This is a genomic window from Bacillus sp. B25(2016b), assembly GCF_001679765.1.
Taxonomy (GTDB): Bacteria; Bacillota; Bacilli; order Bacillales; family Bacillaceae_G; genus Bacillus_A; species Bacillus_A thuringiensis_K.
The window spans coordinates 787,999-845,669 of sequence record NZ_CP016285.1; the positions used below are offsets into that span (position 1 = coordinate 787,999).

The following is a 57,671-nucleotide window of genomic DNA, read 5'->3' on the forward strand; positions in this document are numbered from 1 at the left end:
ACAGGGAAGCCAGGTGAAGAAACAGGGAAGCCAGGTGAAGAAACAGGGAAGCCAGGTGAAGAAACAGGGAAGCCAGGTGAAGAAACAGGGAAGCCAGGTGAAGAAACAGGGAAGCCAGGTGAAGAAACAGGGAAGTCAGGTGAAGGAACAGAAAAGCCGGGTGAAGGAACAGAGAAGCCAGGTGAAGGAACAGAGAAGCCGGGAGAAGGAACAGAAAAACCAGGTGAGGGAGTAGAAAAACCTAATTTACCAGAAAAAGGAAAAGGTTCTTCTAATAATCAACAACTTCCAGCTACAGGACACAATACGAATTACGTTCCATTCATCGGTTTTATGCTTCTGTTATTAGGAATACGTTTAAGATTCATGGCTAAAAATAGCTAACAGATGTATAAAAGGCATCAGAGATATATAGTCTCTGATGCCTTTTAAGTGAATACAGATAAAATGAAAATATCTATATGGAATGATAAATATGTTAAGCTTCAATTACGCTAAGCATTCTGTTTATAAATGCAGCTGCGTGAGCACGTTGTGATGGTCCTTTTGGTACGAATTGATTAAATTCATTACCTTTTACAATTCCATATCCATACACTCTTTGTACTTCTTCTTTGGCGTAAATTAAGTTTTGGTCTACGAATGGTAGTTCAACTTGTTTTGCAAAAATACCAGCGTGTTTTAGAGAACGATCAATCATAATAACAGCTTCTTCGCGTGTAATTGTAGTATTTGGATCAAATGTATTATCACCACGTCCGCGGATTATGCCTGCGCTTGCTGCACGATTAATACCGTCTCTTAACGATGGGTGTACTTGTTCTAAGTCTGTGAAATTAGCATTTCCACTTGGTAATTGTAAAGCACGAGTAATTAGTGTAGCAAATTCAGCACGCGTTACAAGACGTTCTGGGAAGTACTTGCCGTTCCCTTCTCCTTGCATAATGCCTCTAGCTGCTAATTGACGAATGTCTTGTTCATACCATCCACCTGTAATGTCATCAGTTACTGGATCTTTTTGGTTTTCCTTATAGTATGTTTCAGTTCCTTTTAAGAAAGCATCCCATTGTCCGCGTTGAATCATAAACGCAGGGCAGTTTTTTCCTGACCAAAATTGGTGTTTTTGGACCTTATCTAGAGAAATATTTAAGTCGTTCATTAAATAAGCTGCCAATTTACGGGCATTTTCTACCGCTTTTTCATAGTTTCCATCTTGATTAACGGCAATTTCAATTCCGATAGATTCATAGTTTCCAGTTTTATTTCCAGCATGCCATCCAACTTCATTTACTGGAAGATGTTGATAAATTTCTTTATCATCTACTGTGAAATGCCAAGATGCGGCGCGATCAGCTGTTCCGCGTGCTTGATTATCTAAGAATTTTGCATGATTTAGAGCATTGGCACCTTTCGCTGTATTAGCCGTTTCGTGAATCGTAATATATTTAGGTACCATTGGGTAGCCAGGGCGAATATCATCATTTCCTTTTGGGACAATCATTTCTTTAAATGTAACGCCATAAATATTGTTTGTTTGTAGAGCTTCTGGCGATCTCAATAAACTATTTTTAGCAGTACGACTGTTTTTTAATAATGAAGCTTTTGTACCTTCAAATGTAGCAGCAGGTGCATAAATCCATTTTGCTGTTTCATTTATTTGGACTTTAAACCAATTTCCAGCTTGTTCAGTAGGAGTTATGACTTGTGGCTGTAGTTTCCCTTCTTCTTTAAATGATTGGAACGGAAGGGCATGTATGGAAGCTTCTTCTTTTACGATTAATTTTTGGTTAGATAGTTTATGAATCTCTTGAACTTCTAAACTATTATCATTGTTATCTATCCATCCAGCGCCAGTTGGCGTCGTTATGTAATAAGCATTTCCTTTTTTCTTTGTCGCCGTTACGACTTGTTCTGTAATCTCGATATTCGATTTGTTTTTTAAATCATTCGCGGTATATAATGAATGTTTTTTTGAAGTGTATAGTAGGAATTGACCAGTAACCTCGATATCTTCTTCATGAGTACTATGCTCATTAACATGCTCTTTAATACTTTTAAAAACTTGATCTTCCGTATATACTTCAGCGGATTTTTCAGCACTCTCTGCAAATGAATAAGTAGGTGCAAGAACAGTTTGTAATGCAAGAGAGAGAGTTAAAACACTATAAAATTTCTTTTTCATATTTGTTTTTAACACATTAGATTATGGAATCTAGTGTTAACATTCCTCCTTTTTATATTGTATTTTCACTATGTATCGATTTTAATACTAATAAATTTTAACAAGAGAAAATGATGATGTCTATATACATGAGCGATATTCATAAAAAGAATTATTTGAAAAAATGTAAGAGAAACAGGTAAAACCTTCTGTATTGACCTGTAAACGCCCTTCAAGTAAACTAAAGAGAGTTTGCAAATGAAAAGGTGATAATGTTGTTAATTTCAATTAAAACGTTACAAGATGATCGTTTTTTACGTCCGCTACAAAATATTGGCGGCTTATTTTTTGAAGATAGTACGATTGGATTTGAACAAGAGGAAGCGAATCTTATCGTTGATATACACATTGAGGATAATGTGAAAGCATCCGCTCGATTAACGGATGTTAGCACAGGAAATGTGTATGAAGAAACATTCTCGAAAGATTTATCTGCTTTCACAGATGAAAAAGAGCGTATGAAGCAAGTGAAACACGTTGTTTCTTATGTATATCTTTCTGTTCTTCAGCAGTTAACTGGTATTGAACAAAGCTGGGGTATTTTAACGGGGGTACGTCCGACGAAACTTCTTCATAAAATGCTTCAAAATGGTATGTCAAAAGAAGAAGCGCATCAAGAACTTCGTGAAAGTTATTTAATTCATGAAGAGAAAATTGAACTTCTTCAGCGCATTGTTGATTGCCAATTAGCAGTTGTTCCGGATTTATACCGTTTGAAAGAAGAAGTAAGTATTTATATCGGTATTCCGTTCTGCCCAACGAAATGTGCATATTGTACATTCCCGGCTTATGCGATTAATGGACGCCAAGGCTCTGTTGATTCGTTCTTAGGTGGTTTACATTATGAAGTTCGTGAAATTGGTAAGTTTTTAAAAGAAAAAGGTGTAACAGTTACGACGATTTATTACGGCGGCGGTACACCTACAAGTATTACAGCAGAAGAGATGGATATGCTGTATGAAGAAATGTATGAAGCATTCCCAGATGTGAAAAATGTGCGTGAAGTAACAGTTGAGGCAGGCCGCCCAGATACAATTACGCCAGCAAAGCTAGAAGTGTTAAATAAATGGAACATTGACCGTATTAGTATTAATCCGCAGTCATACCATCAAGAGACACTAAAAGCAATTGGACGTCATCATACTGTAGAAGAAACAATTGAGAAATACCATTTAGCTCGTGAAATGGGAATGAACAATATTAATATGGACTTAATTATTGGTCTTCCTGGTGAAGGGTTAGATATCTTCAAACATACGTTAGATGAAACAGAAAAGTTAATGCCAGAATCATTAACAGTTCATACGTTATCATTTAAACGTGCTTCTGAAATGACGCAAAACAAACGTAAATATAAAGTAGCAGGTCGCGAAGAAATTACAGCGATGATGCACGAAGCAGAAGAGTGGACGCAAAAGCATAATTACGTACCATATTACCTATATCGTCAAAAGAATATTTTAGGTAACTTAGAGAACGTTGGTTATGCAATGCCGACGCAAGAAAGTATTTACAACATTGTTATTATGGAAGAAGTACAATCGATTATCGGACTTGGCTGTGGTGCATCAAGTAAATTTGTTCACCCGAAGACGGGGGCAATTACGCACTTCGCAAATCCGAAAGATCCAAAATCATATAACGATGGCTTCGTAAAATATACAGAAGACAAACTGAAAATTTTAGAAGAGCTATTTGCATAAGAAGAAAGAGGTTGTTCCGAGTCGGAACAACCTCTTTTTTATCCTGCAGTAATGGGCGGTCCGATTATATCTTGTCAGTTTTTGTCGGTAAGTCGATATATTCGAAAAATCGCTGATATAATTTCATTTACCTTCTAGCGGCACCGTATGTAAAACTATGTCGATAATAATCAGAAAAATTAGTCAAATCATTAAAGGACAATGTCTACTTATGGACGAAATGATAGATTTATGAAAGAGAAAAGGGGGAAATTGTTGGCATGTACATGACGATAGGGAGAATTTTTGATTTATCAGTTGGTAAGTATCCGAATAAAGAGGCGTTAGTGGAACCTGAAAAGAATATTCGCTGGACGTATAAACAGTGGGATGAACAAATAAATAAAACAGCGCACGCTCTATTAGAAGACGGAGTAAGAAAGGGAGATACTGTATCTGTTTACTTATATAATTGCCGTGAATTTGTAAACGTTTACTTAGCCTGTGCGAAAATTGGAGCGATCTTTAACCCGATTAATTTCCGCTTAAAAGCAAAAGAAGTATCTTATATTCTTCAGGACGCATCCTCGAAAGTCGTGGTCTTTGAAAAAGCAGTTGAGTCAACTGTTGCTATAATTGAAAGAGATTTTCCAAATACATCTTTTTGGTCTATAGAAAACGATAAACCTTCCTATGCAAGTTCCTACCATGAAAAAGTGAATGCAGCATCTTCTGAGAAAGTAAATATCGAAATTGATGAAATGGATTATTGTTCAATGCTTTATACGAGCGGTACGACAGGTCATCCGAAAGGCGTATTACATCGTCATCGTGAAATGACTGAGCATAGTATGATTTGTACGTATTTCCTTAAATATAATAGAGATAGTGTAGGGCTTGTTGTGGCGCCTTTATATCACTGTGGTGAATTAAATGCCGGAATCATACCACGCATTCAAGTTGGTGGAAAGAATGTTATTTTGCATCATTTTGATACAGAAACAGTATTACATACGATTCAAGAAGAAAAGATTACGACGTTCTTTGCAGCGCCGACGATGTGGAATATGTTGTTGCAAAAAGATTTAGCTCAGTATGATTTAACTTCGATGAAGATTGGTATATACGGCGGAGCAGCAATGGCACCGGCGTTAGTAAAAGAATGTAAAGAACGTCTTTATATTGATCTTGTTCAAATATACGGAATGACAGAAATGGGGCCAGTTGTTGCGTTTCTCGTAGAGGAGGATCAAATTACGAAAGCTGGTTCAGCAGGCACGCCATGTTTTAGCCATGAAGTTCGTATTGTGAAACCGAACGAGGATGCACCGGCAGAACCAGAGGATGTATTACCTCCTTATGAAGTGGGAGAAATTATTTTACGCGGCCCAACTATGATGGCTGGCTATCATAATCGTGAAGAAGCGAATAAAAAATCGATGTATAAAGGATGGTATCATTCTGGTGATCTAGGCTATTTTGATAAAGACGGTTATTTATTCGTTGCTGATCGCGTTGATGATATGGTAATTAGCGGTGGCGTAAATATTTATCCTCGTGAAATTGAAGATTTCCTTCATAGTCATCCTGGTATATTAGATGTGGCGGTACTTGGTGAGCCAGATGAATTATGGGGAGAGCGTGTTGTAGCAGTTATTGTGAAGAAAGATGAAACAATAACTGAAGCTGATTTAGAAACGTATTGCAAAGAAAGTGATGAACTAGCAGATTATAAACGTCCGCGTCATTATTTATTTGTAGATGAACTTCCGCGTAATGCGAGCGGTAAGTTGCAGAAGTTTGTGCTGAGGGAATCGTTGAAAGGGGCAAAAAAATAGAAAATGAAGGGTGCCTCATACCTATGGGATTTTTGTCCCTTGTTCTGTAAGAGATTAAACCGAAGAAACAATATCTTTGTTAATTCTTAAATGTCCTGTTCCTTTATAGAGATTGAGAATTAAGTGAATATCAATCACTTTATATTTACTTAATTCTCGTTTCTTCTTGGTGAAGATTAATTAGCGCATTTGAAATAAGGTGGAAAAACAAAATGGATGTAATGTCCAAAAAGAAAAGACACCTTAAGGTGCCTCTCTCCGACTTGAACCATTTCATTTCATACGAATCGGAATCTATCCGTATTACCATTACCCCTTTGTTATGAGTGTAAACACACACTATAAAGCAGAATCGTCTATATACACTAGATTGTTAGTTCACAAAAGACAAGAGATTTGAGATCAATATCGAAGTGACGCCACATCCCCTATAATAATTGATATGTTACGCCTTTTAAAAGAATCTGCTTTATAGAACGTGCCCACAAGTTATATTTTACTACATGTAATATTCATTTAGTGTATTTTTTAATGAATATGTATAATTACATAAAATGTATGAAAAAAGAGAGTATACTCTAATATTGTGTAATAAAGATAAAGCCCACCTACGGAATAGGGGGCTTTTCTTACTTTTTATAAATATTTATTCCAATTATATTATCAGATGAGTCTAAACGAATATAAACGTCATCTGATAAAAGGTGTGCATTATATATTCGTTGTTTATATGTTGATATCTCGAAGCGTTTTCCATTTAATTCACATTCTAGAATAATCATATCGCCATGTTCTTTCCAATTTATTAATTTAGCAGTTGTATTCATATAAACCTCCTCTAAATCATCTTATGAAAATTAATAGAGATAGTGTGAGAAAGGAGTTTATATAACAAAAAAAGACACCTTAAGTGTCTTCTTTGATTACTATAAAAGTCGTTTAATGAAATAGGTTTCTATTTTTATTTGCGTGAAAAGCCTTCTTCATCAAGGTATTCCGCAGCTTCTGGATAAGAGTTGAATGTACCGTCTAAGTTTACACCAGCGTACACGTTCCACATGTCATCCTCTGAAATAAGAGTAAGAATATGACCATCTTCGTTCTGCCATTCTTCTTCTTTCGCAGGTTCTACAGGTGCTACTACCTCTTCTTGTGATAGAAGGTCAATTGATTTCTCAATTACTGAACGTAACTCCTCTGCTGAAAACTCACGGATGTTAACCATACCTTTATCATCTGTTTTATAACCTTTAATACCACTTGCATATACAAATCCATTTCCATTTGGATGTAAATGAAATACAACGTTCTTTTTATCTAAACGACTTTCTTCAAAGTGGAAGTTTACACGTTTTAATGATACGTTCTTTCTTTCTAGTTCTGGGAAAGATTCAATAATCGATAATTTTTCTTCAAAAGTTAGCATAGTGCCTCCAAGTATATAGTAAAAGATTTAATTTGTTCATTATAGCATAGTTGCAATTGTTTCCAAAGATAAGGGGAAAACTTTTCGTTGAATACGTTTACGTCACGAGAATGTAAAAAGTGAGCTAACGAATGTATCTTTTTAGGTGTACAATGGAACATGGACTTTATACAAAGGTGGTTTTTTTATGTTTCAAAAAATAGCAAAGGAATGTTTAGCAGGATTTACTGTTGCGATTGTTGCGTTACCACTTGCGATTGCGTTTGGTATTGCTGCGACAGGAACGTCTGAGGGAGCGCTTGTTGGATTGTATGGTGCAATTTTTGCAGGTTTATTCGCAGCGTTATTTGGCGGGACACCTGGGCAAGTAACAGGGCCAACTGGACCGATTACCGTTATTGCAACAGGAGTTATTGCGACGCACGGGTTAGAGGCAAGTTTTATTGCCTTTATGATGGCAGGATTATTTCAAATTTTATTCGGTGTATGTAAGCTCGGTTCTTACGTTCGATATATTCCGTATCCTGTCGTTTCAGGATTTATGAATGGTATTGCATTAATCATTATTTTAGGCGAAATAAAACACGTACAAAATAGTTTTCTACTTGTTGTGTTAACGATTATTGTAATGATTGTTTCTGGCAAATGGATTAAGGCGATTCCGTCTAGTTTAGTAGCACTAGTCGGTGTGACAGCTTTGCTTCCTTTATTTTCTTCTCTACTCGAAGGACTTACAGTAAAGTTACCGATTATCGGAAATCTTTCACTAAATAAAGTAATTGAAAAGATTGGAACTATTCCAGAAGCGATACCTACGCTTCATATTCCATCTTTAAGTGGAACAGGAATAGCAGCACTTATTTTACCAGCGCTTAGTATTGCTTTGTTAGGGTCGATTGACTCGTTGTTAACATCGGTCGTAATGGATAATGTGACAGGTACACGTCATAAAAGTAATAAAGAGCTCGTTGGACAAGGTATCGGTAATATGATGAGCGGATTGTTTGGCGGATTAGCAGGTGCAGGTGCGACTGTAAGGTCTATCGTGAATATAAGAAGTGGCGGTAAAACGGCACTTTCGGCATGTATGCATAGTGTTATCTTATTTATTTTTATTATGGGTCTTGGTTCGGTCGTACAATATATTCCACTTGCTGTATTATCAGGTATTTTAATTTTAACTGGTATTGGAATGTTCGATTGGGGAAGCATGAAAAAGATGCATGTCGCTCCTAAAGGTGATGTCGTTGTTATGCTCGTAACGATGATTGTAACGGTGAAGTTCGATTTAATGATTGCTGTTGCCTTCGGTATTATTCTTTCGTTCATCATATATATGGTGAAATGTAAAGAACGTAAAACTTCTATCGTAAAAGAAAAAGAAGAAACGTACACAATTCAAGGGCCGCTCTCTTTCCTATCAGTAGATCGTATTTTCTCTACTTTACAAGATGTGAAGTCACCGGTTGTTTTACGTATGAAAGATGTGCGTTATATGGATGTATCAGGAGCTATGGCATTATTAAATTTTGTTGAGCAATCAAATAAAGTAGGAGCAAGTGTAGAGCTTGAGCAAGTACATCCGAGTATTGAAAAAACAATCGCAGTAATGGCAAGCGATGAACAGAAAGAGCAATTGAAAATCTTAAGTGTTTAGATAGTAATTAGAATATCTCACAATTTTACATAAATTATAATGTAGAGTTGTGGGATGTTTTTATAATGTTTTTAGTAATATGTATCGCAGTGACAGAGAGGAAGGGCTCTTTTGGCGTAACAGAAACGCTTATAGTGTGTACATATATAATGGAAGGAATTAGAAAAATATTGTGAAGAGACAGGCTTAAATGGGTTCGCTTTTCTATTTTGAAAAAAAAACCAAGTATTCAACCTATAATAAATTTGTTATGATAACCAATGGGATAAAATGAATCCCTATCGCTTAAAACAATATGTTTGAGAGTATATGTATAAAAGAAAAGAGAAAAAATATGAATAAAACATTTGTAAAAGGAGCAGCAATTTTAACCATTACAACTTTTTTGTCAAAATTGCTTGGTAGTTTTTTTCAAATTCCATTACAAAATATTGCAGGAGATGAAGTGCTCGGTATTTTTCGCCTTGTTTTTCCTGTATATATGATTGCTCTTACATTATCGGTAGCCGGAGTTCCACTTGCAATTTCGAAACTAATTGCAGAGTTGAACGAAAAAAATAAGCAAAAGGAAATTGCGAAATTATTTAAATCAGCGTCAATTATTGGGATAGCATTTGGCGTTTTCGGCTGTTTAGTCATTGTATTATTTTCTATTGAAATTGCGAATATGCTCGGTGGACAAGAAACTAGAATGCCGTTGCTTATTACTTCATTAGCATTACTCATTGCGCCATACATGGCGGTGTATAGAGGGTATTTTCAAGGTTTCGGTGATATGAAACCAACAGGGGTATCACAGGTCATTGAGCAATTTGTACGTGTGTTTTTTATGTTAATAATTGCTTACATACTAGTATCATGGGATAAGAGTAATACTGTTATTACTAGTGGTGCGATGGTTGGCTCTTTTCTTGGAGTCATTAGTTCGCTTATATATTTGCGTATAAAATATAATAGAAGTCCATACTACAATAAAAGCAATTCCTATTCGCTCCGAGATTTAAGAGAAAACGGCAAAAAGATATTGCGGGTATCGATCCCAATCGCTATCGGAGCTTTATCAATGCCACTTTTAAATTTAGTAGACTCGCTTACAATACCGCATGTATTACAAGGATCATCAACAGAAATTCAAGAACAATTTGGAATATACAGTCGCGGTTTTGCATTCACGCAAATAATTGTTATTTTTGCAAGTGCAATTGTATTTCCATTAATACCACTCTTAACTTCCGCATTGGCCAAAAGAGATATAAATTTGGCGAAAATAACAATTCAAAATACAAATCGACTAGCGCATGTTTTGACAGCACCGTTAACAATATGGTTGATGGCATTAACAGTACCGTTAAATGTCGGATTGTTCACAGACGTAAAAGGCAGTAGTATGTTAACAGTTATGATTGGCAGTTCGTATTTTACTGCGGTTATGGTATTATCAATAGGTGTTTTACAGGGCATTAACCGTTCTGCACAAGCTGCATGGATTGTTATTGGTGCGAGTTGTGTGAAAGTCGTGTTAAACATTATGTTCGTGCAGAAGTTTGGCATAGATGGAGCGGCGTATAGTACATTAATTACTTACATATTGCTTTGTATTGTAAATCATTTGTATATTCGAAGCTATATTGCCTATTCTATTCATTTAAAAAGCTTTTTTGGTGTGCTAGCAATAGCATGTATTTTGGGACTAGGATTGTATGAATTATGTAATGTGATAGATGTTACATCTTCAAGAATTATGACGTTATTATTCAGTGGTATAGCATTAAGTATTACAACCATTTTGTATGGTGTATGTGCTTTGAAATTAAAATGGATATCAATAAACAAAATACCATTTTTGAAAAGATAAATATAGAAATTTAATTTTTTATTATAATTCATATGAACTGATAAAGAGGAAACTATGTAGGGTATCAAGTGTTTAGGTAAGGAATGGGTACCAGTTTATGTTAGATGAAATAAACGGTTACCTAGTTTTGGAGGAGATTTAGGGTGCGTTTAGTCTTATCAGGATATTATGGTTTTTATAATGTTGGAGACGAGGCGATTCTACAATCAATTATTGAATCGTTAAGTAAAGAGAACCCGGATATAGAACTAGTAGTACTATCAAATGATTCTAAATATACAAAGGAAATGTATGGTGTAGAATCGGTAGATCGCTGGGATATAAAAGCTGTTTATCATGCAATCAAAAACAGTGATGGAGTTATTAGCGGTGGCGGGAGCCTTCTTCAAGATCAGACAAGTACGAAGAGTATTCTATATTATACGGGTATTATGGGACTCGCTCGATTATTAAAAAAGCCGTATTATATTTATTCACAAGGAATAGGTCCAATTACAAAAGGATATAATCGTCTATTAGTAAAATGGAACTTGTCAAAAGCTTCCTATGTATCAGTTCGAGATGAGGATTCGTTTTTATATTTAAAAGAACTTGGCATAAAAAACGATATTGAAATTGTTCCAGACCCTGTTTTAACATGGAAACGGACAAAACAATCGGATTGGTTGCAAAAGCATTCGATACATGGAAAAGTAATTGCGGTTAGTGTGCGTTATTGGAATGCAAAAGAAGATTATATAAAAAAATTAGCTGAGGCATTAAAAAAATTAAAGCAAGAAGGATACCAAATTCTATTTGTTCCAATGCATGAGCCATTTGATCAAAAAGCTTCGCGTGAAGTAGTAGACTTAATGGGAGAAGAGACGTATATGCTTCCGTATAAAATGGATATCGACGAGAAAATATTCATTTTATCACAATGTTCATTACTAATTGGTATGCGTCTTCATGCACTTGTTTTTTCTGCCGTAGCCAAAACTCCAATGGTCGGGATTTCATACGATCCGAAAATTGATTCGTTTTTAAGTCAAGTGAATCAGCCAGTTATAGGAAGTGTGGATGGCGAATGGAGTGCTGAGTATTTATATGAAATTGCGAAAAAGCAATTAATGCAACAAGGAACTGTGCAGCAAGAGTTACAATTGACAATAGATGAGCTTCGGTTGCAAGGCAAACAGGCAACAAAGAAACTCATTGATCATATGGAAAAAGGCACTTTATTAAAAAAGTAAAGTGTCTTTTATTTTTGTTTTGAATTTAATGAAAATTCTAATTACAAAAACGTTTTATTTTAATTCCTATTTATTATGCTAAAATGATTGCGATTATTATATAATCAAATTTGTGATAATAAATTCGTAGATTACGAGGAGGGTAAACTTGAAGACTTTTTCAAAAGGTATAACAGCAGTGGCATTAACGGGATCATTACTTTTAACTCCTATTTCAAGTTATGCGGCAAATGATGATATTACAGGACATATGTTTGAGACGAATATGCGCTCACTTATTACTAAAGGAGTTTTAATGGGGTATGGAGACAATGTATATGCGCCTGATAAATTAGTAACAAGAGCAGAGTTTGCTACATTCATAGCAAGGGCTTTAAATTTACCGAAAGCTGATTCGAATTTCGAGGATGTGCCGAAGACTTACGGTTTATATGATGGTGTAAGTAGAGCATATGGAGCGAAAATTATTAATGGTCGTACGAACGAGACATTCTCACCAAATGATGTGATTACACGTGAAGAAATGTCGATAATGGTAAAGCGAGCGTTAGACTATAAAAATATTAAAGTAGCTGTAAGTCCGCTTACCTTTACTGATAAAGATAGTATTAACTATAAAGAGCATGTACAAGTTATGGTGGCTACTCAAATTATTAAAGGGTATCCAGAAGATAATACATTTAGACCACATTTATCAGCTACAAGAGGGATGGCTTCAGCTATGTTGGATCGTATGCTTCAGACGATTGAAAAAAACGGAAATAGCAATCCTGTAGAAACTAAGAAATATGTTGTGACAAATGTAAGAGAAAACGGAACAGAGCAAGAAGTAGAGCGCTATAATACGTATAAAGAAGCGGTTACGGCTGCTCAAAATAAAGGTATGAATGCGGTAAAATACGAGAACGAATTTTTATGGATTAAAGATGGTTTTGCAAGTGCGAAAAGAATAACTGGGCAAAACATCATTAATATTTATGATGAGAATTTGTCAACAGTATATACGTATATTCAGTATGGAACAGAATTGAAAGTGTTAGAAGTTGGCGAAGATCGTGTGAAAGTTCAACTTTCTGGTTTGACAGGTTATGTGAAGAAGGATGAAATCACTTTAATTCCTACAAATGAAATGAAACAGTCGTCTTATTATGTGAAATCAGATGGATATTTATACCATAAATATTATACATATAATACAAGTTCACCTGGATATACAGAATTTAGATATGGTGTGGCACCTTCTTTCATGAAGCAAGGACAGCAAATGTATAGTGTAGATGGAAAGACATTTGGAGACGAAACTTTCTATCAATATTTCAATTATTTATCATTACGTTCGAAAACAGATTATACAGCTGAACAACTAGATAGTTATGTGAAATCGATTAAACCAGACTCTCCATTAATTGGTTTAGGAAAGAAATTTAAAGAAGTAGAAAGCAAGTATAATGTAAATGCATTATTCTTATATTCATTAGCAATTCATGAAAGTTATTATGGAACAAGCGCTCTTGCAAAAGACAAAAATAATTTATTTGGTTTAAAAGCAACAGACGATAGTCCGTATGGTAACGGAGAAGCATTCAATTCAAAAGAAGATTGTATTGAACATGCAGCAAAATTATACATGAATGAAGGATATTTAAATCCAGGACATTGGCGTTATACAGCAACATATACAGGTGATAAAGCTGCTGGTTTAAATGCGAAATATGCATCTGATGCGAACTGGGGTAAAAAAGTAGCGGGGCATATGAACCGTTTTGATTCTTATTTAGGTAAAAAAGAATACAACAAGTACAAACTTGCACGTGTGATGAATAACGTGGAAGTGAAAAAGAATCCTAGTATATCAAATGAGCGACTGTATCGTTTAAATACAAATGTAGTTGTCACAGTTACTGGTGAAGAGATAATAAATGGAAAAGCGTGGGTTAAAGTTATTTCAGATAATCCTACTGTAACAGAAGCGTATATTGCAAAAGAAAGCTTAGAATACGTAAAACATTAATTAAATAAAAAAGAAGGTGCTACTAATATTTCGTAGCACCTTCTTTTTATCCCGCTATTTGCCGGGCAGTAATCCCCCACCTCAAAATTCAGTGGAAGCAAGGAAGTTAGGTGGGGGATGAACTGCCCGTAAAAGCCCGATTGGTTCAACTAATAATCAGTGGGGGATGAACAAAACCCCCACTGATTAAAGTTTCACTTTATTCAATTTCAAAATCAACAATGATATAAGCGAGAATAACAATGAAGAAAATACTAACGGCTGGTGCTGTTAATACGTGGCCAGACATAAAGCCAATGCCAAGTGATAGAACGAGTGTGCTCGCTAATAGCATATACTTTACTTTCATGATTTTCTTAAAGTTTGTGATCATGCGGATAAATAATTTAATACCAAAGTATAGAAGAGGTATTAAGTAAATAAGGAAACCGACAATTCCAAAGGCGAAAAATAGGTCATGGAAGTCCATTTCAATTAATTTAATTTTATCTGTGTAGTTACCAGCGTAACCCATTCCGAATAGTTTTTGTGAAAGCGGTGCGTCTTTATAGTATTGTTTGTATGTTTTTAAGAATTTGTCGCGATCACTGTAAATTAAACTTTTTACTTCAGAATCTGTAAGTTCACCTTTTGCATGTTTTTTTGCATCTTCTGGATCTGCTTTAATTACTTTTCCTTCTTTTCGATCTTTCTCTTCTTGCACTGATTTTTTGTATTCGTATATTTGCATGTGAATGCCCATATTTTTTGCGATAGGAGTATGCGGTGTAAGAGCAATTAAACCTCCTAGTATAACTGCGACAACAACGGTATTTACAATATGTGTGAATCCTTTTCCTTCTTTTTTACGATTTATCATATATTCAATGAATGAGAAGAAAAGTGCTACGCCTAATGTAATAACAATTGCGCCATATCCGACTTTCGTTCCGACCATAATACTTGCATACATCGCAAGTATTGTTGGAATCCAGTAATATATTTTCGAGAAAGAAGTTGTTTTATGAATCGAATATAAGACAATGATTGGGAACATAATGGCGAAAAGAGAACTTAAATCATTTCCAGCGAAGAACCAACCTCTTGAACCGATTTTTGAGTGAGGATAGCTTGGGAAATCCGTTCCAGTTTGCATTGCGACAATCATTGTAATGCTTAAAATTAAAGTTGCATATAAGAAATATGTAATGATTTTATGGAATACATACTCTTTATTTTTTAGCTCTTTAAAGGCGATAATATATCCAAACAGTAGCACAATTGGATATACGCTCTTTAAGATGAATTTAACTTCTTCTCCAAATGAAACTGGAGATTTAACCATCATATTATTTACAAGACCAATTGCGAGTGCGATTCCGAGTAAGCATAAATAGAGGATGTACTTTTTCGCATCTTGTTGTTTGTGATGAAGAAGTAGGTACCCTAATGCAAGAAGCATAAAGGCGAAACGGACTACAACTCCAACTGTTGCGCTCATGTGTAGTATATAGATTGAAAAAGATGTTAATAAATCTAAAATTGGTTGAAACACAATGAATAGCAATAGGAAATGTGGGAAGTAGTTATCCGTTTGTTTCAACTTATTAACCATATGTTCCTCCAGTTCTTCATTCCTTTATTACAACACCCAAAAGATGGGTATAAAGCCTTTTTTACATAGTAAGGCGAATGAATTTCAATATTTGTTTTTTTATCAAACTTAAGAATACACCATTTCATTGTAATGGTAAATAGATGAAAAGCATGGATAAACCGACTTTAATTTCTATATTTTTCAACGGAATTGTATGTTTTATACGGTAAATGTACAAATTGCGAGATTATTAGACAGAAAATTGAGAAAAAAGAAGGATTTTTCAGTGGTTTTCTATAATTATATAAGTATAATCTTTATGGAGAAAAGAGGGGTATATATAATGGAAATAACAAGTAAAACAGAATCTGTCGTTGTGAAATATGAAGGCCACGTTGCAACGGTTATGGTCAATCGCCCAGAGGTGTTAAATGCGTTGGATGAGCCGACCTTAAAAGAGTTATTACAAAAGTTGAAAGAAGTAGCGGAAAGTTCTGCGCATATCGTTGTGTTATGCGGGAACGGCCGTGGTTTTTCTGCGGGTGGGGATATTAAATCGATGCTTTCAAGTAATGATGAAAGTAAGTTTGATGGCATTATGAATACCATTTCTGAAGTTGTCGTGACATTATATACGATGCCAAAGCTTGTTATTAGTGCAATTCATGGACCGACTGCAGGTCTTGGGTTAAGTATTGCGTTAACAGCTGATTATGTAATGGCGGATATATCATCTGTTATTGCAATGAACTTTATTGGAATCGCTTTAATTCCAGATGGAGGCGGTCATTTCTTCCTTCAAAAGCGTGTCGGTGAAAATATGACGAAGCAAATTATTTGGGAAGGTAAGAAGTTATCAGCGACAGAAGCGCTTGATATCGGCTTAATTGATGAAGTAATCGGCGAAGATTTCCAAACGGCTGTGAAACAAAAAATTAATGAATGGTCACAAAAACCGATTAAAGCAATGATTCAAACGAAGCAAATTTTGTGTGAAGTAAATCGCTCTAATTTAGAGCAAACATTGCAATTAGAAAAGCGTGGTCAATATGCAATGAGACAAACAGCGGATCATAAAGAAGGTATTGCTGCGTTTTTAGAGAAACGTTTACCAGCATTTAAAGGGGAATGAAGTTTGTCCATTCCTCACTGATTATTAGCTCGTTAATTCGGGGTAAAGGGGAGAAAGTGCTAACACATTTTAGTATAATTGTGTTAGCACTTTTTTTTAGGAGTAATACATGAAGAAAATAATCGGTGTTATCACTATTATTTTGCTTACATATTCTGCTTTGCATAGTACACCATCTTTGGCAGTTCGGACTGCGTTATTTTTTGAGGGACATCCAAGTGTTGCATTTTCTGACGGGGTGACGAAAGAAAAAGATGTGAAAAAAGAAGCGATTCCAGATGAGTACCAAACTCTATATGGTAAGGAAGAAAACTCAGAGCACTATTTCTTTCCGCCTGTAAGAGCACATGAATCAGAAATTGATATGTTAAGTGCATGCGTGAAGAAAAAATGGTTTTTCTATAAAGCAGAGCTCGGATGTTATTAAATATAGGAGGATGAATGATGTCAGCATATAACAAGTTAGTAAGAGATCGTGTTCCAGAGAAGATTTTAATGTCTGGAAAAACATATACAGCACAAAAATTAACAGGGCAAGCATACATACAAGCTTTAGCGAAAATTGGAACGGAAGAAATTCGTGAATTTGCTTCTATGAAAGAACGCGAACATGCGCTAGATTCTCTTGCGGATGCGCTAGAAGTTATCATCTCATTAGCACGTGCAGAAGGTGCATCGATTGAAGATGTAGAACGCCTTCGTAAGCAAAAAGAGATAGAGCGCGGTGGATTTGAAAGAGGGATTTATTTATTAGACGTTTCAGAAGAATAGTTTTATAGGAAAAGCATAGCGTTAATGAGTAACGCTATGCTTTCTTGTTGCAATGAAGCTAATAATGAAGAAGATTGCTGTTAATATCCAGCCGATTGTAATAGAAGTAGTAGTATGAACGGCATAAGAGATTTGTAAACAAAATAATGATGCTAAAAACCAAATGAGTGCAATGTGTATATATTTTTTTGATATATTCATATTTCAAGGCTCCTTTTGTATACTAAAAAGAATTTTACTATAATTTAGAAAATTAGGCCATATAAGTAGAGGTTTTCTGGCGAATTTTGTATACTGAATAGTAGAGAAAATGAGGAGGAAACGACAATGGCACACCATACGAAAGAAACGATGGAACTGATTAAGGAGCTTGTCTCTATTCCAAGTCCATCTGGAAATACAGCAAAAATTATTAATTTCATTGAAAACTATGTCAGTGAGTGGAACGTAGAAACGAAACGTAATAATAAGGGAGCTCTTATTTTAACGGTAAAAGGGAAAAATGATGCGCAGCACCGCTTATTAACGGCACACGTTGATACGTTAGGTGCGATGGTGAAAGAAATTAAGCCTGATGGTCGCCTGAGTCTTTCTATGATTGGTGGATTTCGCTGGAACTCTGTAGAAGGGGAATATTGCGAAATTGAAACATCAAGTGGCAAGACATATACAGGAACGATTTTAATGCATCAAACATCTGTACATGTATATAAAGATGCAGGTGAAGCAAAACGCGATGAGAAAAATATTGAAGTTCGTATTGATGAGCGCGTATTTTCAGCTGATGAAGTACGCGAATTAGGAATTGAAGTAGGAGACTTCGTTTCATTTGATCCGCGCGTTCAAATTACAGAGAGTGGATACATAAAATCACGTCATTTAGATGACAAAGTAAGTGTTGCAATTTTATTAAAATTAATTAAAAGATTACAAGATGAAAACATAACATTACCATATACGACGCATTTCTTAATTTCTAATAATGAAGAGATTGGATACGGTGGTAACTCTAACATTCCAGAAGAAACTGTTGAATACTTAGCAGTTGATATGGGAGCGTTAGGTGATGGACAAGCATCTGATGAATATACAGTATCTATTTGTGCAAAAGACTCTAGCGGCCCGTATCATTATGCACTGCGCAAACATTTAGTAGAGCTTGCGAAAACGAATCATATTGAATATAAAGTAGATATTTATCCGTACTACGGATCTGATGCATCAGCTGCGATTCGCGCGGGATTTGATGTGAAACATGCGTTAATTGGAGCGGGTATTGATTCTTCCCATGCATTTGAACGTACGCATGAAAGTTCAATTGCGCATACAGAAGCATTAGTGTATGCATATGTAATGTCTAATTTAATTGAAGAATAATTTCATAGATAATAGAGAGCTGATTAAAGATATTATTTTTAATCAGCTTTTTATTTGGCAAAGCGATTAGGAGACATGTCCTAATCGCTTTTTATCTCGTAAAAGCCCGATTGGTGAGGGCTGATTAAAGTTTTTTATATACATTCATTATAAGTTATATATATGCGATTTTTGTTATACGGCCGGAAACGTATTTACTATAGATATATAATGTTATACACTATGAAAGGAATTAATTAATAGTTAATATTTTTTAGTTAGCTTGATTAAAAAAATGAATGAAGATGAAGTTTTGAGAGGAGATTTATTTTTCATGAAGTACAAAGCAATAGCCGCAGGTTTATTAGCAGCAAATTTACTAGCACATCCAATTAGTAGTTTAGCAGAAACGAAGAAATTTCCTGATGTTTCAGATAGTGCGTGGTCAAAAGACGCAATTTATTATTTAGTAGAGAGAAATGTAATTAACGGTATGCCAGATGGTAACTTTATGCCATACGGAAATTTAACACGCGCTCAGGCAGCAAAGATTATCGCAACAGCAATTGGTGCTAAAGTAGATCCAAATGCAAAGCCGTCTTATAATGATGCAAAAAATAGTTGGGCAGCTTCATTTATTGCAGCCATGGAAAAAGAGAATATTATTAAAGGGCGAGAACCAGGAGTATTTGATCCTGAAGGAAAAGTAACTCGTGCTGAAATGGCAGCTATGCTTGTAAGAGCATATAATCTGAAAAGCAAAGTAACAGGACCAGTTCCTACAAAATTTGCTGATTTAGAGAATCATTGGGGTAAAGAAGAAGTTAATATTTTAGTAGAATTAAAACTTTCGTTAGGTACAGAGGATGGCTGGAAACCGAATGATTCTATTACGCGTGAACAAGCAGCTCAACTTACTGCGCAAACAGATAAATTTAGCAAGAATAGTGATCGTCCAGTAGAAACAAAGAAAATGTACATAGATAGAAAATTCATTACATATCACGCACCATCATTAAGTTCTGGGATTAGTGCAAATCAGCATAATCCACAAATGGTTGAAATTAAAGAAGAACGAGATGGATGGATCAAAATTGCAACAAGTAAAGGTGATAAATGGACACCTTTAGTAGAGAAAACAGAATTTATTAATGAAGGATTCACTACTTATGCAGAAGCTTCTTCTTCTTCAAAAGTAATGGGAACACATAACGCACAGCAAGTAACTGTTATTGAAGAGAACGGCAGCTGGATTCGTATCCGCATGGGCGCTGGTTTCCAATGGGTTAATAAAAATCAATTAAATCCAGTGAAGCAAGGTAACTTCTTAGAGGGCAAAGCGATTATCATTGATCCAGGTCATGGTGGAGTTGATTCAGGTAATCCAGGTTATTATGAGAAAGAAAGTGAAACTGTATTAGATGTATCATTGCGATTACAGAAAATATTTGAGAAAAAGACACCATTTACTGTGTTATTCACTCGTACAGATGATACACGTCCAGGAACAAGTGGTCCTGATTCATTAAAGAAACGTGTAGAGTTTGCTCAAAAAAATAATGGAGATATTTTTGTAAGTATCCATGCTAATGGTTCTGAAAAGAAAAATGGACAAGGTACAGAAACATTATATTATAAGTCAGCAGCGCCAAGAGCAACGAATCCACATGTACAAGACAGTATTTTATTAGCAAAAAAAATTCAAGCCCGCCTTGTAGCAGCACTTGGAACAAAAGATCGTGGTGTGAGACATCAGGACTTATACGTAACTAGAGAAAATACAATGCCAGCTGTATTAACAGAATTAGCATTTGTAGATAATAAAAGTGATGCGGATAAAATTGCTACACCAAAACAGAGACAAGCTGCAGCAGAAGCGATTTATCAAGGTATTTTAGATTATTACGAAGCAAAGGGTAATAACGTATCTTCTTACCGCTAATAAATCAAAAGAGATTGCCAATAGGCAGTCTCTTTTATTTATTAACGTTTCTCTTTATTTCCGGCATATGATATCATTTAATTTTATAAGAAAAAGTATTGTAGTAATTGTAATTATAACGATATAGAGGATGATCATAGATTGAATAATCATAGTAAAACACCTGCATGTATATATACGTACGCATTTCGCGAGGAGGAGCGTGCTTTATGTTATTTGGAAATGCGCTCGTTCTTTGGAACGGAGTCTCACGTTAATATTTTGAAAAGTGATGTCAAAATTGACCCGAGTAGAAGTGCGTTTATAAAAGAGCGCGTTGAGGTTATGTATGAAGGAGACGACTTAGAAAGCATTTTAAAACAAGTAGAGCAAATTGATTTGGCGGGGGCGTCATTTAAAGTTATATTCGTTAAAATCAATGACCTCGTTGGAGAGAATAAAATTGAATATGGAGAAAGACGTCTCATTGAACGCGACCTCGGCATGCATATTGAAGGAGAAGCGGATGTTCGTAATCCAGAGCGTGTATTCGGAATTGTTCCTCTTGGAGGACGTTGGTACTTCGGACACTATGTAGAAAGCGAGCCAGTTTGGTATCATCACATAAAAAAACCGCATAGTTATTCGACATCTCTTAGCACGCGTGTTGCGAGATCAGTTGCAAATATCGCTGTACCAAATCCAGAGGGAGTACGAGCAATTGATCCGTGCTGTGGTATTGGAACAGTAGTAGTAGAAGCACTTTCTATGGGAATTAACATCGTTGGTAGAGATATAAATCCACTTGTAGTGCTTGGAACGAGAAAAAACATCGCACATTTCGGATTTGAAGGAACAGTAACAAAAGGGCCGATCGAGGAAATTACTGAGAACTACGACGTTGCCATTATCGATATGCCGTACGACTTATTTACGCACGCGACACCAGAAGATCAGCTCTCCATTCTTTCAAGTGCGCGCCGCATCGCTAAAAAAGTAGTCGTTGTCACGATGGAAACAATGGACGACATGATCCATGAAGCAGGATTCGAAATTACAGATCGCTGTGTTACAAGAAAAGGATCATTTACTAGACAAATTCTCGTTTGTGAATAAGAAAAAAAGGTCACCCGTTTGGGTGACCTTTTTTTGGTTTGTATTGCTGTGTGATTGGTTGGTGGAATGGAGGAGTGATTTGTCGGTAAGTCGATATCCTATGTCGAATCGCCGATATCGCTACATTAGTATATTACTGTTCTTTTAATTTTTCTTGTTGTGCGATTAGTAAATTGCGTAAGATATGTCCGCGGTAACTTTCTAGTTTTCGTCCTTCGTGATAGCGCACACCTAATTTTTTTAATTCAGCTACGTACCAGCCTTTTGTTCCGTAGTACATTAGATCACTTCCTTTTTGCTTTTGAACAGTATATGTTGGGGGTGGAAGTAACTTTCCATTGAAAATAATAAGCCTGGCTGTATCAGGGTGTTCCATAAAATAATTTCCGGACAGTGTATAAAAAAATAGACAGTAGTGTATGCTTTTTTACACAATGTATACAAATTTATATCCTATGCGTTGGCATGATATTTGCAATGAAAATAGTATCAACATATAGGGGAGAGATAGAAATGAAGGTTAGTAAAGTGTACACGACAATTGATGCTCACGTAGCTGGGGAACCGCTTCGAATTATTACAGGCGGCGTGCCGGAAATAAAAGGAGACACGCAGCTAGAAAGACGCGCATACTGCATGGAACATTTGGATCATCTTCGCGAAGTTCTTATGTATGAACCGAGAGGACATCACGGTATGTACGGTTGTATCATTACACCGCCTGCAAGTGCTCATGCTGATTTTGGCGTATTATTTATGCACAACGAAGGATGGAGTACGATGTGTGGTCATGGCATTATTGCTGTTATTACAGTCGGAATTGAAACAGGTATGTTTGAAGTGACAGGTGAGAAACAACAGTTCATTATTGATAGCCCTGCTGGGGAAGTCATTGCGTACGCAAAATATAACGGGAGCGAAGTAGAGTCCGTATCATTTGAAAATGTTCCTTCATTTGTATACAAAAAAGACGTTCCTATTAAAATAGATAACTATGAATTTCAAGTAGATATCGCATTTGGCGGAGCTTTTTATGCGGTAGTAGATAGTAAAGAATTTGGTTTGAAGGTAGATTTTAAAGACTTACCTGTCATTCAAGCGTGGGGCGGTAAAATTAAGCACTACATTGAGAGCCAGATGGAAGTGAAGCATCCCCTTGAAGAAGGGTTAAAAGGAATATACGGCGTTATCTTCTCAGATGAACCAAAAGGGGAAGACGCAACTTTACGAAATGTAACAATCTTTGCTGATGGGCAAGTAGATCGTTCTCCTTGCGGCACAGGAACTTCCGCAAGAATCGCAACTCTTTTTGAGAAAGGTGCCTTACAAAAGGGAGAAATTTTCGTCCACGAATGTATTACTGACGGGGAATTCGAGGGGGAAGTATTGTCGGTAACCGCAGTAGATACATATGAAGCTGTCGTTCCGAAAGTAACGGGGCATGCATTTATTACAGGATTTCATCAGTTCGTTGTAGACCCAAGAGATGATTTAAATCGAGGGTTTTTGTTAGGATAGAAGGAGGAGGTGGAAAGATATGCTAGTCATAAGCGCGAACGAACAACGAAACTTAGTAAATATGAACGAAGTCATTGAATACGCGGCGCTTGCTTTAAAAGAATTTTCCGCAGAAAGAACGATCACACCAATTCGAGGCTCATTGCCATTTGCGAACGAGAAAAATACGGCATTAATTATGCCCTCAGTAGCGGAAGGGCTTGAGGCACTTGGCTTAAAAGTAGTAACAGTAGTCCCAGAGAACAAAAAGATAGGAAAGAAAACGATAAACGGGATTGTGATGCTATCAGACTTTCAAACGGGAGAACCGCTCGCACTTTTAGAAGGATCCTACTTAACGATGATTCGAACAGGCGCCTTATCAGGAGTAGCGACAAAATATTTAGCTCGTCATAACGCAAAAACTTTATGTATCATCGGGACGGGTGAACAGGCGAAGGGAATTGCTGAAGCTGTATTTGCGGTAAGAGCTATCGAAAAAGTCATTTTATACAATCGAACAGAAGAAAAGGCGTATGCATTTGCGGAATATATACAAGAGAGATTCAACAAACCTGCATATGTTCACACAAATGCAAATGAAGCAATAAGCGAAGCAGACATCATCGTCACAACTACGAACGCATCCACACCAGTCTTCTCAGAAAAACTACAAAAAGGCGTCCACGTAAACGCCGTCGGCTCATTTAGACCGAACATGCAAGAACTACCATCCCACGCTATCGCGGGCGCAAACAAAGTAGTAGTCGAATCAAAAGAAGCAGCACTAGAAGAAACAGGAGATCTTCTAGTTCCGATAAGAGAAGGTTTATTTGAAGCAAGCGACATCTACGCCGAACTCGGACAAATCATAAGCGGAGAAAAAGCCGGCCGCGAAAACGACGAAGAGATTACTATTTTCAAATCAGTTGGTTTGGCAGTAGTGGATATTATCGTTGCGAAGTATTTGTATGAGAAAGCGGTGGAGTGCGGGATTGGGAATAGGATTGAGTTTTGAGGGACTGCCTTTTGGTGGTCTTTTTTGTCAGTATGGGTGTGCTAGTATTTATAATTAAATACTTTTAATATTATGTTTAAATATATGAATTCTGCGCGGACATCACATCATTCATTCAATTGGTATATGAAAAAAGCTGCACCTCTAACAATTAGAGGTGCAACTTTTTACCATTCTCGCCATTCTTCTGTTATGTCTTCTTCAGATTCTAGACCAGCTATTCGTGCTGCTGTATCGATAAATTCATAGAGATCTTCTCTTTCCATTGTTTCGATAAAATAGTCATGTTCGTCATTTAATTCATTTATGTTAAGAACAACCTCTTTAACAACATGCATTATTTCAAATTCAGTTGGATTTTTTCCCAATTGCTCTAAATTATTTATGTAAGTATCGAGAACTTTATTTGTTGCACTTATATTTTCTTCAGTGAAAAATTCCCCATCTTCATCATTCTCAATCCATTGGGTTGTTGGTTTGTTTTTTTTCAATTCATCAAATGTCATGGTAACCTCCTAAATGTGTTTTTTGTCTTTAATCCCATTCTACATTTTCGATCATATATAACAATCATTTCAGAGGTTTTTTTGGAAGCTACTAGTTTTTTAACTCATTTTACGAGGTAACCTATTCGTGGTCTTTTTATTTTATCTTCCGCATAAATATATTTTATCGCAAGAACGCATTAATAGATTTTAAACTTTCTATCTTTGCGAAAAAGTTTGACAATACATACCGGTAGTGGTAATTTAAAACCTATAAGAAAACTCGGTATTAATTCCGAGTTTTCTTATAGGTGTAAATAGTCGAGAGGGGTCGAAATATGAAGAAGAAGTTGTTTGTATTACCATTTGTCCTACTATTATTTATTGCATTAGCTGCTTGTTCAGGGGAAAAAGATTCGAAGCAAGCGGGCACTAGTAAATCAGGGACTCCGAAAGATGGAGGAACGTTAACGATTGGCGTTAGCGATAATCCAGATACGATGAATCCGCTTTATGCGAATGATCGTGTGTCATTAACTGTGCAGCAAGCTTTATATGCGCCGCTATATCATATGGAAGACGGTAAGAAAAAGTTTGTTCTTGCTGAGAGCTTTATGCCTTCAGAAGATCAATTAACTTGGACACTGAAGTTAAAAGATAATTTGAAATGGCATGATGGTAAGAAAATTACATCAGACGATATAGCATTTACATTCCAATCTATTTTGGATGAGAAGCAAAATAGCTCAAGTCGTGAAAACTTTATTTTTAAAGGAAAGCCGCTTGAGGTGAAAAAGGTAGATGAGTTAACAACTCAATTCGTTTTACCACAAGTAAGCGCATCTTTCGAAGGTGTGATGAATGATTTCTTCCCAATTCCGAAACATGTATTTGAAGGGGAAGCAGATTTAGCGAAAAGTAAGAAAAACTTACAGCCTGTAGGATCAGGGCCGTTTAAATTTAAAGAGTATAAATCAGATGAGTACGTTGCATTAGATCGATTTGATGATTATGTAGGTGGAAAAGCTAAATTAGACTCTATCGTATACCGTGTTGTAAAAGACCGTAATACAGCCAATGTTTCACTGCAAAATGGTCAAATCAACATGAAGATGATTGAGCCACAAGATTTTAAGAAATTAGATAGCACTGGGAACTTCTCAATGGTGACATTCCCTGAAGGTAGATTATTCTACTTATCTTATAACATGAATACAGATTTGATGAAGAAAAAAGAAGTGCGCCAAGCAATTGCGCATGCGTTAGATAAGAAAGAAATGATTAACTCAGCATTCGTTTCAGGTGAATTTGCAGAACCAGCAAATTCAATCTTAACGCCAGACGCTATGTACTATGCGAAAGATATTAAAGACTATAAGTATGATAAAAAAGAAGCGAAAGATTTATTAGCAAAAGCTGGCGTGAAAGATAAAGAAAAAGTACGTGTGATGTATGTAACGAATAATAAAATCATGGAAAGCTTAGCGCTTTATACACAACAAAAATTAAAAGAAGTTGGCTTAGAAGTTGAACTAAATGCATTAGATGCTAGTGCAGCAAGTGAAAAAGGCTTAGATAAAGAGAATAAAGAATATGACATTACATTTGGTGGTTACATAATGGGACCTGAGCCAGATTCATATAAGAGCTTATTCTTAAGTAATGCTGAATACAATTATGCCCGATATAAAAACGCTGATTTCGATAAGTTATGGGAAGAAGCTGCAGTTGAAACAGATAAAACAAAACGTGCAGAGCTATACCATAAAATTCAAGAGACAGCTAGAGAAGACGTACCTTATCTACCAATTGCGTATCCGAAAGCAGTTATTGCAGTAGATAAAAAGTTTGATGGATTAAAAGAAGCGAAAGCAATTCCTGTCACAATGTTTGAAGATCTATCTAAGATTTATGAAGTGAAATAAGAAACAGTAAAGAAGCTGGTGGAAATCAGCTTCTTTAGCTTGAGGGGGGAAGTTTGTGTATAAAGTAATTGCGAAGAGGCTTTTAAATGCAATTCCGCTTTTATTTGTTATTTCTATTATTTCTTTTCTATTAATAAAGCTAGCGCCGGGGGATCCTGTTCGAAACTTTGTAACGCCAAATATGAGTCCAATTGATGTGGAGCGTATTCGCAAAAGTTTAGGACTAGATCAACCAATTTACGTGCAGTATATTTTATGGTTAAAAAATATTTTAACAGGAAACTTTGGTTACTCACTTCAAAATCATCGTCCTGTTTTAGATCTTATCGCAGAAAGATTACCTGCAACAATTGGGTTAATGGGATCATCTTTACTCGTCTCATTTGTAATCGCAATACCACTTGGACTATTTACAGGTGTGAAAAAGAATTCGTTCTTTGACCGCATTGTAAACTTTATTTCATACGTTGGTATTTCTATGCCGGTTTTCTGGTTTGCACTACTATTAGTCTACTTATTCTCTTTAAAATTGAACCTACTTCCGAGTATGGGTATGCGCACCGTAGGTAAAGATTCTGTTTGGGATATTGTGCAACACGGCATTTTACCTTGTATGGTGCTAGCGTTCCAAAACGTATCTGTTTATATGAGATATATTCGTTCAAGTACGATTCAGCAATTAGAAGAAGAATATGTACAAATTCAATATGCGTACGGTGCTTCAAAGAAAACGGTTTTATTTAATCACGTACTTCGAAATGTATTAATACCAATCATTACAATTTTCGGATTATCGATTCCAAGTTTAGTAGGCGGAGCATTTATTACGGAAACAGTATTTTCATGGCCGGGTCTTGGTTCACTTGGGGTAAATGCTATTTTTAGATTTGATTATCCGATTATCATGGCAATTACATTACTATCATCATTCATGTTAATTCTCGGTAACTTAATTGCTGATATTTTATATGGCGTAGTAGATCCGCGCATTCGAATGAGGGGGTGATTTGGAATGAATAATAGGAGATTTCAAACGATAAAACATAGCTTTACGAAAAATAAGTTTGTTGCAATGGGAGTTATTATACTTGCGATTTTAACGGTCGCATCAATTTTCGCATTCGTATCGCCGTACGATCCTAGCAAAATATCGATTCCAGATCGCTTACAAGAACCAAGTATGAGTCATCCTTTCGGAACGGATGATTACGGAAGAGATTACTTAACGAGAGCGTTATATGGCGGACGAGTTTCACTTGCGGTCGGTTTTCTTGCGATGGTTGTTTCTATTACAATCGGTACCGCAGTTGGAACAATTAGCGGATATTTTGGCGGAAAGTTAGACAACTTCTTAATGAGGGTTGTTGAAGTACTTATGTCAATTCCATCATTCTTTTTAATGCTACTATTAAATGCGTATTTAAAACCAGGAATTACGACGTTAGTTCTTATTATCGGATTACTAACATGGATGGACACCGCCCGTATTGTAAGGGCAGAAACGTTATCTGTAAAAGAGCGTGAGTACGTTTTATACGCAAAAGTATCAGGACAAAAATCACTTATGATTATTGTAAGACATATCATTCCTAACATTTTATCAACCATTATTATCGCTGCGACATTAACAATTGCGACATCGATTTTAATGGAATCATCACTTAGTTTTTTAGGTTTAGGTATTAGAGAACCAGATTCTTCTTGGGGCAGCATGCTAAACAATGCGCAAGGATATATTGGTGAAGCTTGGTATTTAACACTCTTCCCAGGATTCCTTATCCTTTTAACGGTACTTAGTTTTAACGTAATTGGTGAAGCATTGAAGAAAGCTTTCGCACCAAAAGGAGCCGGACATGAAAACTAAAGTGTTAAGTGAAGGGAGTGAGAAGCGTGTCTGAAAAACTACTAGAAGTGAAAAATTTAAAGACTTCTTTTTTCATAGAAAGTGGCGAAGTTGAAGCGGTTCGCGGCGTTACATTTCGCTTAAATAAAGGAGAAGTAGTCGGTATCGTTGGGGAATCTGGAAGTGGAAAGAGTGTAATGGCGAAGTCCGTTATGTCTCTCGTTACGTCACCAGGAAAAGTGAAAGAAGGGGAAATCCTTTTTCATAATGAAAACATACTTTCTAAATCTGAAAAAGAATTGCGTTCTATTAGAGGAAATCAAATTTCACTTATCTCTCAAGACCCAATGTCAGCGCTAAATCCGGTCGTGAAAATTGGGAAACAAATGATGGAAGTAATTATACGTCATCAAAAAGTGAAAAAGAAAGAAGCAGAGCAAATCGCGGTCAACTTGTTAAAACAAGTCGGTCTTTCTTCATCAGAAGAAAGGGTGAAACAATATCCGCATGAACTAAGCGGAGGTATGAAGCAGCGAGTTATGATCGCAATGGCGATGTCTTGTAACCCTGACCTTCTCATTGCGGACGAACCGACGACAGCACTTGATGTAACGATACAAGCACAAATACTAGATTTAATGAAAAACTTAAAAAACGAAACGAACATGGCGTTACTTCTTATTACGCATGACTTAGGAATAGTCGCACAAAACTGTACACGCGTTATCGTTATGTATGGCGGACTTATTATGGAAGAAGGACCTGTACTTGATATTTTCCAATCGCCGAATCATCCATATACGAAAGGGTTATTAAACTCTCTGCCAAAAATTGCAAACGGCGTAAAAGAAAGACTTGCTCCCATTCAAGGTGTAACGCCAAACTTATTAAACCCACCACAAGGTTGCCCGTTCGCAGAGCGTTGCCCGCATGCGATGGACATTTGTGAAAAAGAACGTCCACCATATTTTGAAATCGGAAACGAAAGACGTTCCATGTGCTGGCTAAACGATAGGGCGGTAGGTGATTTTCATGCATGAAGAAAACTTAATTGAAGTTCGGAACTTAAAAAAGTATTTTCCTATTAAAAAAGGACTATTCGGCAGAAAAACAGAGCAATTAAAAGCAGTCGATGATTTAAGCTTCACTATTAAAAAGGGTGAAACATTCGGGTTAGTAGGAGAATCTGGATGCGGAAAATCAACGACAGGAAGAAGTATCATTCGCTTACACGATGTCACTTCAGGTAACGTTTTATTTGATGGAAAAGATATCGCAAGTTTAAAGGAAAGTGAACTAAAAGAATATCGAAAACGAATGCAAATCATTTTCCAAGATCCATACGCATCATTAAACCCGGCAATGAATGTATTCCAAATTATTAGCGAACCAATGAACATTCACGGTTCTTACGAAAAAGAAGAACAAAAAGAAATCATTTTAGACCTTCTGAAAAAGGTAGGATTAAAAGAAGAACACTTATATCGCTACCCGCACGAATTTAGCGGAGGCCAGCGCCAGCGCATTAGCATCGCGCGTGCATTATCTGTAAAACCAGATTTCATCCTATGTGACGAACCAATCTCAGCACTAGATGTTTCCGTCCAAGCACAAGTCGTAAACATGCTGCAAGACATCCAAGAAGAAACAGGAGTCACATATTTATTCATCGCACATGACCTATCTATGGTAAGACACATATCAGACCGCATCGGAGTCATGTACTTAGGAAACATAGTAGAAATTGCCGACAGTGAAGACCTATACACAAAACCGGCACATCCATACACACAAGCACTACTCTCATCTATGCCAGAACCAGATCCAACAAACATTGGCAAAGAACGGATTATCCTAGAGGGAGAAGTACCGAGCCCACTAAACACACCATCCGGCTGCAAATTCAGAACGCGCTGCAAATTCGCCACTGAAAAATGCGCACAGGAAGTACCGAAGATGGTTGAGATTGCGAAGGGGCATGAGGTGGCTTGTCATTTGTTTTAGAGGAAGAGCACTAGGGGGGACCTGGTGCTTTTTTCTTTGTAGGTGGACGTGGTGTGGGATTGGTTGTTGGTTTTGGTGATAGTTTTCACGAAATTTGTCGGTAAATCGATATGTTGTGTCGAAACGTTGATATATTCGGAGTTACGATCGATATAATTGAATAATCGTTGATATATTTTTGTAAAGAGTGGGATTAGTTGTAGATTAATGTAGAAATTTAATGTTTTCGAAAAAAAGAATTGACTTCTATATTAGTTGTAACTAAAATAGTTACATAAAGATGTAATCAATTTAGTTACAACTAATATCTGCTAAAAATATGATTTATATATTTAATTAAGGATGGTGGTCCATACGTTGCCACCCGGTGTAGAAAGTTACTAACACATTCAAATCGATGCATATTCTAAGCTTTAGTATTTTCTGTTACGGGGCAATAAGGTGAAACGTTATCTTTTGTTAAAAACCTTGGTGGATCTTTCTTTGGAAATATTAGTTTTGGGGAAATATAGTAAGGTATCTAAAAAAGAATAAGGTATAAAAAGATGTACCTATATAAACCAAAAATTTAGTTGAGCTGGATAATAAAAAAAAGGTAGGAGATTTAAATGGAGACGAAACAAGATAATCTTATTTACGTATGGGATGCATATTGTGGATGGTGCTATGGTTTTTCAGAAAGTATTAAAGGATTTTACAAAAACCACACTGAAGTGCCATTAACGGTTTTATGTGGAGGGTTATTTTTGGATAATTTACCAATGAAACACTTCTCATATATAGAAGAAGGAAATAAAAGAATTAATCAACTTACAGGTGCTGAATTTGGTCCTTCCTATCAAAAATTGGTGGAGGAAGGGACTTTTAAAATGAATTCGAAAGATGCTGCAATTGGTTTTTCAGCTTTACGCTCATTAGCGCCAGACCGTTTATTAGAATTCACTTCGGCTATGCAAAAAGCGTTTTATTATGAGGGCCAAAGTCTGAGTGATCCTGAAACATATCGCAAGATTGCAATCGAGCATGGTTTGGACCCTGAACAAGTATTAGAACGTTTAAACGCTCAAGAAACAATAATAGATGTCCAAAATGATTTTAATAAAGTTCGACAGCTTGGTGTTAATAGCTATCCTTCATTACTTTTACAAAAGGATAATCAAATTATTCCTATTGGTGGTGGCGTAATGACACCGGATAAAATTGAAGCGCGTTTTAAAAATTTATATTAAGAAAATTTAGGATACAGTAGCAAACATGTTATCTTAGGCCACCTGACATTCATCTCCGGAATATTCGCCAGTACTATTACACTTTCAGATAAATGGGAGTGGGAGATTTTATCCCGCTTTAACGGGCAGTAAGACCCCCACCTCAAAATTCAGTGGAAGCAAAGAAGTTAGGTGGGGGATCAACTGTCCGTAAAAGTCCGATTGGTTCAACTAATAATCAGTGGGGGATGAACAAACCCCCCACTGATTAAAGTTTCACTTTATCGGAACAAGATAAAAATATGATAATTAGTTCATAACTTTAACAAAAGGAGAATAACATACTATGTTTAAAACAATCGATACAAATCAAAAAGATGTGAAATTAACGGTGTTTAGTTCGGACGAAAAAAGCTTTATGGTCACAGCAACATTAGTTGAGAAAGCAGGACATGCATTTTTAATAAACTCAAAATTTACTCAATCTGATTCGAAAGAAATTATTGAGTATCTGAAAAAAAACAACTTATCTCTAGATAAAATCTTTATTATTCATGGGGATCCAGACTACTACTTTGGATTAGAGAGCATTAAAGCCGTTTACCCAGAAGCTATAGCGTATGCAACAGAGTCTACTGTTGAACATATCGTTCATTCTGTCTTAGGAAAATTAAAAGTTTGGAAAGACGCCCTTGGAGAAAATGCGCCAAGTAACGTGGTATTACCTCAAGTATTTAAAGAAAAAGCGATTGATTTTCAGGGGTTAACATTTGAACTAGTAGGCTTAGATCATTACAGAACTAGCCTATTTAATAAAGAACTAAAAGTATTAATTGGTGGTATTGATGTATTTAACGAAATACATGTATTCTTAGCGGATACTAGCTCAAAAGCGGCTATGGAGGCATGGATTGAGAACTTGAAAGTATTACAAGCATTACATGCTGACATAATTGTGCCTAGCCATGGATCAATCGAAAAATCCCTAAATAATCAAGCACTTACTGCGACAATGGATTATCTAAGAACGGCGGTTCAAGCTTCTGAGGAAAGTGGAACTTCAAAAGATTTTGTGGCAAAACTTGAAGCAGCATATCCAGGCTATGCAAATAAAGGTGTATTAGAATTAAGTGCAAAAGTTGTAACAAAAGAAATGCCTTGGGGTTAATGATATGAATAAATATCAAAAACTATTACATGAAACGTATGTGTTAACTGGCGAAGGGAAATTGGATGCGTTCAAAACGTATTTAAGTGAAAATGTATCTTGGACAGAAGCTGCTGGGTTTCCATATGCAGGTACTTATATAGGTCCAGATGAAGTAGTGAAAAACGTACATGAACGTCTTGGCACGGAATGGGATGACTATAGTGCTAAAGATGAAATTTATACTTTTAATAACGATACTGTTATCGTGTATGGAAAATATAGTGGAACATATAAAGCTACAGGGAAGTCATTTGTAGCAGATTTTTGTCATCTTTATAAGTTTGATGAGAACGATAAGGTTAAGAAGTTTATTCAAATTGTGGACAGTGCAACTGTTAATGAGGTATTAAGTTAGAGTTAATCGTTTCTAATATGCCTTGTATAGGGGGAGGTTAGGATAAATGAAATTCCTAACATTACCCCTGACATTACATTTTGGGGAAGGTTTCTCCTTCTTCAAGCTTTTTATAGAAGAAAACTTATTTAAGTAGAAGAGGTAGGTATATATGAAATTAGAGAAAAGTTTAATAGTAATAATTATTTCTGTGTTTATTTTAGGAATTGTATCGACTTTGATATTTCAAGCTTCCACCGGTAATAACAAAGGGAACTCAATAAAGAGCGAAAATGTCGCTTCTGTATCAAAAGAAGTAAAAGAAAATGAAAAGAATAAAAAGATGGTAGTTGATTTCTATAATGAAGTTTTTAACAAACATAATATCGATACTATCCCTAAATATGTTAGTGAAGATTATAAGCAACATAATCCTTTTGTTGCTGATGGACGAAAAGCCTTCATGGATTTCTTTAAGGAGGATTTTGTTAAAAATCCTAATTCCTCTGCAGAGATTAAACGTGTAGTAGCTGAAGGGGATACAGTTGCTCTTCATGTACATTCTCGTACTAATTCTCAAGATAAGGGAGTTGCTATAGTGGATATATTTCGTATCAAGGATGGAAAGATTGTCGAACACTGGGATGTAATTCAAGAGATTCCAAGTGAAGCAGCTAATGATAATACGATGTTTTAGTTAGAAGATATATTTAATAATTGTTTAAATGATAGTGCTGTATAGAGTTTAGAAATTTAGATAAGTAAAGGAGATGTCCTAGTACCATGCCTGGGACATCTCCTTTTTGTTTTAACGATATTTAATTTATTGTTATTTGTATTTTTTTATGTACTACTATTCAAGTACATATCATTTCAGGCGGTTTTCTTTTATCCCGCATTAACGGGCGGTAAGATCCCCATTTCAAAATTCAGCGGAAGCAAAGAAATTAGGTGGCGGGCTGCCCGTAAAAGCCCAATTGGTGAGGGCTGATTAAAGTTTCACTTTATGCTTCTATATCTTTTCCCTCTTCTACACCAGCAGAAGCAAATCAGATAAAAATGTAGGGCTTAAGTAACTAAAATAAAGAAAAAGCCATACAAGTAGTATGACTTTCTTTGCGGAACAATTAAGCTTGTGGTGCAGGCGGTCTTCCATTGAAGTTAGAACGTTTTGGAATTCCTTAAATTAAGAACAGAGTGGGATTAATCCTAGCCCAATTACTAGCGCTGTTTTCTACATACCTTACTTTTTTACGAACAGATTTCAACTGATTTAATAATTCATCACTATTAAATCGTTATAAGCTTCTTTTATACAATATTTCATACAACAATATCAGCTTCTCGATTTTTTGCAACAGGACCCATTTTAATGACTTTAATAAGGATACGTATAGTAACGAAGAGACGATTCTATAAATACATAAGAATCGTCCTTTCGTTTTGCAAATGATGCATTAATATCAGTCTCATACTATTTTCATGGTATGGGTAAAAATAGTTTCTTTTTAACCTACGCTAAATTGTTATAATTTTTTTTGCTCTAGAGGCCAATTCCATATCATGTGTAACAAATATTATCGTTTTTCCATCTTCATTAAGGTCTTTTAATATATTAAACACTAAATCTCGATTATTGTTATCTAAATTACCAGTTGGCTCATCAGCTAAAATGTAGTCGCATTTTTTAATAAGTATTCTTGCTAAAGCGATTCTTTGTTGTTCTCCACCACTAAGCTCAAAAATTTTTTTCTTCTCATAATTAGGCAAATTCACTTTTTGTAAAGCTTCTTTTATTATTTTTCTTTTATCGATATTTTTTTGATATTCTAGGGCTATTAATAAATTTTTCTCTACCGTTTCGTTTTCCATTAAAGCGTAATTTTGAAATAGATAAGCTAATTTTTCACGTTGCAATAGTAAGGTTTGCTTTTTGTTTGGATTCATTTGTTCTTCTATAATTATATCTCCAGAGTCGCTTTGTTCTAATAAACCAATAATATTTAATAACGTCGTTTTTCCTTTTCCACTTTCCCCAACGATTGCGATGAAGTCTGTATCTTCAATCTTCAATGAGAAGTCTTTTAATACAACTTTATTACCAAATTTCTTATTTATATTCACTAATTCAATCATTACTAATGTTCTCCTTTTATGATAGCATTGAATGTTTGATTGCTTAATTTCTTATCAAAGAAATAGCTTATTAAAATTTCTAAGATTAGGATCAAAATACCTATAGAAATCACATAAGTATCAATAACATATATAGATACAGATATAATAGGTATAATATTTACTAATAACAATAAAGTAATCATAATTTTATTGCGCTTTATAGCGCTAAATCCAAATAACTGTTTAATATACAAATTGAACTTGTTTTTTTCATAGTAACTAGAAATAGTGTTATAAGTTATTAGAAAATTCGAGACGATTAATATGATCATTGCGATCAATAAATTTTCTTTTTCTGTTTTTAGGTTTTGAATTTCAAACGCTAAACGATCATATACTGAGGTGATATTTTGTATAGTTGATTGAGCCTCATTTTTAGTAATAGTAGCCCTTATACTATCGTATGGTTGCTCACTATTAGTTTTAAAATAAAATTCAGATGCAACATATGACAAATAAAAGGATTGATTGAAGATACCTGTATCAATAATTGCAATAGGATCTCTAATGAGATTTTTATCTTCCGCTTTTATAGTTGAATCATAAGTAAAATAATCTTGATTATTTTTTACATATATAATATTTATATTTAACTCTTGTTCTCTAGTATTATTTTTCTCTCTTCCTAGTTCCTCATTATAAATGTTATCAACTTCAACTTTTTGGAAATAAAAATGTTTTCTATAATTCTTATATATTTCCTTCTCATATTCCTTTAATTTTTCAGGCACTAATATATTCATAGTATTCGAATCATGAATAATTTGCTCTTTGATTGTTTTTTTAACTGATTTAATAGGATTATAAGATAAATAGTTTGAATTTATAGTAACACTATTTCCGGAAGGTTCTAACTTCGGATCCCCATTTTCATTATTTAAATCATAGATATACTTTCCATCTATTTTGTCATAATTTGACGTACTAATTAGAAAGCCACCATGTTGTTTTTCCATATCCAAGTAAAGGTCTTTCATTTTTTTGCTAATTTTTTCTTCCGCACCTAAATCGTCGCCCTTAGCGAAAGTAACTTGAGTTTTATAAATATGTTTAGTTTTTGACCAATTAGATAAATTATCTATCTTTTGATTGAGTTCATTCGATAGGATTTTCCAATGATACGTGGACAATAACATTACGACTATAAATAGAAATTTTAAAGTGAAATTTAATGTGCTAACTAATATATATGGCTTGTTACCTTTTATTTTTGAAACATTTATATTTCTAGTAAAGGCTACTATCGTAATTATTGTGATAGGTATAATTAAAATAAAACTCAATGTAATTGCTATAATCCAAAAAATACATGATAATTCAAAATAAAAATCTGTACTATCTGTAAATATACAATACATAATAAATAATACATAAATCATAAGACTTGATAGTATCATGATTTTCCCTAAATTAAAGATAAAGAAGCTAACTATTTTTTTTCTTGTATAGCCTAATGTTTGCATGATAGCTATATCTTTCAATCTACGAATGATATAGTGAATAATCGCAACAAAGATGCATAATACAATCAAAAATATACAAAATATTTGAAACCCATTGCTCTCAAGTAAATATATAAAATTGGCTTTATTTTCGCCAAAAATTTCTGTTTTAGCTACATTTTCATTTAGTTCTTTTAACATGGCATTTATTTTTTCTTTATCTTGAGTCGAGATATAGTACATACCACTTCCATCAAAATTTTCATCTGCACTTAAAGGTTGGATAGTTATTTTAGTTTTCGAATCTATTCTTTTTATAATACCAATTTGATCTGTGCTCTCAATTTCAGAAGTACTTATAAATTTGTTTGAATTTACTTCTGGAAACTTCCCTGATTTTAACTTGATATGGTTATTTAAACCAGTATCAGTTGTAAAAATATGTAAATCATTTTCTCCCGGGTATATGTATTTTGAAATATTCACATTATATTTCTTTGCTAAACTTTGTAAAAATTCAATGTAATTCTTAGTGTAACTTTTCTCTTCTTCAAAATTTAAAGTAATACTAGTTGTATTTTTATAGAATAACTGTTGTGTTTTATATTCTTTAAAAATATTTAAAGATAAAAATGCAGTTAATGCCAGCGTTGCTGCCATTAAAATAAAAATGATTTTTTTCATGCAAACACCTCTTAGAAAAATCTAATATCACTAATTATCTATATTCAAAAACAAGAGAAGTTTTTAAACTTCTCTTGTTTTTGAATATTATTTATTATCGTAATTCGCTTTATTTGTACCACTAGATGTCCATGTAGCTTTTGCTTTGCTAAATACATCTTTCTTCTGCCATTTTCCATCATTGTAGACGCCTTTTCCATTTGTAACTGTTGCTCTACCTTGTTTTGTATAATGTTTATATTCGGAAATGACGTTTCCATCTCTTTTTCCTCTAATCCAATACCCACCGTCTGCTTTACCAGACGTTACACCTGCGTATAACTGAGGTTTATTGCCAGAATTGTTTTCATCTGCTACAAATCCTTCAGTTATTGTGCTATCCGCTGTCACAATTTCGGACTTTCCAACTGTTTTTTCTGCGGCAAATACATTCATTGAAGCTGGAACTACTAAAACACCTGCAGCAATTGCACCGATAATAGCTTTTTTCATACTAATTCCCCATTTCTATCAGTTTATATTTTGTTAAGATTTTACACTAATGGAAAATATTACAATGTAAATTTACCATATCCTCATTTTTTTGTAAATAAAAAGTAAATTTTCAGTTTATAATAATTGTTTTTAATTCATTGTTCATATATTCATCTTTATTATTTTTGCGGGATCAAGAAAGGGTATTTTAAGATTTAAATGTTAGTTGAAATAATAACGCCTTTCAAATAAGTTAAGAGGTTTTATTATTATTTTATGAGAGAACAACAGCGAAAAAAGCAGTGAAATAGAAGTTTCTAGTAACAAATATTACTGTGGAAAATTTAATAATTATTGGTAATATTGGGATATACTTATATGTTAACATAATATAGGATTGTATTGTTATTAAAAATTAAAATATTCAAAATTAAAAAAAGATCAACTCTATTAAAGAGTTGATCTTTGTAGTGGAAGTAGTTTTTAATTGGACAAATTACCCTATGAAAAGAAAACAGTTCTGTTGCAAAAATAAAATACAATAACTTAACATGGCACAATAATATTTGGGACAGAATCCAATACATATTATTAAAATTAAGATAGTTCAAGTCGGCAGAAGACACCTTTAGGTGTCTTTTTTTTATGAATTTCAAGCCCACCTATTTCCGTAGGTGGACTACTTGTGATTTTACACAATTAAGTTATAGCAAAAGCATTTATATCGAAAGTAATTAAAATTAACTTTGTAACCCTAATAATCTCCATTGTTTTATTATCTTTTATTTTAAAATGAAGTCTTTTCCCTATACGTTCACTAATTACAATATTTCCAAAGGCTAATTTACGCAAATGTTGTACAATCAAATCCTCTGTAATTCTTGTTTGCTTACTTAAATCAAAAACTGACAACGATCTATATGTAATCAATTTACAAACAATTGATAAGCGAGTAGAATTCCCTAATAACCCTAAAACTTTTATATTTTCTGTATAGAAGCTAAAATCCATATGAAAAGCATGTAACAGATCTTCCAACCTCCTAAAATAAGATGAATATCAACCAAAATATCTTAACATAAAAATAGTGAAAAACCCAAAATATCCCAATTATTCATTAGGAAAAATAATACTTGAATGGGAGTCCAATACATATTCTTAGAATTAAAGTGATTCAAATCGGAGGAAGGAACCTTTGGGGTGCCTTTTTATTTATGGAGTTTATTAGAAAATATTTGAAATATAATACAGTAGATTATATTATTATGTGTGTATGATTTCTGGTTTTAAAAATTACAAAAATTAATAGGGGGGAAACAATAATGAAGTTAGGAAAATTAGCATTAATTGGGGCATTAACTTTTAGCGGTTTTACTGCAATAGAAATGAGTAAACCTACCTCACAAGCAGCTGCAGCTTACTCAGATCCACTTAATGATGATTGGGGATTTAAAACCATTGTGGATTTACAAAATTCAGAGGAAAGTACATATCAACCAGATTGGAAGATTAGGAATTTAATAACTGGTGATACATTTTACTTAACACAGCACTTTGGTAGAGAACATTTTGGTGCGCAAATGAAAATTTTTAAAATCCACACAAATGGTACCCTAGAACGATTCCAAACAATAGAACCAGAATTTATTCCTGGAACAGAAATTTGGCAAACCCCTATCACAGATAGCTATACAAGCGGTACTTATGTCGCTGCAATTAAATATCGTGGTGAATTCACGTATTCAAATCAATTTACAATCAATTAGGGATATAACGTGATCATTTATTTTTTACGAAACTCATCCTTTTGCTTCCGACGGCGACGAGGAAGCAAAAGGGTGGGTTTTTTGTTATCTTTTTCTAAAATTTGTTTCCTAAAAACATACGCAGACACTTCACGTACAATGGCTTTCACAAATTCTTTTAGAAGCTCAAACAAAAACTCCATAGGTATATTACCCCTTTCCTTCCAAATGGAAAGAAGGGATAACCAATCAAATTCACAATAAACAGTTAATCCTATTTTATTATACTAGTACAATCTCACCAATATAAAAAAGACCACCATTACTGGCAGTCCTTTTTTGGTAGTTTTAGAAATTAAATTATAACATATTAATATACAAATTATAAATATGCTTTTACAAAAGATACTATAAGTTTTTTATAATTCTTGATTTCTCAATTTTCATTGCATAATGAATTTTTCTATGAGTATTAACAACTAACATTAAAATTATCAATTCACTAGATTTTTAGAAAAAACTGGTTATCTATATAATTATTTGGTAAAATATAGATATAATTTAAGGGGTAAAGTTAATATAGATCAACTAAGTAATGCTAAGAAAATGTTTTATTGCATAAAAAAAAGGCTCCATTGCTGGAGCACTCAAAATAAACAAACGAATTAAAACAAGAAACAGACAATTTAACTATATAGATAAAACACAAATAAATCTATATATATGTAAAAATGCATATAAAAACTCTATTTATTGATGCTATAATAGGTTTACTCGATGATTGTTATATTTTTTTATGGTTTTTAAGCAATAAATACCTTCTTAACACCAAGTGTACAAGAAAAGAAGACATCTTAAGCGATGTCTTCTTTTCTTATATAATAACAAAACAATAAAATTAAGATGGTTCAAGTGGGAGGAAGGCACCTTTAGGTGTCTTTTCTTTGTCGAATTTGCCTAATAGGTGCAGCACCACATTTCTATCAAGTTAAAAATTTTTTCACCCAAAACAAAAAAACGAGCTGAATTCACATAAATAACTATGGAAGAAAACAAAAACTTGGGATTAAAGAACTTGTGATGTATGAATATATTGGCTGTTTTTATCCAGAAGGAGGAATGCTGATATGCAAGCATTTAAAGTTGGAAAATTAGTCACATTCGTTGCAATTATAATACTTCTTGTAGTTGCTATTTTATCTCCTTACAACTTATTTAAAAAGATTTATTTTATTATTGGTGTTCTTATTATTGGCGCAATTTCACTTGGTGCAAATAAATTCTTTGAACTGATACACAGTAAATTTAATAAGAAATGATATTACTTATGTGATAGGGAAATTCCCCTCTAAATCCTTAATGATTTAGAGGGGAATTTCTACAATATGATTTTACTGGATTACGTGGAACTAAATTAGCCCATCACCATATTGGTGGTGGTCAAGCTGTTTGTGTTCCGCTTCCACTACATCCTGGTTTTGGAGGGATTCATAACGCAGAAAAAGCGATTGAAGCATGGGGGAAAAGATGCAGGATATGTAGAAATGCTTCAGAAATTTATTGAACATCATACATTAGGCGGTAAATAAAAAAATGAAAAATGAAATGAAAAATTGTTTTGATAAAATAATTAGAGAGTGGCAAGATTGTAATAATTCATTGCCAAAATCTTTATGGATAGAAGAAGCAGAGGCTTTTATCTATGAAGGAGAACCAGATATAGAGGGATACGTATTCTGGAAACCGTTAGAAAAAAATATAATTCATGATTTTTCTAATATAGAAAAAGATTTGGGGATACAATTATATAATTCAATTAAAGAATATTATAATTCTTATTGGTTTTTAGACTTAGGAGGTAATTATTTAGGTTATGATTTTGAATTTAATTCTGTTATACCAGGAATTGAACTGCATGATTTTTATGTATCTTTACAAGGGTACCAAGGCGCACATGATAATCAACTGAATAATATTCCTATTGGTATGGAATTTAATGGTCTCTTGGTAGTTGTAGATAATGAAAATGGACAAGTAAAATTAGAAGCTTATGAAGGCGGAAGCTTCGAAGTAATCTGTGATAGTTTAGCAGAATTAATTTTAAATCTTTCATAATCAGGAACCTGGTCGAATACAACTTGTAGATTATCAGATACATCACGATACTGGTCATACAGGTGGATATAAAATTTGAGGAAAAGATAGGGCGGTTTATAATTATGAACAACATTACATGGATTAATGTAAGTGAGAAAAAAGTTACAGATGAACAAATTGAACAATTAGAAGAGTACTTTGGTATTAAATTTCCTAATGATTTTATTGAGTGTGTAAAGAAATATGATGGTGGCTATCCTACTCCAGATACATTCAATATTCCTAATCAGGATGAAGATTCACTTAATAACCTTTTAACCTTAGACTCTGAGAGAAAAATTTCTATGCTGCAAACATATAATAGTATAAAAGATAGATTGGTAGATAAAGTATATCCTTTTGCTAGAGACCCGTTTGGTAACCTTCTATGCTTTGATTACCGAAATAATCCTCAGTCACCAACAGTCGTATTTTGGGACCATGAGGAAGAAGAAATGGAAGAATCAATCTATCCTGTTTGTTCATCTTTTGCAGAATTACTTGATAGCTTATATGATTTTGAAGACGAGGACGAATAATTAATTATGAGTAACAAAAGTAAGACTTATGTGAATTACGCATAAGTCTTTTTAATATTATCCCCAAGTTAAGAAGATTGAGGGGGAAAATTCTCATGAATCTAGGGGAGCTAGTTTAAAAGAAATTAAAAGACAATTAAATATACCTAGATTTCAACACCCGATTAGTCAAAAAATGGTACCATTAACAGATAGTAATGGTAAAAGGATATTAAATGATAATAAACAGCCTATTATAACTCGAGAATTAACATATGAAGTAAAAGGTCAAAAAATTATAATTCAAGATCATTCAGAGGGTCATAAGTTTGGAGAAGGTGGAATTGGAGATCAGTCACCGCATCATAATGTAAGACCTGAATACAATACACGAACAGGACAGGTAGATCGTATGGAGGATCATTATTATTTTGAGAAGAGAAATAAAAAATAGGAAGTATAAAAATGATTGATCAATTTAAATTTTTAAATCCACAAGCGTTAATTAGTATTTTTGGGAAAATACCAAAGTTTGAAGAATCAGAGTTATTAGATGTGCGTCTTAAAAGAGATGGCCCTACTTTAGTTATTCAATTGATGACAAAGGAAAATGTTGAAAACAAGCCAAAAAGATGGGATAAGTGGGATGTAATTTATGTAGAGATATCTTTCTTTACTATTCATAATTTAACAATAAAAGGTTTAGGGACAGAAAATATAATTGATTATTTTGAAATAAATACGATAGAAGAAGGTTTATTAAGAATTAAGTGTAAGAATCAAATGTTAGTTGAGTGCTCGTTTGAATGGGCGAAGGTAGAAGGAGTAATCCCAGGCTTAATAGGATTACCGTAATTTTGATGGGAAGTAGATAGTTAATTTTTATAATATTCACATTTTAATGTTTTGGGGTTAAATAAGGAATGTATAAAGGACATTTGAAACGTTGATAGTGTTGCAAACATATGAAGCGGAAATTACTAAAATTAAGATACCTAATTATATACCTGTATTAGGTGATTATGATATAAGTTCCAAAGGTGAGATTGTAATAGGTGGGTATGGTTATAGATTCCGCAGGAGTTTCATTTAAGTTTGAGAAGGAAGCGAGATAATAGAATGCAAAAATTTTCAAAAATAGTTATATGTGTTGGTGCGTTAATAATGATTATACTGGGCATGATTGTACATGATACATGGAAGGATAGGATTTATTTTTCTTTAGCTGTACTTTTTGTTACCGTACTTTCTTTACTATGGAATATAGTTGCTCATAATATTATGGATAAATTTAGGGGGAGAGAATGAATAGTTATGAAACTTTTACTGATTGGAACAGTAGCGGGGTGGTTTAATTAACATGAAAAAAAGTCTAGATTTTAATAAGAAAGCTTTTGCACATTATATGGCTCTTTATCCTGTAAATGAAATAAGAGTCCACGTAATTGGTCTTGTCCTTTTGGGGGCAGATGTGTTTGTTCTTTTGCCTGCTTTTGCGAATCCTTTTCGATTACTCTATGTATATATAGTAACTCCTCCAGTTATTTTTTTAAATTTGTGGGCGATATGGATTGCTATCAATCCTCGGAAACGACAGTTACAATACACTCTATTTCGAGGAGTATATGGCGCCATATGTTCAGTCGGATTATTAGTTATAACTCAAAAATATGCTTATGAAGTGTTACAATTACAAACTCCCATCTATTTTATTCTTTCATTTGGTTTGTATAGTTTCGCTTTGTATCATTTTTATAAAAATCATATTGAAAAGCTTCAGGAACCAAGAAAAAAATCAAAATCATCGAAAGGAACTGGTGGTGTAAAAGTAGCAGCTATTGCAGCGGGATCGGGGCAGTTAATTGCTAATATAATTCTTAGCATTGCAACACAACAGATGGGGGCAATTGTATTTATGTGTGCATGCACAGTGTTTTCGTTTGCTTTGTTTTATATGATTATAGAACTCCATAAGTATTATTATTTACGGAAGCACATAGAAGTTGGAGGGAAAATACGTATAGGCTTTTAAGGAGAATTTGTTGGATTTCAAGTGTATAATCGCATTCTTCTTATGGAAGCCATTCACGAGACTTATAGCAATAAAAGATGTATAAGAGGAAGATTATATTCTAGTAAAACATCTGAAGGAATGGAAATTAGGTTTGTTCTTATTAATGATAAGATTATAACTGTTTATCCAATGTATTAAAGAATGTGAGGTACTCAAAATGAAAGTAACTACTCAGCCCATAGTTAAAAATACAAGACAATATAGAGGTAATTGCTAAGAAGCACTCCTCCTAAGTTTCAGATGGAATTAAATGATTGAATATTTATATTTAAATAACCGTCTATTTATGCTTTAATATTTCTATATACATAACTGGGATAATTAGGGATTTATATTTGATATGTTTTAAGAAAGGGGAATGTTTTTTTATGGAAACTCCAGAAAATCAATTTAAACGTGCACTTAATCCTTGGTTCTCCATTTGGACAAAATCACGTGATACAATGAAAGAAATTTTTATATCCAAACCTAAGAATGTGTTTTTACTCATTTTATTAGGCTCATTCGTACAGACTTTAGATCGAGCATCTTCTAAAAATGTGGCGGATTCAATAAGTAGTCCATTTTCAATAATCTCAATAGTTATATTCGGTACCTTCGTTGCTTTCTTAATTTATTATTTTTTGCTACCAGCGTTATTTAATTGGGTGGCAAAAAAACTTGGTGGACAAGGTACCTTTGAAAAAACACGTTACTCAGTTGCCTATTCTTATATCCCTTACGTTTATTCTCTTATATTAGTTTGGGTGCCTTCATTTTTCTTGTTTGGGATAGAAAACTTTACGAGTGAGACACCGGAAATGGATAGTAGCATAACTTTAACGATTTTGTTTATTATTTTTGCCATAATTGATATAGTTATTGCAATTTGGACAATCATTATTTCCTTAAAATGTTTAGGAGAAGCACAACAATTTTCAGCATGGAAAGCATTATTAACAATAATAGTGTCCTTTATGATTATCATTCTTCCTTTAGTAATAATAGTATTTCTTATAGTAGGGGTTACAACTTTTTAATCATTTATTTGCCTCTTATTTATCCAAATGTTTTCTACGCGCTGTTAGTAATTGTTACAGGGTGAACAACCACATGATTCGGATGTTCTACTTGGCGAAGCGTATGACCTATATGATCAAATTAATCGCCCGTTTTACGGCCTGTTTTTCTTATTATCAGTGTTAACAGGAATTTGTGAAGGCAACTTGAAAATCAAATATTAAACTATTAAAACCTTAGGAGAGCTGAGTAGATTGTCTTTGTTCGTCTCTTATTTTCCAATTGGAGGCTAATTATTACCAATTGGTTCTGTAGCTCTTATAGAAGAAATTAATCAACCTCTTATGATTTATGGAAGAAAGCAACAACAAGCGGATAATAAATTATGCGATTATGTTTCTTGTCCATATCCTCATGGTAATTTATCAAAAGAATATAATGTGTTTTTTAATCATAATCAAATAATTCATTTATTATTTAAGGGTTTCGAAACAGAGGATGAATTAGAATTAAGAAGTAAATTATCTGAGTTTTAGTGAAAATGGAGAAAATATAATATGGTTTTAGGAATTTCATATTCTGATATTTTTCGTATCATAATTATTGTTTTGTTTTTTTTTCATTTTTTGGAGATTGAATACTTGGTATAATAAAAAATATAATGTTCCTAAGGTTTTTCAATGGTTTCCTAGAAGATGGGGAAAAAGAAAAGTTTCAGAGCATTTGTCTCAACTAGATAAAAAGTTAGAAGCTGAAGGTAAAGGTATCTGGGTTACAATCTATGCTATTGATTTGTACATTGTAACTATTCCTTGTACAGTAAAAAAATATAAATCTTAATACATATATGTTTATAAAAAAGACCTTTTATTTTAAAATAAAAGGTCTTTTTTATGATGATTGAAATAGTAATTTTAAGTGAATTAAATTTGAAATGTATCAAGAATATTATCTTTTTCTTCTTTATTAATTCCAATATATTTCAGAGGGATGTGTGGTGTGCTATGGTTAAGAATTTCTTGTAACATAGCAACATCTTTTATTTGTTTATAGAACCAATAGCCGAAGGTTTTTCGCATGGTGTGAGTACCAATGGATTCTACATTGGCAAAATCTCCGGCTTTTTGCAATTGTCGATAATACGTGTTTTTTCGTCATACAAAAACCTCTACATATAAGTAGAGGTTTTTAAATTATATCTTAATGAATTATGCCTTCTTAGATAAAGTAAATCGAGTTCAGATAAACGAAGATTATAGAATACATAATTTTAACTAGATTTATTATTAACTAAACTATCCCCACCACCAAGCTCCGCCTCAATCTGCGAAGTCTTCGATGACTCATCCATACGCCAATACGTAATAAAGCTTATCGCGATACATCCGGCTACGTAGAAGTAGAATAGTGATTCCATTCCGATACTCTTCAGCCATAATGCGATGAACTCAGCTGTTCCGCCGAATATCGCAACTGTTAGTGCATATGGTAAACCTACGCCAAGTGCGCGAATTTCAGTTGGGAAGAGTTCTGCTTTTACAATTGCGTTAATGGAAGTGTAACCAGTAACGATAATGAGACCGACCATCATGAGTAAAAATGCTACGATTGGTTCTGTCGTTTTTTCTAGGAAGAAGAAGATCGGCGCTGTTAGTAATGTTCCGAGAATACCGAAAGCCATTAATAGTGGGCGTCGTCCGATTTTATCGGATAGTAGCCCTGCAATCGGTTGAAGTACGACGAAAATAAGTAGTGCGACAAAGTTAATCCAGCTTACAACTTCTTTTGGAAGGCCGACTGTGTTTACCATGAACTTTTGTAAATATGTTGTGTACGTATAAAATGCAACAGTGCCTCCTAATGTTAGGCCGACTACTGTTAATACTGCTTTCGGGTGTTTCATAAGCGCGCGAACGGTTCCTGCGCTTTCGCGTTTTTGTGATTTTATGTTTGAAAACTGCTCCGACTCATCCATCGTGCGGCGAAGCCATAATACAGCTACTGCGCCCATCGCTCCAATAATGAATGGAATACGCCATCCCCAAGCTTTCATATCTGGTTCGCTTAGTAATTGCTGAAGAACAATTTGAACGCCTAACGCAACCATCTGTCCAGCAACGAGCGTTACATATTGGAAACTTGAATAAAAACCACGGCGTCCACTACTAGCCATTTCAGATAAATATGTTGCGGAAGTTCCGTACTCTCCCCCGAGTGATAACCCTTGTAGTAAACGGGCAAGAACTAAAATAATTGGCGCCATAATGCCGATACTTTCGTAACTAGGTGTACAGGCGATAATTAAAGAACCACCGGCCATAACTGTAATCGAAAGCGTTAATGCTGCCCGGCGTCCGTGCCGATCCGCATAACGTCCCATTAATAAACTTCCGATAGGGCGCATTAAAAATCCAACTGCGAAAATAGCCGCAGTGTTCAGTAACTGACTCGTTGGATCTCCTTTAGGAAAGAACTCTGCTGAGAAGTAAACAGCGAAAGCAGAGTAAACGTACCAGTCATACCATTCAATTAAATTACCGACAGAACCTTTGAAAATATTGCCGGCGACTCGATTAGATTTTGCTTGAGCCATAATAATTCCTCCTCTTGCTTAGAAATAAAAGTTAAATATGAAAGCGTGTTCATTGTAGTTGAATTGTACTGTCTATAGAATGAAATCTCAATATTATGACAATTTTATTCTTTTTGTACTTTATGTACATGGAGAGTTTTAATAGTTGCTTCATTATTCGTTTTGTCATAATAATAGAAAAAGGAGATTGATAGTTTTGAATATTTTATCAAAGGATATGAAGTATGAAGAAATCACGCAAAGTGTCATTACAAACGAAAATAGTAAGCTTAATTATCGCGTTAATTTTATTTGTCGTTCTCCTATTAGCGGGAATATTTGTTTACATTCAGTCCGTTGATACGAAGCGCCAAGTGGAGCAGCTAGCACTGCAAACAGCGAAGTCGCTTTCTTTTATGCCAGCTATAAAAGAAGCTTTTCAAAATAACGAGCATAAAAGTAAGATTCAATCCATTGCGGAACAAGTTCGTGAGCAAGCTGGTGCGGATACTGTCATTATAGAAAATCGCTATGGGGTTATGTATTCCCATTCTAATTCTGAGTTGATTGGAACAAAGAGTAACAACCCGTATAACTATGAGGCACTTACTTTTGGTGGTTATTATACGCTCGAAGGAAATGGTGAAAGTGGTCCTGCTTTAATGGCGAAAGCGCCCATAATTGTTCATAACGGAGACTACGATCAAGTCGTAGGTGTTGTGACAGTAGAATTTTTAATAAAAGGTATCGAATCTAACATACTGAGCAGAACGAAAGAAATTATACTCTTTTCCTTAGCTGTATTACTAGCTGGAATTGTTGGCGGCATTCTTTTGGCACGTAGCATTCGGAAAGATACACTGGGTTTAGAGCCGAATGAAATCGCAGCGTTATACCGGGAACGAAGTGCGATACTACTATCTATAAAAGAAGGAATTATCGCCATTGATCAAAATGGTTTTATTACGATGATGAATACGTCGGCAGAAGAGATGCTACATGTAAATGATGATTATATGCAGCAGCACATTTCAAAAGTTTTACCAGAATTTAATATGGAAAGAGTGCTAGAAAACGATCAAGAAATCGCGTTTCAAGATAAAGTGTTTATTTTAAACATGACGCCGATACTCGAAAATAATAGTACGGTAGGCGTTGTATGTAGCTTTAGAGATAAAACGGAGCTGCAAAATTTAGTGAATACAATATCTGAGGTAAGAAAGTATTCAGAGGACTTACGTGCTCAAACGCATGAATTTACAAATAAACTTTTCGTCTTATCAGGATTACTTCAGTTAGGGCACTACAGAGAAGCGATTGAATTTATCCAGCAAGAATCTAATATTCATCAAAGCCAAAACCATATTTTATTCCATCAAATTCATGATGCGAAAGTACAAGCTGTTTTATTAGGAAAAATCGGAACGGCATCTGAGAAGAAAATCGATTTTCATATTGAAGGAGAGAGTACGCTTCATCCGTTATCAGACCATATAAAAGTTGCGCACCTTATTACGATTCTTGGAAACATAATCGACAATGCGTTTGATGCGGTGAGTGGGCAAGAGGAGAAGAATGTTTCCTTCTTTGTTACGGATATTGGACATGACATTGTGTTTGAAGTGATAGATAGCGGGATAGGGATACCAGAAGAAAAAATTACGACCATTTTTCAAAAGGGATTTTCAACGAAAGGAAATGATCGTGGTTACGGGCTAGCGAACGTAAAAGAAATGGTAGATGTACTAGAGGGAACAATTGAGATTCAAAACGAGAAAAATGGGGGAGCGATTTTTACAATTTACCTTCCGAAAACATTGAGAGAAAGTACATGACAAACAGGGGGATGGGCATATGTTGAAGGTTGCAATTGCAGAAGATGATTTCCGCGTCGCGCAAATTCAAGAGGAATTTTTATTAAAAATAAAGGATGTAAAAGTAATCGGAAAAGCATTGAACGCGAAAGAAACGATGGAACTACTACAAAAGGAAGAAATCGATTTACTTCTATTAGATAATTACTTACCAGATGGAATTGGAACTGACTTATTACCACAAATTCATGCTGACTTTCCAAATGTTGACGTCATTATGGTAACAGCGGCGAATGAAAACTATATGCTAGAAAAAGCAATTCGAAATGGCGTAAGCAATTACCTTATAAAACCGGTCACGTTAGAAAAATTCGTTCGCACCATTGAAGACTATAAAAGAAAGAAGCAATTATTACATAGTAACAATGAAGTAAATCAAGCACTCATCGATAACTTCTTCGGTATTTCGCAAACACAAGACATAAAAAACTTACCGACAGGTGTGGATCCGTTAACACTGCAAAAAGTGAAAGGGATTATAAAAGGATTTGAAGAGGGCATTACAATAGAAGAAATGGGAGAACAAATGGGGGCCTCCAGAACAACCGCAAGAAGATACTTGGAATACTTAGTAGCGACAAACGAATGCACAGTAGAGTACACATACGGCATTATCGGACGACCAGAACGAAAGTACCGAATAGGACGAGGACTATGAAAAAGCGATTATTACTATGTATATGGATCATGACAGGAGTAATAGCTGGTTGTTCTTCGGAAAAAACTCAAAAGAATACAGTAAACATAGACAAAGTAGAAATCGTTGCGCCAAATGTTCAAGGAGCAGGATGGGACTTAACGGCACGAGCAATGCAAAAAACGCTGACAGAAGAAAAAATCTTCACAAAACCAATCACTGTCACAAACAAAGTAGGTGGCAGCGGTGATGTCGGATGGAAATATACGAAACAAAAAGGCGGTCACGTACTCGCGATTAACTCAAGCTTACTTATAACGAACAACCTACTAGGCCACAGTAAACTAACATATAAAGACTTCACGCCGCTCGCAACACTTGCATCGGACTGGGAAGTCGTTGTCGTCTCGAAAGAATCAAACATAGAAAACGCAAAACAACTAATGGAACAACTAAAACAAAACAAGAAAAACTTCAAAATCGGCGTTGCACCAGGCCTAGGAAACGACGATCACCTATCATTCGTACAAGTAAGCAAAGCATTCGGCATAAACCCTGCCGAACTACAATTCTTCGTCTACGAAAACAAAGAAAAAATCATAAACGCCCTAACGAACAAACAAATCAGCGCCGCAACCATGACCCTATCCGAAGCCGAAAAACAATACAAAGCCGGCAAAATAAAAATACTAGCCGTATCCGCACCAAAACGACTAGACCGCCTACCAGAAATCTCAACATGGAAAGAACAAGGAATCAACGTCATATTCCAGCACTGGAAAGGAATTATGGGCCCGAAAGATATGACGGAGGAAGAGGTTGCTTATTGGGATGGTGTGATTAAGAAGATGGTGGAGAGTGAGAGTTGGAAGGGGATTTTGAGGGAGCGGGGTTGGGAGAGTTTTTATAAGGATAGTGGGGAGAGTAGGGGGTTTTTGGAGGAGTGTCATTTTAGGTATGAGGAAATGGTGAAAAAAGAGGCTTAAGAGGGAAGTATTCAATCAGGCTTTATTTTTGTAGTTACTTCTATATAATATAAAAGAGATGAGAGTGTTAGGCTAATTGTATTAAAAGGGCTAGATAGGGATAGATAAAATCTAGCTTACTGATTAAAAATATATTAGTCGTTAAAAGATATAAAAGGCATTTTTCAGTCTATAAAGTGTGGAAACATAAAGTATAGAGTTTCTGTGAGATTTAAGGAGGACATAATGAAGAAAAATATTTATGTTGTTGGAGCAGTAATTGTTCAAGATGAGAAAATTTTATGTGCACAAAGAGGACCATCTAAATCGCTACCTCTTATGTGGGAATTTCCAGGTGGGAAAATAGAAGAGGGAGAAACACCTCAAGAGGCGTTAAAGCGTGAAATTGATGAAGAAATGCATTGTAGCGTGCAGATTGGTGAGCAAATTGATTATACAGCCTATGAGTATGATTTTGGTATTGTTCATTTGAAAACTTTCTATTGTAAACTTGTTGAAGGAAGTCCGGTTCTAACTGAGCACGTAGCAATTAAATGGTTATATCCGAATGAACTAGCAGCTTTAGAGTGGGCACCTGCGGATATCCCGACTATTGAGAAATTATCAAAAGAATCGATTGTAAAGTAATTTGAAAAAAACTATTCGTTTTATACGGATAGTTTTTTATATTTGTAATAAATTTGCACTTTAAATCAGTGAGTAATACAATTAATATAAAAAATTGTCATAAATGGTGATCATATGGAGAATTTTATTCAAAAATTAGAGGGGTCTTTATATAAAGGGTTTATTGATCAAAAACATAATCATCCTGGAATATATAAGCCGAAATTATTAGTAAACAATACGAAAAAAAATGAAAATGTTTTAAGCTCATTATTGGAGGAGCTAGAAAATAGTACATCTTTTATTTTCTCAGTAGCTTTTATTACAGAAAGCGGGCTAGCGACTTTAAAATCACATTTCCTTGATCTTAAACAAAAAGGGGTTAAAGGACGTATATTAACATCTACATTCTTAAACTTTAATACACCAAAAGTGTTTAGAGAGTTAATGAAACTTGAAAATGTAGAAGTAAGATTAACAAATTTATCTGGTTTTCATTCAAAGGGATACATATTTGATAATAAAACACATTGTTCATTAATTGTCGGTAGTTCAAATCTAACTGCACATGCTTTGAAGGTAAACTATGAATGGAACGTTAAGTTAACATCGCATGAAGATGGAGAGATTGTACAGCATTTTAAAAACCAATTTGAAGAAGTTTGGGAGCATTCTCAAGTATTAACCGAAGAGTTGATTGCAAATTACGAAACAATATATGAGCAAGCTGCAGAAAATAAGTTACTAGATCGAGTTATAGAATTACCTGGTCAATATCACAATTCAATTGAAGAAGCTTTGAAAATTACCCCAAATAAAATGCAACAAGCTGCGTTACAAGAAATACAAGCTATTCGAGACGCCGGAAAAGAAAAAGGCTTAGTTATCTCTGCAACAGGAACGGGGAAGACATATCTTTCAGCATTTGATGTCAGAAATTTTGCACCTAAACGGATGTTATTTATTGTTCACCGAGAGCAAATATTAAATAAAGCGAAATCCGATTTTCAAAAAGTTCTTGGTGGGATAGATGAGGACTTTGGAATTTTATCAGGGTCAAATAAACAAATAAATGCTAAATATTTATTTGCGACGATCCAAACCATTTCAAAAGAAGAAAATTTACAGCAATTTGATCCTGGGTTATTTGATTATATTTTAATAGATGAAGTTCATAAAGCAGGTGCTGGTTCTTATCATAGAGTTATTGATTATTTTAAACCGAAATTTTTAATGGGAATGACCGCTACACCTGAACGTACAGATAATTTTAATATTTATGAGCTATTTGATTACAACATTGCTTATGAAATTCGATTGCAAGAAGCACTTGAAGAAGATATGCTTTGTCCTTTCCATTATTTTGGAGTAACTGATTTTGAATATAATGGTGAAAAGATAGATGACACTACTGTTTTATCTAAACTTGTTACGGAAGAACGAGTAGATCATATAGTTGAAAAAGTAAAATATTATGGTTTTTCTGGTGAGAAAGTAACAGGACTAATGTTTTGCAGCCGAAAAGATGAGGCAGAACAATTATCACATGCCTTAAATAATAGAGGTTTTCGCACATTTGCATTAACCGGCGATCATTCCCAAGAGGAAAGAGAACTGCGGGTGAATCAATTAGAAAATGGCATACTGGATTATATTTTAACAGTAGATATTTTTAATGAAGGTATTGATATTCCGAGTGTGAACCAAGTTGTTATGTTGAGACAAACTCAATCAAGCATTATCTTTATACAGCAGTTAGGGCGTGGACTTCGAAAACACGATTCGAAAGATTTTGTTACGATTATTGATTTTATTGGAAACTATAAAAATAACTATTTAATTCCGATTGCCCTTTCAGGAGATAGATCACAAAATAAAGATAATATACGTAGATATACAAATGACACGAGTTATATTAAAGGTATTTCAACAGTTAACTTTGAAGAGATAGCGAAAAAGCAGATCTTTAAAGCGATTAACAATAGTAATTTAACAGCAATGAAAGTATTGAAGGAAGCTTTTGCTGAGTTGAAAAATAGAATAGGAAGAACTCCATATCTATATGACTTTATAGTAAACCATTCTATTGATCCAGTTGTACTTGCAGAAGGATATTCGAACTATTATCAGTTCTTATTGAAAATGAAAGAAGATGTCCCTGCATTAACAGAGTACGAAAATAAAGTTTTAACGATGTTTTCATTGGAAGTATTGAATGGAAAACGTAAAAACGAAATCGTTTTGTTAGACTTATTATTAAAGCAAGAAAAAGTTGATAAGGATGAGTATATAAAACAACTTGAAGAATCTAATTGCTTAACAGATGATGAAACGATTACTTCAGTACAACGAATTTTTGAATTAGAGTTTTTCTCACAAAACAGTCAAAAGAAATATGGAGAAAAGCCAATTCTCTCTTTACAGGACGATAAGATGTATATGTTTAATGATTCTATCCGAAAAAGCTTAGAACAAAATCAATACTTTAAGCGTATGGTTATGGACATTATTAAAAGTGCAAGGAAAAAGAGCAAAAACTATGAGTGTGATAGTAACCTTACTGTATATAAAAAATACTCAAGAAAAGATGTGTGTAAACTTTTAAATTGGCATAATGACGAGAGCTCAACTATGTATGGTTATAAGACAAAGTACTATACTTGTCCAATATTTATCACATACCATAAAAATGATGAGGTAGAATCCAGTGTGGACTACGGTGATGAATTCCTTAATCAAGATGTTCTTAAATGGTATACAAGAAGTAATAGAACATTAAAATCAAAGGAAGTTCAAACAATTATTGATGCTAAAGAAAATAATATTGACGTCCATATTTTTGTGAAAAAAGATGATGACGAGGGAAGCGACTTTTACTATTTAGGAAAAGCGACACCTGATAAAGCAAGTGTAGAACAAACTGAAATGAAAGATAAAAATGGAAAAGAACTACCTGTTGTTACGATGAATATGATTATGGAGAAATCAATTGATAATAAGATCTATGATTATATAAAGGACGGTAATGTTTTGTAGGTATATTAAATTTTTAATATCTTTATGTTTCTAAAATTATTAAGCGAATATAGATGGGGCTGTATCAAAATGACATCGGAGTATGCTTTTGATATGGTCTTTTTTATTGGAATTTAATATGTTTTTTATTAGATTTGTGGATTCATTTAATTGGTTTAAGTAGAATGTGGAGATGGGTCTTTCTAATCGAAGTAAACCGATAACTAGCCCCTCCTAAGCCCCTTACAAGCCCCTACCAAGTAATAAATCACTAAGAAAAAACATAACAAAACAAAAACACCAACAAACACCGTAGTAGGAGTCGAAAAAAATTTTGAAATAATACGCCAAAAACCCTGCCATCCTCCCATATATATTATGAAGGGGCTTTTACTTTTGAACGGAGACGGGAGGAACTTTGATGGCGGTGTATCGTACTGTGCAGGTGAATTTTTGGCAGGATGATTTTGTTTTGGATTTGACGCCGGAGGAGCGGTATTTTTATGTGTACTTGTTGACTTGTTCGAAGACGACGCAGTGTGGGATTTTTCCTTTTCCGAAGCGATTAGCTGAGATGGAGACGGGTTATAACAGGGAGACTGTTGATAAGCTTGTGCAGCGCTTCATTGATTATGGGAAGATTCTTTATGATGCGGATACGCGGGAGTTATTCGTTTTAAATTGGCTTCGTTATAATCCTGTGACGAATACGAATGTGGAGAAGTGTGTGCTTCGTGAGCTTAAGGGTGTGAAGAATAAGGAGTTTGTACATATGTTTCTTCAGAAGTGCGCTGAGGAAGAGCTAAGTGTTCCGATGCTTTTAGCGCATTTCGGTATGCCTGATGATTTGACTGTGGATGATGTTGAGCCGATTTGTGAGGAGACAGAGGAAGAAGAGGTTATAGAGGAAGAGACGGGAAGTCGCGTGTTTTCTTTTTATGAGCAACATTTCGGTAGTTTGTCTCCGCATACTGTGGAGGAACTGAGTGCGTGGATGGAAGATTTGTCAGAGGAGCTTGTGCTGAAGGCTCTTCAAATTGCGTTTGAGAATAATAAGCGGACGGTTGCTTATGTGAAGGGCATTTTGAGAGGGTGGCACGGGAAAGGTTTTACGAAAGTTTCTGAAGTTGAGGCGGATACGGCGAGCTTTAGGAAGAAGGAGTCGTCTGTTAGTACGGGGGAGACGGAGGAGTTTTTGGCGAGGTGTGAGGAGTGGGAGAAGAATGCGCCGTCTGAGGAAGAGTTGCAGCGCTTTTTAGCGGAGCGCGGGTGGCGTCCATGAGTATTCAAAATGTGGAGGCGGAAAAGACGGTATTAGGTTCTCTACTAATTGATGGAGAGCTTATTAAGGAGTGCCGTTTGACGGAGCAGTATTTTTCTCTGTCGGTGCATAAGTCTATATTTCAGTTAATGCGAAAAATGGAAGAAGAGGGGCAACCGATTGATCTTGTGACGTTCATTTCTAGGGTAGATCCGAAGTTTTTAGAGGGGATCGGGGGAATGGAGTATTTTATAGGGTTAATGGATGGTGTGCCTACAACTGCCAACTTCTCTTATTATGAGGGGCTTGTTCGAGGTGCCTGGAAAATGTATCAGGCGGGTGTTCTCGGGCACAAGATGGGAGAGCGTCTTATTGCGGAGAAGAATGAGAAGATTATTGGTGAGACGATTACGGCACTTTGTGAGTTAGAGGAAAAGGACTGCGTATGTGAGTTTGATTTGAAAGATGCGCTAGTTGATTTATATGAAGAGCTTCATCAAGATGCGAAAGAGATTACTGGTATTGAGACGGGTTATACATCGCTCAATAAAATGACGTGTGGACTTCAGGAAGGTGATTTTGTCGTTCTTGGTGCGCGTCCTTCTATGGGGAAAACTGCTTTTGCGCTAAATGTTGGAATGCATGCGGCGAAGTCTGGATCGGCGGTTGGATTGTTTTCATTAGAGATGAGTAATAAGCAATTGTTAAAAAGGATGGCGTCTTGCGTAGGTGAGGTGTCAGGAGGTAGGCTGAAAAATCCGAAGCATCGTTTTGCGATAGAGGACTGGGAAAAGGTGAGTAAGGCATTTGCGGAGATTGGTGAACTGCCATTTGAGATTTACGATAACGCAGGTGTTACGGTGCAAGATATTTGGATGCAAACTCGTAAGTTAAAGAGGAAGCATGGGGAGAAAAAACTTTTAGTCATTGTAGATTACTTGCAGCTTATTACGGGCGATCCGAAACATAAGGGTAATCGATTTCAAGAGATTAGTGAGATTTCTCGTAAGCTTAAGGTATTGGCGCGTGAATTAAATGTTTGTGTAGTGGCGTTGTCGCAATTGTCTCGTTCGGTAGAAGCACGTCAAGATAAGCGACCTCTTTTATCTGATTTAAGAGAGACAGGACAAATTGAGCAAGATGCGGATGTCA

Annotated in this window: 54 protein-coding genes and 4 pseudogenes (1 of these 58 running past the window's edge); 44 read left to right on the plus strand and 14 right to left on the minus strand. The window is 34.8% G+C overall.

Annotated elements, in window-relative coordinates:
- Positions 1–384: LPXTG cell wall anchor domain-containing protein (locus BAQ53_RS26550; RefSeq protein WP_208906505.1), on the plus strand; the 384-nt coding region annotated here is incomplete at its 5' end.
- Positions 385–478: 94 nt separating this feature from the next.
- Here BAQ53_RS26550 and BAQ53_RS04110 read toward each other — a convergent pair.
- Positions 479–2,182 (minus strand): S-layer homology domain-containing protein, encoded by a 1,704-nt coding sequence (locus BAQ53_RS04110; protein WP_000726525.1) that lies wholly within the window; start codon positions 2,180–2,182, stop codon positions 479–481.
- A 251-nt stretch (positions 2,183–2,433) separates the two neighbouring features.
- Here BAQ53_RS04110 and BAQ53_RS04115 point away from each other — a divergent pair, with 251 nt between their 5' ends.
- Both BAQ53_RS04115 and BAQ53_RS04120 read left to right on the plus strand, forming a co-directional pair.
- Positions 2,434–3,924 (plus strand): coproporphyrinogen III oxidase, encoded by a 1,491-nt coding sequence (locus BAQ53_RS04115; protein ID WP_002163864.1) that lies wholly within the window; start codon positions 2,434–2,436, stop codon positions 3,922–3,924.
- 260 nt (positions 3,925–4,184) lie between these two features.
- On the plus strand, positions 4,185–5,741 hold the full coding sequence (locus tag BAQ53_RS04120; RefSeq protein WP_000281980.1) for a fatty acid--CoA ligase: 1,557 nt from the start codon (positions 4,185–4,187) through the stop codon (positions 5,739–5,741).
- Positions 5,742–6,370: 629 nt separating this feature from the next.
- Here BAQ53_RS04120 and BAQ53_RS04125 read toward each other — a convergent pair.
- Both BAQ53_RS04125 and BAQ53_RS04130 read right to left on the minus strand, forming a co-directional pair.
- Positions 6,371–6,568 (minus strand): hypothetical protein, encoded by a 198-nt coding sequence (locus BAQ53_RS04125; protein WP_001098260.1) that lies wholly within the window; start codon positions 6,566–6,568, stop codon positions 6,371–6,373.
- Between the two features lie 134 nt (positions 6,569–6,702).
- Positions 6,703–7,167, minus strand: a complete 465-nt coding sequence (locus BAQ53_RS04130) for a hypothetical protein (RefSeq protein WP_000954998.1) — start codon at positions 7,165–7,167, stop codon at positions 6,703–6,705.
- 187 nt (positions 7,168–7,354) lie between these two features.
- Between BAQ53_RS04130 and BAQ53_RS04135 the strand changes: the two genes are divergently transcribed.
- The 4 genes from BAQ53_RS04135 (at position 7,355) to BAQ53_RS04150 (ending at position 13,922) form a co-directional block, all read left to right on the plus strand.
- Positions 7,355–8,824 (plus strand): SulP family inorganic anion transporter, encoded by a 1,470-nt coding sequence (locus BAQ53_RS04135; protein ID WP_208906506.1) that lies wholly within the window; start codon positions 7,355–7,357, stop codon positions 8,822–8,824.
- Between the two features lie 334 nt (positions 8,825–9,158).
- Positions 9,159–10,679, plus strand: coding sequence for a putative polysaccharide biosynthesis protein (locus tag BAQ53_RS04140; protein ID WP_061883812.1), 1,521 nt, complete (start codon positions 9,159–9,161; stop codon positions 10,677–10,679).
- A gap of 143 nt (positions 10,680–10,822) precedes the next feature.
- Entirely contained in the window at positions 10,823–11,911 is a 1,089-nt protein-coding gene (gene csaB / locus BAQ53_RS04145; RefSeq protein WP_001241595.1) for a polysaccharide pyruvyl transferase CsaB, read from the plus strand.
- A gap of 148 nt (positions 11,912–12,059) precedes the next feature.
- The gene (locus BAQ53_RS04150; protein ID WP_208906507.1) at positions 12,060–13,922 is read left to right on the plus strand and encodes an S-layer homology domain-containing protein; all 1,863 of its coding nucleotides are present in this window, start codon (positions 12,060–12,062) and stop codon (positions 13,920–13,922) included.
- Between the two features lie 199 nt (positions 13,923–14,121).
- On the opposite strand, the gene BAQ53_RS04155 is transcribed toward BAQ53_RS04150, so the two are convergent.
- Positions 14,122–15,516, minus strand: coding sequence for an O-antigen ligase family protein (locus BAQ53_RS04155; RefSeq protein WP_000247534.1), 1,395 nt, complete (start codon positions 15,514–15,516; stop codon positions 14,122–14,124).
- A gap of 301 nt (positions 15,517–15,817) precedes the next feature.
- Between BAQ53_RS04155 and BAQ53_RS04160 the strand changes: the two genes are divergently transcribed.
- The 3 genes from BAQ53_RS04160 (at position 15,818) to BAQ53_RS04170 (ending at position 17,401) form a co-directional block, all read left to right on the plus strand.
- Entirely contained in the window at positions 15,818–16,630 is an 813-nt protein-coding gene (locus tag BAQ53_RS04160; RefSeq protein ID WP_001999174.1) for an enoyl-CoA hydratase, read from the plus strand.
- 109 nt (positions 16,631–16,739) lie between these two features.
- Positions 16,740–17,057: a hypothetical protein gene (locus BAQ53_RS04165; RefSeq protein WP_000720150.1), complete on the plus strand. Its 318-nt coding sequence runs from the start codon at positions 16,740–16,742 to the stop codon at positions 17,055–17,057.
- Between the two features lie 17 nt (positions 17,058–17,074).
- Positions 17,075–17,401, plus strand: coding sequence for a nucleoside triphosphate pyrophosphohydrolase (locus BAQ53_RS04170; RefSeq protein WP_001277350.1), 327 nt, complete (start codon positions 17,075–17,077; stop codon positions 17,399–17,401).
- A 21-nt stretch (positions 17,402–17,422) separates the two neighbouring features.
- Here the strand turns inward: BAQ53_RS04170 and BAQ53_RS04175 are convergent, their stop codons facing one another.
- Complete coding sequence (locus BAQ53_RS04175; RefSeq protein WP_001027086.1) at positions 17,423–17,602, minus strand: hypothetical protein; 180 nt, start codon at positions 17,600–17,602, stop codon at positions 17,423–17,425.
- A gap of 126 nt (positions 17,603–17,728) precedes the next feature.
- On the opposite strand from BAQ53_RS04175, the gene BAQ53_RS04180 reads away from it, so the two are divergent.
- From BAQ53_RS04180 to BAQ53_RS04190, 3 genes are all read left to right on the plus strand, one after another.
- Positions 17,729–18,778, plus strand: coding sequence for a M42 family metallopeptidase (locus tag BAQ53_RS04180; RefSeq protein WP_000930084.1), 1,050 nt, complete (start codon positions 17,729–17,731; stop codon positions 18,776–18,778).
- Positions 18,779–19,091: 313 nt separating this feature from the next.
- On the plus strand, positions 19,092–20,699 hold the full coding sequence (locus tag BAQ53_RS04185) for an N-acetylmuramoyl-L-alanine amidase (protein ID WP_208906508.1): 1,608 nt from the start codon (positions 19,092–19,094) through the stop codon (positions 20,697–20,699).
- A gap of 141 nt (positions 20,700–20,840) precedes the next feature.
- On the plus strand, positions 20,841–21,794 hold the full coding sequence (locus BAQ53_RS04190; RefSeq protein WP_048526434.1) for a TRM11 family SAM-dependent methyltransferase: 954 nt from the start codon (positions 20,841–20,843) through the stop codon (positions 21,792–21,794).
- A gap of 133 nt (positions 21,795–21,927) precedes the next feature.
- Here the strand turns inward: BAQ53_RS04190 and BAQ53_RS04195 are convergent, their stop codons facing one another.
- A complete protein-coding gene (locus BAQ53_RS04195; protein ID WP_000400883.1) occupies positions 21,928–22,170 on the minus strand; it encodes a YflJ family protein in 243 nt (80 codons plus the stop codon).
- Positions 22,171–22,259: 89 nt separating this feature from the next.
- Here BAQ53_RS04195 and BAQ53_RS04200 point away from each other — a divergent pair, with 89 nt between their 5' ends.
- Both BAQ53_RS04200 and BAQ53_RS04205 read left to right on the plus strand, forming a co-directional pair.
- Positions 22,260–23,312: a proline racemase family protein gene (locus BAQ53_RS04200; protein WP_208906509.1), complete on the plus strand. Its 1,053-nt coding sequence runs from the start codon at positions 22,260–22,262 to the stop codon at positions 23,310–23,312.
- Between the two features lie 19 nt (positions 23,313–23,331).
- Positions 23,332–24,309 carry an ornithine cyclodeaminase family protein gene (locus BAQ53_RS04205; protein WP_208906510.1) on the plus strand — a complete coding sequence of 326 codons (978 nt, stop codon included), beginning with the start codon at positions 23,332–23,334 and terminating at the stop codon, positions 24,307–24,309.
- A gap of 167 nt (positions 24,310–24,476) precedes the next feature.
- Here BAQ53_RS04205 and BAQ53_RS04210 read toward each other — a convergent pair whose 3' ends face one another.
- Positions 24,477–24,815: a hypothetical protein gene (locus BAQ53_RS04210; RefSeq protein WP_000141767.1), complete on the minus strand. Its 339-nt coding sequence runs from the start codon at positions 24,813–24,815 to the stop codon at positions 24,477–24,479.
- Positions 24,816–25,132: 317 nt separating this feature from the next.
- Between BAQ53_RS04210 and BAQ53_RS04215 the strand changes: the two genes are divergently transcribed.
- From BAQ53_RS04215 to BAQ53_RS04255, 9 genes are all read left to right on the plus strand, one after another.
- Positions 25,133–26,719: an ABC transporter substrate-binding protein gene (locus tag BAQ53_RS04215; protein WP_208906511.1), complete on the plus strand. Its 1,587-nt coding sequence runs from the start codon at positions 25,133–25,135 to the stop codon at positions 26,717–26,719.
- Between the two features lie 55 nt (positions 26,720–26,774).
- On the plus strand, positions 26,775–27,725 hold the full coding sequence (locus BAQ53_RS04220) for an ABC transporter permease (protein ID WP_000278787.1): 951 nt from the start codon (positions 26,775–26,777) through the stop codon (positions 27,723–27,725).
- Positions 27,726–27,731: 6 nt separating this feature from the next.
- The gene (locus tag BAQ53_RS04225; protein ID WP_163050690.1) at positions 27,732–28,583 is read left to right on the plus strand and encodes an ABC transporter permease; all 852 of its coding nucleotides are present in this window, start codon (positions 27,732–27,734) and stop codon (positions 28,581–28,583) included.
- A gap of 26 nt (positions 28,584–28,609) precedes the next feature.
- The gene (locus tag BAQ53_RS04230; RefSeq protein ID WP_163050691.1) at positions 28,610–29,602 is read left to right on the plus strand and encodes an ABC transporter ATP-binding protein; all 993 of its coding nucleotides are present in this window, start codon (positions 28,610–28,612) and stop codon (positions 29,600–29,602) included.
- On the plus strand, positions 29,595–30,566 hold the full coding sequence (locus BAQ53_RS04235; RefSeq protein WP_000544131.1) for an ABC transporter ATP-binding protein: 972 nt from the start codon (positions 29,595–29,597) through the stop codon (positions 30,564–30,566). The genes BAQ53_RS04230 and BAQ53_RS04235 overlap by 8 nt, the downstream gene beginning before the upstream one ends.
- A 608-nt stretch (positions 30,567–31,174) precedes the next feature.
- A complete protein-coding gene (locus BAQ53_RS04240; protein WP_000448615.1) occupies positions 31,175–31,795 on the plus strand; it encodes a DsbA family protein in 621 nt (206 codons plus the stop codon).
- 325 nt (positions 31,796–32,120) lie between these two features.
- Positions 32,121–32,942, plus strand: coding sequence for an MBL fold metallo-hydrolase (locus BAQ53_RS04245; protein WP_046945322.1), 822 nt, complete (start codon positions 32,121–32,123; stop codon positions 32,940–32,942).
- A gap of 4 nt (positions 32,943–32,946) precedes the next feature.
- Positions 32,947–33,339 (plus strand): nuclear transport factor 2 family protein, encoded by a 393-nt coding sequence (locus BAQ53_RS04250; RefSeq protein WP_001046364.1) that lies wholly within the window; start codon positions 32,947–32,949, stop codon positions 33,337–33,339.
- A 151-nt stretch (positions 33,340–33,490) separates the two neighbouring features.
- A complete protein-coding gene (locus BAQ53_RS04255) occupies positions 33,491–34,015 on the plus strand; it encodes a nuclear transport factor 2 family protein (protein WP_000764220.1) in 525 nt (174 codons plus the stop codon).
- A gap of 821 nt (positions 34,016–34,836) precedes the next feature.
- Here the strand turns inward: BAQ53_RS04255 and BAQ53_RS04260 are convergent.
- The 4 genes from BAQ53_RS04260 to BAQ53_RS04275 form a co-directional block, all read right to left on the minus strand.
- Positions 34,837–35,454: a putative bacteriocin export ABC transporter gene (locus BAQ53_RS04260; RefSeq protein ID WP_000571715.1), complete on the minus strand. Its 618-nt coding sequence runs from the start codon at positions 35,452–35,454 to the stop codon at positions 34,837–34,839.
- Between the two features lie 2 nt (positions 35,455–35,456).
- Positions 35,457–37,622: a DUF1430 domain-containing protein gene (locus BAQ53_RS04265; protein ID WP_208906512.1), complete on the minus strand. Its 2,166-nt coding sequence runs from the start codon at positions 37,620–37,622 to the stop codon at positions 35,457–35,459.
- Between the two features lie 87 nt (positions 37,623–37,709).
- Positions 37,710–38,114 (minus strand): lactococcin 972 family bacteriocin, encoded by a 405-nt coding sequence (locus tag BAQ53_RS04270; RefSeq protein ID WP_000709112.1) that lies wholly within the window; start codon positions 38,112–38,114, stop codon positions 37,710–37,712.
- A 681-nt stretch (positions 38,115–38,795) separates the two neighbouring features.
- Entirely contained in the window at positions 38,796–39,107 is a 312-nt protein-coding gene (locus BAQ53_RS04275; protein WP_000347620.1) for an ArsR/SmtB family transcription factor, read from the minus strand.
- Between the two features lie 311 nt (positions 39,108–39,418).
- On the opposite strand from BAQ53_RS04275, the gene BAQ53_RS04280 reads away from it, so the two are divergent.
- Positions 39,419–39,862: a DUF5065 family protein gene (locus BAQ53_RS04280; protein ID WP_086411029.1), complete on the plus strand. Its 444-nt coding sequence runs from the start codon at positions 39,419–39,421 to the stop codon at positions 39,860–39,862.
- A gap of 17 nt (positions 39,863–39,879) precedes the next feature.
- Here BAQ53_RS04280 and BAQ53_RS04285 read toward each other — a convergent pair whose 3' ends face one another.
- Positions 39,880–40,044 (minus strand): hypothetical protein, encoded by a 165-nt coding sequence (locus tag BAQ53_RS04285; RefSeq protein WP_208906513.1) that lies wholly within the window; start codon positions 40,042–40,044, stop codon positions 39,880–39,882.
- A gap of 838 nt (positions 40,045–40,882) precedes the next feature.
- On the opposite strand from BAQ53_RS04285, the pseudogene BAQ53_RS26415 reads away from it, so the two are divergent.
- The 12 genes and pseudogenes from BAQ53_RS26415 to BAQ53_RS04340 all read left to right on the plus strand — a co-directional run.
- Positions 40,883–40,957 (plus strand): annotated as a pseudogene (locus BAQ53_RS26415) (DUF4176 domain-containing protein); the annotation flags it as partial.
- Between the two features lie 11 nt (positions 40,958–40,968).
- Positions 40,969–41,160 carry a hypothetical protein gene (locus BAQ53_RS04290; RefSeq protein WP_001147552.1) on the plus strand — a complete coding sequence of 64 codons (192 nt, stop codon included), beginning with the start codon at positions 40,969–40,971 and terminating at the stop codon, positions 41,158–41,160.
- A gap of 107 nt (positions 41,161–41,267) precedes the next feature.
- Positions 41,268–41,405: pseudogene (locus BAQ53_RS26145) on the plus strand (hypothetical protein); the annotation flags it as partial.
- 29 nt (positions 41,406–41,434) lie between these two features.
- Positions 41,435–41,956, plus strand: coding sequence for a SecY-interacting protein Syd (locus BAQ53_RS04300; protein ID WP_208906514.1), 522 nt, complete (start codon positions 41,435–41,437; stop codon positions 41,954–41,956).
- Positions 41,952–42,035 (plus strand): annotated as a pseudogene (locus BAQ53_RS04305) (HNH endonuclease); the annotation flags it as partial. The gene BAQ53_RS04300 and the pseudogene BAQ53_RS04305, both read left to right, overlap by 5 nt.
- A gap of 25 nt (positions 42,036–42,060) precedes the next feature.
- Positions 42,061–42,516: an SMI1/KNR4 family protein gene (locus tag BAQ53_RS04310; RefSeq protein WP_208906515.1), complete on the plus strand. Its 456-nt coding sequence runs from the start codon at positions 42,061–42,063 to the stop codon at positions 42,514–42,516.
- 175 nt (positions 42,517–42,691) lie between these two features.
- Complete coding sequence (locus tag BAQ53_RS04315; protein ID WP_061883827.1) at positions 42,692–42,949, plus strand: HNH/endonuclease VII fold putative polymorphic toxin; 258 nt, start codon at positions 42,692–42,694, stop codon at positions 42,947–42,949.
- Positions 42,950–42,960: 11 nt separating this feature from the next.
- Positions 42,961–43,350, plus strand: coding sequence for an immunity 50 family protein (locus BAQ53_RS04320; RefSeq protein WP_016078029.1), 390 nt, complete (start codon positions 42,961–42,963; stop codon positions 43,348–43,350).
- Positions 43,351–43,855: 505 nt separating this feature from the next.
- On the plus strand, positions 43,856–44,527 hold the full coding sequence (locus BAQ53_RS04325) for a hypothetical protein (RefSeq protein WP_208906516.1): 672 nt from the start codon (positions 43,856–43,858) through the stop codon (positions 44,525–44,527).
- 410 nt (positions 44,528–44,937) lie between these two features.
- Positions 44,938–45,588, plus strand: coding sequence for a Yip1 family protein (locus tag BAQ53_RS04330; protein ID WP_208906517.1), 651 nt, complete (start codon positions 44,938–44,940; stop codon positions 45,586–45,588).
- 324 nt (positions 45,589–45,912) lie between these two features.
- Positions 45,913–46,104: a DUF4176 domain-containing protein gene (locus BAQ53_RS04335; RefSeq protein ID WP_000639126.1), complete on the plus strand. Its 192-nt coding sequence runs from the start codon at positions 45,913–45,915 to the stop codon at positions 46,102–46,104.
- Between the two features lie 97 nt (positions 46,105–46,201).
- The gene (locus tag BAQ53_RS04340) at positions 46,202–46,408 is read left to right on the plus strand and encodes a hypothetical protein (protein ID WP_001999199.1); all 207 of its coding nucleotides are present in this window, start codon (positions 46,202–46,204) and stop codon (positions 46,406–46,408) included.
- 83 nt (positions 46,409–46,491) lie between these two features.
- Here the strand turns inward: BAQ53_RS04340 and BAQ53_RS04345 are convergent.
- Together BAQ53_RS04345 and BAQ53_RS04350 are read right to left on the minus strand one after the other, a co-directional pair.
- Positions 46,492–46,707: pseudogene (locus tag BAQ53_RS04345) on the minus strand (site-specific integrase); the annotation flags it as partial.
- Between the two features lie 131 nt (positions 46,708–46,838).
- Complete coding sequence (locus BAQ53_RS04350; protein ID WP_208906518.1) at positions 46,839–48,161, minus strand: MFS transporter; 1,323 nt, start codon at positions 48,159–48,161, stop codon at positions 46,839–46,841.
- A gap of 224 nt (positions 48,162–48,385) precedes the next feature.
- Here BAQ53_RS04350 and BAQ53_RS04355 point away from each other — a divergent pair, with 224 nt between their 5' ends.
- The 7 genes from BAQ53_RS04355 to dnaB all read left to right on the plus strand — a co-directional run.
- Complete coding sequence (locus BAQ53_RS04355; protein WP_208906519.1) at positions 48,386–49,975, plus strand: ATP-binding protein; 1,590 nt, start codon at positions 48,386–48,388, stop codon at positions 49,973–49,975.
- Between the two features lie 19 nt (positions 49,976–49,994).
- Positions 49,995–50,672 (plus strand): response regulator, encoded by a 678-nt coding sequence (locus BAQ53_RS04360; protein WP_098286042.1) that lies wholly within the window; start codon positions 49,995–49,997, stop codon positions 50,670–50,672.
- Entirely contained in the window at positions 50,669–51,637 is a 969-nt protein-coding gene (locus BAQ53_RS04365; protein ID WP_208906520.1) for a tripartite tricarboxylate transporter substrate binding protein, read from the plus strand. Before BAQ53_RS04360 ends, BAQ53_RS04365 begins: the two co-directional genes overlap by 4 nt.
- Before the next feature lie 225 nt (positions 51,638–51,862).
- Positions 51,863–52,264, plus strand: coding sequence for a (deoxy)nucleoside triphosphate pyrophosphohydrolase (locus BAQ53_RS04370; RefSeq protein ID WP_000739608.1), 402 nt, complete (start codon positions 51,863–51,865; stop codon positions 52,262–52,264).
- Between the two features lie 114 nt (positions 52,265–52,378).
- The gene (locus tag BAQ53_RS04375; protein WP_000427029.1) at positions 52,379–55,279 is read left to right on the plus strand and encodes a DEAD/DEAH box helicase; all 2,901 of its coding nucleotides are present in this window, start codon (positions 52,379–52,381) and stop codon (positions 55,277–55,279) included.
- A gap of 400 nt (positions 55,280–55,679) precedes the next feature.
- Positions 55,680–56,540 carry a DnaD domain-containing protein gene (locus BAQ53_RS04380; RefSeq protein ID WP_000312171.1) on the plus strand — a complete coding sequence of 287 codons (861 nt, stop codon included), beginning with the start codon at positions 55,680–55,682 and terminating at the stop codon, positions 56,538–56,540.
- Positions 56,537–57,671 carry the 5' portion of a replicative DNA helicase gene (dnaB, locus tag BAQ53_RS04385; RefSeq protein ID WP_000027296.1) on the plus strand. It continues 152 nt past the right edge of the window, so the window shows 1,135 of its 1,287 coding nt (coding positions 1–1,135); its start codon is at positions 56,537–56,539; its stop codon lies beyond the right edge, outside the window. Before BAQ53_RS04380 ends, dnaB begins: the two co-directional genes overlap by 4 nt.

What these genes read in the sequence shown, in the direction of transcription:
- BAQ53_RS04215 (WP_208906511.1), top strand. Translation starts at nt 25,133, where the DNA reads ATGAAGAAGAAGTTGTTTGTATTACCATTTGTCCTACTATTATTTATT.
- BAQ53_RS04195 (WP_000400883.1), bottom strand. Translation starts at nt 22,170, where the DNA reads ATGGAACACCCTGATACAGCCAGGCTTATTATTTTCAATGGAAAGTTA.
- BAQ53_RS04120 (WP_000281980.1), top strand. Translation starts at nt 4,185, where the DNA reads ATGTACATGACGATAGGGAGAATTTTTGATTTATCAGTTGGTAAGTAT.
- BAQ53_RS04200 (WP_208906509.1), top strand. Translation starts at nt 22,260, where the DNA reads ATGATATTTGCAATGAAAATAGTATCAACATATAGGGGAGAGATAGAA.
- BAQ53_RS04290 (WP_001147552.1), top strand. Translation starts at nt 40,969, where the DNA reads ATGCAAGCATTTAAAGTTGGAAAATTAGTCACATTCGTTGCAATTATA.
- BAQ53_RS04155 (WP_000247534.1), bottom strand. Translation starts at nt 15,516, where the DNA reads ATGGTTAATAAGTTGAAACAAACGGATAACTACTTCCCACATTTCCTA.
- BAQ53_RS04235 (WP_000544131.1), top strand. Translation starts at nt 29,595, where the DNA reads ATGCATGAAGAAAACTTAATTGAAGTTCGGAACTTAAAAAAGTATTTT.
- BAQ53_RS04380 (WP_000312171.1), top strand. Translation starts at nt 55,680, where the DNA reads ATGGCGGTGTATCGTACTGTGCAGGTGAATTTTTGGCAGGATGATTTT.
- BAQ53_RS04140 (WP_061883812.1), top strand. Translation starts at nt 9,159, where the DNA reads ATGAATAAAACATTTGTAAAAGGAGCAGCAATTTTAACCATTACAACT.
- BAQ53_RS04260 (WP_000571715.1), bottom strand. Translation starts at nt 35,454, where the DNA reads ATGATTGAATTAGTGAATATAAATAAGAAATTTGGTAATAAAGTTGTA.
- BAQ53_RS04350 (WP_208906518.1), bottom strand. Translation starts at nt 48,161, where the DNA reads ATGGCTCAAGCAAAATCTAATCGAGTCGCCGGCAATATTTTCAAAGGT.
- BAQ53_RS04360 (WP_098286042.1), top strand. Translation starts at nt 49,995, where the DNA reads ATGTTGAAGGTTGCAATTGCAGAAGATGATTTCCGCGTCGCGCAAATT.
- BAQ53_RS04170 (WP_001277350.1), top strand. Translation starts at nt 17,075, where the DNA reads ATGTCAGCATATAACAAGTTAGTAAGAGATCGTGTTCCAGAGAAGATT.
- BAQ53_RS04310 (WP_208906515.1), top strand. Translation starts at nt 42,061, where the DNA reads ATGAACAACATTACATGGATTAATGTAAGTGAGAAAAAAGTTACAGAT.
- BAQ53_RS04245 (WP_046945322.1), top strand. Translation starts at nt 32,121, where the DNA reads ATGTTTAAAACAATCGATACAAATCAAAAAGATGTGAAATTAACGGTG.
- BAQ53_RS04240 (WP_000448615.1), top strand. Translation starts at nt 31,175, where the DNA reads ATGGAGACGAAACAAGATAATCTTATTTACGTATGGGATGCATATTGT.
- BAQ53_RS04250 (WP_001046364.1), top strand. Translation starts at nt 32,947, where the DNA reads ATGAATAAATATCAAAAACTATTACATGAAACGTATGTGTTAACTGGC.
- BAQ53_RS04370 (WP_000739608.1), top strand. Translation starts at nt 51,863, where the DNA reads ATGAAGAAAAATATTTATGTTGTTGGAGCAGTAATTGTTCAAGATGAG.
- BAQ53_RS04270 (WP_000709112.1), bottom strand. Translation starts at nt 38,114, where the DNA reads ATGAAAAAAGCTATTATCGGTGCAATTGCTGCAGGTGTTTTAGTAGTT.
- BAQ53_RS04130 (WP_000954998.1), bottom strand. Translation starts at nt 7,167, where the DNA reads ATGCTAACTTTTGAAGAAAAATTATCGATTATTGAATCTTTCCCAGAA.
- BAQ53_RS04375 (WP_000427029.1), top strand. Translation starts at nt 52,379, where the DNA reads ATGGAGAATTTTATTCAAAAATTAGAGGGGTCTTTATATAAAGGGTTT.
- BAQ53_RS04110 (WP_000726525.1), bottom strand. Translation starts at nt 2,182, where the DNA reads ATGAAAAAGAAATTTTATAGTGTTTTAACTCTCTCTCTTGCATTACAA.
- BAQ53_RS04335 (WP_000639126.1), top strand. Translation starts at nt 45,913, where the DNA reads ATGATTTATGGAAGAAAGCAACAACAAGCGGATAATAAATTATGCGAT.
- BAQ53_RS04280 (WP_086411029.1), top strand. Translation starts at nt 39,419, where the DNA reads ATGAAGTTAGGAAAATTAGCATTAATTGGGGCATTAACTTTTAGCGGT.
- BAQ53_RS04320 (WP_016078029.1), top strand. Translation starts at nt 42,961, where the DNA reads ATGATTGATCAATTTAAATTTTTAAATCCACAAGCGTTAATTAGTATT.
- BAQ53_RS04300 (WP_208906514.1), top strand. Translation starts at nt 41,435, where the DNA reads ATGAAAAATGAAATGAAAAATTGTTTTGATAAAATAATTAGAGAGTGG.
- BAQ53_RS04180 (WP_000930084.1), top strand. Translation starts at nt 17,729, where the DNA reads ATGGCACACCATACGAAAGAAACGATGGAACTGATTAAGGAGCTTGTC.
- BAQ53_RS04165 (WP_000720150.1), top strand. Translation starts at nt 16,740, where the DNA reads ATGAAGAAAATAATCGGTGTTATCACTATTATTTTGCTTACATATTCT.
- BAQ53_RS04265 (WP_208906512.1), bottom strand. Translation starts at nt 37,622, where the DNA reads ATGAAAAAAATCATTTTTATTTTAATGGCAGCAACGCTGGCATTAACT.
- BAQ53_RS04160 (WP_001999174.1), top strand. Translation starts at nt 15,818, where the DNA reads ATGGAGAAAAGAGGGGTATATATAATGGAAATAACAAGTAAAACAGAA.
- BAQ53_RS04285 (WP_208906513.1), bottom strand. Translation starts at nt 40,044, where the DNA reads ATGGAGTTTTTGTTTGAGCTTCTAAAAGAATTTGTGAAAGCCATTGTA.
- BAQ53_RS04255 (WP_000764220.1), top strand. Translation starts at nt 33,491, where the DNA reads ATGAAATTAGAGAAAAGTTTAATAGTAATAATTATTTCTGTGTTTATT.
- BAQ53_RS04115 (WP_002163864.1), top strand. Translation starts at nt 2,434, where the DNA reads ATGTTGTTAATTTCAATTAAAACGTTACAAGATGATCGTTTTTTACGT.
- BAQ53_RS04315 (WP_061883827.1), top strand. Translation starts at nt 42,692, where the DNA reads ATGGTACCATTAACAGATAGTAATGGTAAAAGGATATTAAATGATAAT.
- BAQ53_RS04135 (WP_208906506.1), top strand. Translation starts at nt 7,355, where the DNA reads ATGTTTCAAAAAATAGCAAAGGAATGTTTAGCAGGATTTACTGTTGCG.
- BAQ53_RS04210 (WP_000141767.1), bottom strand. Translation starts at nt 24,815, where the DNA reads ATGACATTTGATGAATTGAAAAAAAACAAACCAACAACCCAATGGATT.
- BAQ53_RS04185 (WP_208906508.1), top strand. Translation starts at nt 19,092, where the DNA reads ATGAAGTACAAAGCAATAGCCGCAGGTTTATTAGCAGCAAATTTACTA.
- BAQ53_RS04365 (WP_208906520.1), top strand. Translation starts at nt 50,669, where the DNA reads ATGAAAAAGCGATTATTACTATGTATATGGATCATGACAGGAGTAATA.
- BAQ53_RS04330 (WP_208906517.1), top strand. Translation starts at nt 44,938, where the DNA reads ATGGAAACTCCAGAAAATCAATTTAAACGTGCACTTAATCCTTGGTTC.
- BAQ53_RS04355 (WP_208906519.1), top strand. Translation starts at nt 48,386, where the DNA reads ATGAAGAAATCACGCAAAGTGTCATTACAAACGAAAATAGTAAGCTTA.
- BAQ53_RS04125 (WP_001098260.1), bottom strand. Translation starts at nt 6,568, where the DNA reads ATGAATACAACTGCTAAATTAATAAATTGGAAAGAACATGGCGATATG.
- BAQ53_RS04175 (WP_001027086.1), bottom strand. Translation starts at nt 17,602, where the DNA reads ATGAATATATCAAAAAAATATATACACATTGCACTCATTTGGTTTTTA.
- BAQ53_RS04225 (WP_163050690.1), top strand. Translation starts at nt 27,732, where the DNA reads ATGAATAATAGGAGATTTCAAACGATAAAACATAGCTTTACGAAAAAT.
- BAQ53_RS04275 (WP_000347620.1), bottom strand. Translation starts at nt 39,107, where the DNA reads ATGGATTTTAGCTTCTATACAGAAAATATAAAAGTTTTAGGGTTATTA.
- BAQ53_RS04325 (WP_208906516.1), top strand. Translation starts at nt 43,856, where the DNA reads ATGAAAAAAAGTCTAGATTTTAATAAGAAAGCTTTTGCACATTATATG.
- BAQ53_RS04205 (WP_208906510.1), top strand. Translation starts at nt 23,332, where the DNA reads ATGCTAGTCATAAGCGCGAACGAACAACGAAACTTAGTAAATATGAAC.